This is a genomic window from Xanthomonas sp. NCPPB 1128 (assembly GCF_001043115.1).
Classification (GTDB): Bacteria; Pseudomonadota; Gammaproteobacteria; order Xanthomonadales; family Xanthomonadaceae; genus Xanthomonas_A.
In genome coordinates this window covers 115344-173014 of the sequence record NZ_LFME01000003.1, presented here as the reverse complement: position 1 = coordinate 173014, position 57671 = coordinate 115344, and the positions used below count along the sequence as shown (strand labels likewise).

Here is a 57671-nt window from a genome sequence, read left to right as displayed (position 1 = left end):
GCATCAGCAGCGCCTGCGGATCGGGATCGGCGACGCGCGCGCCCGGCTTCAGCGCACGGGTGAAGAAGGCATTGAAGGTCGGATAGGCGCGCGCATCCGGCTGCGCGGCCTCGCTCAGGTCCACGCCGAAGCGGCGCACCACGGTGTCGATCAGCCACTGCTTCAGCCCGGGCCGCGACGAGTAGGCCAGGCGCCGCGCCAGCGAGGACAGCAGCCGGTGCGGCAGCACGTAGGTCAGGCGGGTGGTCAGGCTCATGGGGCGGTGGCCTTGGTCAGCGCCTGCAGGGCGGCGGCGATCGCCGCGGCATCGAACGGCGGGCGGATCAGCCCGGCCTGGCGGCCCTGCGGGTCGAGCACCGCGATCGCGGCGGAGTGGTCCATGCTGTAGTCGTTCGGGTTCTCGGCGTAGTGCTTGCCGGGCACCTTCTGGAACACGAAGCCCAGTGCGGTGGCGAAGCGCTCCAGCTCGGGCACGTCGGCGGTGGCGGCGATGGTGTCCTTGTGGAAGGCGTGGGCGTACTCGCCCAGCCGCGGCAGGGTGTCGCGCTGCGGGTCCACCGAGACGAACAGCACGCGCGGGCGCAGCGTGTCCGGCAGCGTCTCCCATTGCTTCTGCGCGCGCGCCAGGTCTGCCAGCGTGGTCGGGCACACGTCCGGGCAGGCGGTGAAGCCCAGGAACACCAGGGTCCAGTGGCCCTTGAGCTCACCCGGCACCAGCGGCGTGCCGTCGGTCTGGCGCAGGTGGAAGTCGGGCAGGGGGCGCGGCTGCGGGTACATGCGCACCGTGCGGGTCTCCGGCCAGGCCGGGGCGGTGCTGCCGCCGAAGTACTTCTGGGCCAGCAGCAGCCCCAGGCCGGCGGCCAGGGCAACCACCAGGACGATGCCGAAGGTGCGGTTGAACATACTGATTTCCCATGCAACGAACGCTCATCATAGCGGCCGGGCCTCTATAATCGGGGGCCACATTGCCTTGCTTGTTGCCATGACTGCCGACGCGGCCGCCGAACTCCACACGATCATCGACCTGATCCGCTACGGCACCAGCCGTTTCAACGCCGCCGGGCTGAGCTTCGGCCACAGCTACGACAACGCCCTGGACGAGGCCACGCAACTGGTGCTGCACGCGCTGCACCTGCCGCACGACCTGGGCCCGGCCTACGGCAGCGCACGGGTCACCGCGCCGGAGAAGGCGCAGGTGCTGGCGCTGTTCGAGCGCCGCATCGCCGAGCGCATCCCCGCCGCCTACCTCACCGGCGAGGCCTGGTTCGCCGGGCTCAGCTTCAAGAGCGACGCGCGCGCGCTGGTGCCGCGTTCGCCGATCGCCGAGTTGATCGAGGCCGGCTTCGAGCCGTGGCTGGCCGGCCGCCCGGTCGAGCGCGCGCTGGACCTGTGCACCGGTTCGGGCTGCATCGCCATCGCCATGGCGCACTACAACCCGAATTGGCAGGTGGACGCGGTCGACATCAGCGACGACGCGCTGAGCTTGGCCGCCGAGAACAAGGAACGGCTGCTGGCCGACAACGTCGAACTGGTCAAGTCCGACCTGTTCGCCGGGCTGGGCGGGCGCCGCTACGAGCTGATCGTGACCAATCCGCCCTACGTCACCCATGCGGAGACCGACGCGCTGCCGCCGGAATACGCGCACGAGCCGGAGCTGGGCCTGCGCGCGGGCGACGATGGCCTGGACCTGGCGCTGAAGATCCTGCGCGACGCGCCGGCGCACCTGAGCGAGGACGGGCTGCTGATCTGCGAGGTCGGCGAGTCCGAGCGCGCGCTGGCGCAGATGCTGCCGGAAGTGGACTTCGCCTGGGTCGAGTTCAAGGTCGGGCAGATGGGCATCTTCGCGGTGGAGCGCAGCGAACTGCTGACGCACCACGCGCGCACCGCCGCGCTGGCCGCGGACCGGTGACGCAAGCGACATGAGCGCGAACAGTTTCGGCAAGCTACTGACCGTCACCACCTTCGGCGAATCGCACGGGCCGGCGATCGGCTGCGTGGTCGACGGCTGCCCGCCGGGGCTGGAACTGGACGCCAGCGAATTCGCCCACGACCTGCAGCGCCGCGCCACCGGCAAGAGCCGGCACACTTCGGCGCGGCGCGAGGCCGACGAGATCGAGATCCTGTCCGGGGTCTACGAGGGCCGCACCACCGGCACCCCGATCGGGCTGCTGATCCGCAACACCGATCAGCGCAGCAAGGACTACACCGACATCGCCCGGCAGTTCCGTCCGGGCCATGCCGACTACAGCTACTGGCAGAAGTACGGCATCCGCGATCCGCGCGGCGGCGGGCGCTCGTCCGCGCGCGAGACCACCATGCGCGTGGCCGCCGGCGTGATCGCCAAGAAGTGGCTTGCACAGCGCTACGGCGTGCGCGTGCGCGGCTACCTGTCGCAGCTTGGGCCGCTGCTGCCGCAGGGCTTCGCCTGGGAGGCGGTGGAGGACAATGCGTTCTTCTGGCCGCATGCGCCGCAGGTACCGGAGCTGGAGGCGTACATGGACGCGCTGCGCAAGTCCGGCGATTCGATCGGCGCGCGGGTCACCGTGGTCGCCGATGGCGTGCCGGCGGGCTGGGGCGAGCCGATCTACGGCAAGCTCGACGGCGAGCTGGCCGCGGCGATGATGAGCATCAACGCGGTCAAGGGCGTGGAGATCGGCGACGGCTTCGCCGCAGTGACCCAAAAGGGCACCGAGCACCGCGACCTGATCGCGCCGGACGGCTTCCAGTCCAACCACGCCGGCGGCGTGCTCGGCGGCATCGCCACCGGCCAGCCCGTGGTCGTCTCGGTGGCGTTCAAGCCCACCTCCAGCCTGCGCCTGCCCGGCGCCACGGTGGACGTGGACGGGCAGGCGGTGGACGTGATCACCACCGGCCGCCACGACCCCTGCGTCGGCATCCGCGCCACCCCCATCGCCGAGGCGATGATGGCGCTGGTGCTGATGGACCAGGCGCTGCGCCACCGCGCGCAATGCGGCGACGTCGGCACGGTGACGCCGCGCATCCCCGGCGGTGGCGATGGCTGAGTCGCGGCCGCGGGTGTGGGTCAGCCAGCCGCTGTTCGACGACGTCGTCGCACGGCTCGGCGAACATTGCGCGCTGACCACCACCGCGGACGTGACCAAGTATTCGCCGCAGGACCTGGCGCAGGCGCTGGCGCCGCTGGACGGCGCCCTGGTCACCCTCAACGAACGCATCGGCGCCGCCGAGATCGCCGGCGCGCCGCGACTGCGCGCGATCGCCAACGTCGGCGTCGGCTACAACAATCTGGACCTGGACGCGCTCAGCGCGGCCGGCATCGTCGCCACCAACACCCCCGACGTGCTCACCGAGACCACCGCCGATCTCGGCTTCGCCCTGCTGATGGCCGCCGCACGGCGCGTCGGCGAGGCCGAGCGCTGGCTGCGTGCGGGGCAATGGCAGCAGTGGTCGTTCCAGACCATGCTCGGCGCCGACGTCCATGGCAGCACGCTCGGCATCCTCGGCATGGGCCGCATCGGCCAGGCCATCGCGCGCCGCGCCGCCGGCTTCTCGATGCGCGTGCTGTACCACAACCGCAGCCGCCTGCCGGCCGAGGTGGAGCGCGCGCATCGCGCCGAGTACGTCGATTTCGACTCGCTGCTGGCGCGCGCCGACCACCTGCTGCTGGTGCTGCCGTACAGCGCGCAGTCGCACCACGTCATCGATGCCGCCGCGCTGGCGAAGATGCGGCCGACCGCGACGCTGGTGAACATCGCCCGCGGTGGCCTGGTCGATGAGGTCGCGCTGGCCGACGCGCTGGCGCACGAGCGCCTGGCCGCGGCCGGGCTGGACGTGTTCGAAGGCGAGCCGGCGATCCGTCCGGAGCTGCTGGCGCTGCGCAACGTGGTGCTGACCCCGCACATCGGCAGCGCCAGCGTCGCCACGCGCCGCGCGATGGTGTCATTGGCGGTGGACAACCTGCTCGCCGCGCTGGGCGTCGGCGCCGATGCCGGGCGCCCGCCCAACGCGCTGAACCTGGACGCGATCGCCGCGGCCGGCAGCGGCGCGCGGGCGGTCGCGGACAAAAAACGATAGGGAGCCTGCGGCCCTGTGCGCGGCGCGCACGGCAGGTTCCCCGAATCCACGTGGCAGTGCGGCTGTTCCTCCCCTTCTTTTTCTGCGGATCGAATCTTCCATGAGCAATGCAACCCGTCGTTTCAACGTCGCCGTCGTCGGCGCCACCGGTGCCGTCGGCGAAACCATGCTGAGCATCCTCGCCGAGCGCGGCTTTCCCATCGCCACGCTGTATCCGCTGGCCTCCGAGCGCTCGGCCGGCGGCCAGGTCGAATTCAACGGCCAGAAGGTCACCGTGCTCGACCTGGCCACCTTCGACCCGGCCGGCGTGGACATCGCGCTGTTCTCCGCCGGCGGCGGCATCTCCAAGGAATACGCGCCGAAGTTCGCCGCGGCCGGCGCGGTGGTGATCGACAACTCCTCGACCTTCCGCTACGACGACGACGTGCCGCTGGTGGTGTCGGAAGTCAATCCGCATGCGCTGAAGCACCGGCCGCGCGGCATCGTCGCCAACCCCAACTGCTCGACCATGCAGCTGATGCCGGTGCTGGCGCCGATCCACAAGGAATACGGCATCGAGCGCATCAACGTGGCCACCTACCAGTCGGTGTCCGGTGCCGGCCGCTCGGGCATGGAGGAACTGGGCAAGCAGACCGCGCAGTTGCTGGCGTTCCAGGACATCGAGCCGCAGAAGTTCCAGGCGCAGATCGCCTTCAACCTGATTCCTCACATCGACGACTTCCAGCCCAACGGCTACACCAAGGAAGAGATGAAGCTGGTGTGGGAGACGCAGAAGATCCTCGAGGACAGCAGCATCCTGGTGAATCCCACTGCGGTGCGCGTGCCGGTGTTCTTCGGCCATTCCGAAGCGGTCAACATCGAGACCAAGCGCAAGATCACCGTCGAGCAGGCGCGCGCGCTGCTGGGTCAGGCGCCCGGCGTGGAAGTGGTCGACGAGCACAAGGCCGGCGGCTATCCGACCCCGGTGACCCATGCCTCGGGCAAGGACCCGGTGTTCGTCGGCCGCATCCGCGAGGACTTCTCGCACCCGCGCGGCCTCAACCTGTGGGTGGTGGCCGACAACATCCGCAAGGGCGCCGCGCTCAATGCGGTGCAGTTGGCCGAGCTGGTTGCCCAGGAGGGTTGAGGGGCCGGGATTTGGCAGTCGGGATTGGGGACTCGTAAAGCGCGGCGCAGCGCCGGCTGTTCCAGACCTGCGTAGTGCGCGATGTCCCGGTAGACACGCAGCGGCCAGTGGCGCGTGCCCTGGCCGTTGTCGTGTCCGGCGTCCGCGTCGTGCTGCGAAGACAAGCGCCTGCGGGCGCGATGATGACCGGTGCACCCCGGTAGGAGCGGCTTCAGCCGCGACGAAGCGTTCCCGGGAACGCCATCGCGGCTGAAACCGCTCCTACAGGACAAGCGGCGTTGCAGTGCTCGCTGGGCACTGATTCCGCAAGGGGAGGAGAAGCCGCTTGCGCACCCCGTGCGAGCGCACCCCCGCCACTGCAGTGCCCGCAACGAATCCCCAATCCCAAATCCCCACTCCCCGCTTCATATATATTGATGGGCATGACTCCAAGGGGCAGGGGCGGGATGCGCCTACAACCACGTGTGTTCCATCGCCGTAGTGGCGATGCGGTGTCCGCCGCGCGCGGGCTGCGCCATGTCTGTCGCGCCGCCGCGGCGCTGCTGTTGCTGGCCTGTAGCCAGGCCGCGCTGGCGCTGGGCCTGGGCGATATCCGCGTGCTGTCCAAGCCGGGCGAGCCGTTCCTGGCCGAGATCCCGGTGATCTCCAACGAACCGGGCGAGCTGGAGCGGGCGCGGGTGGCGCTGGCCGCGCCGGCGACCTTCGCGCGGGTCGGGCTGGAGCGGCCGCAAGGCCTGGTCAGCGACCTGCAGTTCCGCTTCACCCAGACCCGCAAGGGCCGCGCGGTGATCCAGGTCAGCAGCCGCATGCCGGTCGACGTGCCGTCGCTGAGCTTCCTGATCGAGGTCGATTGGGGCCAGGGCCGGCTGATCCGCGAATACTCCGCGCTGATCGACGCGCCCAACACCGCCGCGGCGATCGATGCGCCGGCGATCGATGCACCGGCCGCGGCGCAGCCGTCCGACCGCATCGCTCGCGATGCGTCCACGGCCGCGCCCGCGCCAGCCCCGGCGGCCGCCGCGACGCCGAGCGCCAGGCCGGCCGCCACGCCGCGTCCGGCACCGGCCCCTGCGGCCGCGCCCGGCGATGCGCTGGCGCCGGTGCGCGCCGGGCAGACCCTGTCGCAGATCGCCGGGCAACTGGCGCGCGGCAACGGCCATTCGCTGGACCAGACCATGGTCGCGCTGCTGCGCGCCAATCCGGACGCCTTCATCCGCGGCAACCTCAACCTGCTCAAGCAGGGCGCGGTGCTGCGCACGCCGCGCGAAGAGGACCTGGCCAGCCTGGACGCCGCCGCGGCCGAGGCGGTGGTGCGCGAGCAGGCGGCGCAGTGGCGCCAGGCACGCGCGCCGGTGCCGCAGCCGGCACAGGCCCAGCAGGACGCGGCGACGGCGCAGGCCGCAGCCAAACCGGCCGCCGCAGCGCCGGCCGCCGCCGCCGCCGGCGCACGGCTGGAAATCGCGCCGGCGGTGCCGGCGACGCGCCGCGAGGCGGGAACCAAGTCCGGCACCGGTGCCGGCGACGAAGGAGACATGGTGGCAGCCCAACAATTGCAGCAGGCGCGCGAAGATCTCGCGGCACGCGATGCCGAGGTCCAGGAACTGCGCTCGCGGGTGGACCAGCTCGAAAAGCTCAAGTCCCAGCAGCAGCAACTGATCGCGTTGAAGGACAGCGACCTGGCCGCGGCGCAGAAGCGCCTGGCCCAGGCCGGGCAGGCGCCGCCGGCCGCGGCGGCCGCCCAGGCGCCGGCCAATGGCGGGTTCCCGCTGTGGCTGTGGGGCGGGCTGAGCCTGTTGGTGCTGGGCCTCGGCGCCTGGCTGCTGTCGCGTCGGCGCAAGCCCTCGCCGCTGCCGCCGTTGCCGCGCGACGACGACGCCGCGCTGGCGGCCGGCGCCGCGGTGCCGGTGGTCGCGCACCGCGATGTCGATGCGCCGGAACTGCCGCCGCTGGAACTCGCCGAGCCGCTGGCCGAGGACGCCACGGCTACCCGTGACGAGGAGGCGCTGGAAGAGTGGGAGCGCGCTGACCATGTTGCCGGCGATCACGCGGATCACCACGATCACGCCGATCAGCACATCGCACTTGACGACGACGCCTTTGAGCGGGCGCTGGCGCAGCAGACGCTGCGCCATGCGCCGGCCGACGCGTCGCTGTCCGCTGGCAATGACGATGTCCATTCCGTCGACGTGGCCGACTCTCATCCGGAGGCCGCACCAGCCGCTGAGCCGGCTGCCGAGGCGCCGTGGCGGCAGCCGTCGCCGGTGGTCGCAGCGCCGGGCGGCGACGCCCGTGCCGACAGCGATGCCGGCGGCGGCCGGCAGGAGCCGACCTGGCACCAGCACGCCGCGCCTGCATCTTCACCCGCACCGGCCGAAGCGCCGTCGCCGTATCCACCGGCCGGCCGCGAACGCCTGGAACTGGCGGTGGCGTACATGGACCTGGGCGACAACGAGACCGCACGCACCTTGCTGACCGAGGTCGCGGCCAGCGGCGACCCAGCCGCGCGCGCCGAGGCGCTGCAACTGCTGGGACGGCTGGACTGATGGCGGCAGGCGGCGCGCGGCGCGCTCGCCGCGGCCGTCCGGTCTGGATCGGGACGGCCCCGCGGCACCCTGCCCATCGGCGGCAGGCCAGCGCTGAGGGTGCGCTCAGCGCCCGGTCGGGACACTGCCGCCGCGGTCATGTGACGGGCGCCGTGTGCGCTTCCATGTGTGAAGCGGCCGCACGGCGCACTGCCGCCGGTGCCGCACTGCAGCGGAGGTCGCCATGCGCTACGCGCTAGGCGTGGAATACGACGGCAGCGAGTTCCAGGGCTGGCAGCAGCTCGGCGAGAGCGGCGGCCCCAGCGTGCAGGCGACGCTGCAGGCGGCGCTGTCGTCGGTGGCCGACGCGCCGGTGAGCGTGGTCTGCGCCGGCCGCACCGATGCCGGCGTGCACGGCGAGTGCCAGGTGGTGCATTTCGACTGCGACGCGCCGCGCCCGGCGCGCGGCTGGATGCTGGGCGCCACCGCGCGGCTGCCGCCCTCGGTGTGCGTGCGCTGGTGCGTGCCGGTGGCCGACGATTTCCACGCACGCTTCTCCGCCCGCGCGCGCCGCTACCGCTACCGCCTGCTCAACCGCCAGGTGCGCCCGGCGCTGTACCGGCAGACCCTGAGCTGGGAGCGGCGGCCGCTGCAGGCCGAGGCCATGCATGCGGCGGCGCAGGCGCTGCTGGGCGAGCAGGACTTCAGCGCCTTCCGCAGCGTGCAGTGCCAGGCCCTGCACGCGCGCCGCGAGCTGCAGTCGATCACGGTGCACCGCAGCGGCGAGCTGGTCGAGATCCAGGTCCAGGCCAATGCATTCCTTCATCACATGGTGCGCAATATCGTGGGTTCCCTTGTCATGGTGGGGACGGGCGAAAAGCCGGCGTCCTGGATTGGCGAGCTGCTCGCCGGACGCGACCGCCGCGTCGCCGGTCCGACGGCGCCACCGCAGGGCCTGGTTTTCGTGGGTCCCCTCTATCCCGCCCACTGGACGCTTCCGGACGAGGTCACGCTATGAATCGCACGTTGTATCGCACCCGCATCAAGTTCTGCGGCATGACCCGCGCCGGCGATATCCGCCTGGCAGGCGAGTTGGGCGTGGATTCGATCGGGTTCGTGTTCGCCCATGGCAGCCCGCGGCGAGTGGCGCCGGCCGAGGCGCGCGCCATGCGCCAGGCCGCCGCGCCGATGCTGGACGTGGTGGCGCTGTTCCGCGACAACCCCAAGGACGAGGTGCGCGAGGTGCTGCGCACGGTGCGTCCGACCCTGCTGCAGTTCCACGGCGACGAGGACGACGGCTTCTGCCGCAGCTTCAACCTGCCGTACCTGAAGGCGGTGCCGATGGGCGGCGGCGAGATCAACGCGCGCACCCTGCAGCTGCAGTTCCCCAACGCCGCCGGCTTCCTGTTCGACAGCCACGCCCCTGGCGAAAGCGGCGGCTCGGGCAAGACCTTCGACTGGTCGCGGCTACCCACCGGCCTGCACCGGCCGTTCCTGCTCGCCGGCGGGATCAATGGCGACAACGTGTTCGACGCGATCATCGGCACCTTGCCGTGGGGCGTGGACGTGTCCAGCGGCATCGAAAGCCAGCCCGGGATCAAGGACGGCCACAAGATGCGCAAATTCGTCGAGGAAGTGCGCCGCGCCGACTGCCACGAGTTGAACACCAACTGCTGAGCGCGATGCGGCGCCGTCGCCGGCGTCGCCTCGGTCAGCGCTGCAGTTCCTGCGTCAGCCACTGCGCCAGCGCGTCGACCCGTGGATCCTGGACCTCGCGGCGCGTGCACAGCGCCCACTGTCCGCCGGTTTCGACGAAGCCCCAAGGTGCCAGCAGGCGGCCATTGGCCAGATCGTCGGCGACCAGCGGCTGCGGGGCGATCGCCACGCCGATCCCGGCCAGCGCCGCCTCCAGCAGGTAGTACAGGTGCTCGAAGCCGGTGCCGTAGCGCAACTGCACCGGCGCCAGGCCCTGCGCCTCGGCCCAGGCCGGCCAGGCCTGCGGCCGCGACACGGTATGCAGCAGCGGCAGTCCCTGCAGTGCCGCTGGCGCAGCCGCGGTCAGTGCCGAGGCCTGCGGCAGGGCAGGGCTGAGCACCGGGCCGATCCGCTCCGGCGCCAGCACGCGGACCTGCCAGTCCGCCGGCCACGGCGCCTGGCCCAGCAGCAGCGCCGCATCCAGGCCGTCCAGGTCGGCGCCGAAGTCGCCCTCGTGCGCCGACAGGTGCAGGGTCAGCGCCGGCAGGTCGCGCTGCAGCGCCTGCAGCCGCGGGATCATCCAGCGGGCCAGGATGCTGCCGGGGCAGCCCAGCACCAGCGCGGCCGGGCGTGCTGGGCGGCGCAGTTCCGTCACCGCCTCGTGCAATTGCGCGAAGGCGCTGCCGGCTGCCTCGCACAGGCGCGTGCCGGCGACGGTCGGACGGATGCCGCGGCCGTCGCGCTGCAGCAGCGGCAGCCCCAGTTCCTGCTCCAGCAGCCGCACCTGGCGGCTGATCGCGCCATGAGTGACATGCAGTTCCGTCGCCGCGGCGCCGACGCTGCGCAGCCGCGCGGCGGCCTCGAAGGCGCGCAGGGCGTTGAGCGAGGGCAGGCGACGCGCACTGGTCATGTGAGTTTTCCTGACGGGTCGCGTCAGACTTTATCGGTTTTTCTATAGGAACGTGTGCGCTAAAGTGCAGGCCTGTCCTGTTGCCCCCGGTTGCGCCATGTCCTCTGTCCCCGTCAGCGACTTCCACGCCTATCCCGACGCCGCCGGCCACTTCGGTCGCTACGGCGGCCGTTTCGTCGCCGAGACCCTGATCGGCCCGCTGCAGGAGCTGGCCGCCGCCTACGACACCGCGCGCCAGGATCCGGCCTTCATCGCCGCCTACGACAAGGACCTGACCCACTACGTCGGCCGGCCCAGCCCGATCTACCACGCCGAGCGGCTCAGCCGCGAAGTCGGCGGCGCGCAGATCCTGCTCAAGCGCGAGGACCTGAACCACACCGGCGCGCACAAGATCAACAACACCATCGGCCAGGCGCTGCTGGCCAGCCGCATGGGCAAGACCCGCATCATCGCCGAGACCGGCGCCGGCCAGCACGGCGTGGCCAGCGCCACCGTGGCCGCGCGGCTGGGCCTGGAGTGCGTGGTGTACATGGGCGCCACCGACATCGAGCGGCAGAAGATCAACGTCTACCGGATGAAGCTGCTCGGCGCCACGGTAGTACCGGTGCACTCCGGCTCGGCCACGCTCAAGGACGCGCTCAACGAGGCGATGCGCGACTGGGTCACCAACGTGCAGGACACCTTCTACATCATCGGCACCGTTGCCGGCCCCGATCCGTATCCGCGGATGGTGCGTGACTTCAACGCCATCGTCGGCCGCGAGGCGCGCGAGCAGATGCTGCGCGACTACGGCCGCCTGCCGGATGCGATCAGCGCCTGCGTCGGCGGCGGCAGCAATGCCATCGGCCTGTTCCATGCCTTCCTCAACGACGCCTCGGTGAAGATCTACGGCGCCGAGGCCGCCGGCGACGGCATCGGCAGCGGCCGCCATGCCGCCTCGATCGCCGCCGGGCGTCCCGGTGTGCTGCACGGCAACCGCACCTACGTGATCTGCGATGACGACGGGCAGATCGTCGAAACCCATTCGGTGTCCGCCGGCCTGGACTACCCGGGCGTGGGCCCGGAGCACGCATTCCTGGCCGACAGCGGCCGCGCCACCTACCAGGGCATCACCGACGACGAGGCGCTGGCCGCGTTCCACCTGCTGGCGCATACCGAGGGCATCCTCGCCGCGCTGGAGTCCAGCCATGCCGTAGCGCAGTCGATCAAGCTGGCGCGCGAACTGCCCAAGGACGCGCTGGTGCTGTGCAACCTGTCCGGCCGTGGCGACAAGGACGTGCACACCATCGCCGCGCGCGAGGGACTGACGCTGTAACGCTTTGCCCTTCTCCTGCGGGAGAAGGTGGCGCGAAGCGCCGGATGAGGGTACGGGCGCAGCCTCGTGCACTCGCGTTCCCTTTCCCTCACCCCAACCCCTCTCCCGCCGGGAGAGGGGCGCATAGGTCCCACATGAACCGCCTCGCCGACACCTTTGCCCGACTCGATGCCCAACGCCGCAAGGCCCTGATCCCCTTCCTCACCGCCGGCGATCCGTCGCTGGAGGCGACCGTGCCGGCGATGCACGCGCTGGTCGAGGCCGGTGCCGACGTGATCGAGCTGGGTGTGCCGTTCTCCGATCCGATGGCCGACGGCCCGACCATCCAGCGCAGCTCCGAGCGTGCGCTGGCGCGCGGCGCCGGCCTGCGCTACGTGCTGGAGACGGTCAGCGCGTTCCGCCGCGACGACGCGACCACGCCAGTGGTGCTGATGGGCTACCTCAACCCGGTGGAGATCCACGGCACCGCGCGCTTCGCCGAGGAGGCGGTGGCGGCCGGCGTGGACGGCGTGCTGCTGGTCGACCTGCCGCCGGAGGAATCGGCCGAGACCCTGACGATCTTCGCCGAGGCGGGGCTGGACCTGATCGTGCTGGCCTCGCCGACCACCAGCGATGCACGCATCGCGTTGTTGTGCGATGCAGCGCGCGGCTATCTGTACTACGTCAGCTTCGCCGGCGTGACCGGTGCCGACCGGCTGGATACCCGCGCCGCCGGCGATCGCCTGCGCCAGCTGCGCGCGCGCTGCCCGGTGCCGGTTGTGGCCGGCTTCGGCATCAAGGACGCCGCCAGCGCCAAGGCCATGGCCACCGACGCCGATGGCGTGGTGGTGGGCAGCGCGCTGGTCGCGGCGCTGGCCGAGGCCGGCAGTCCGCAGGCCGCGCGCGACGCCGCCCTGGCGTTCCTGGTGCCGCTGCGGCAGGCGCTGGACGCGGGCTGAGCCACGCCCGGTGTGTATGCGAACGCCCGCCTTGCGCGGGCGTTCGCGTTTGCGGCGATGCCGCAAACGCGGCGCGTGCGGGTCATGCGGCACATGCATTGCTGGTCGGACGGCACGCGCCGCCGCTGGCCCTCGCTTGAGTGGTGGCGATGCGGGATGGCGGCGGCGATGCCGTGTCCCGCGCTGCGCGAGGCGCGGCAGGTGTCCTGGCAGTGGCCGTGCCGGCGCCGGCCAGCCTGGTCGCTCCATGCGCCACCGTCTGCAGGCCACCGGGGGACCGAGTTAGACTGTCGCCCCTCTGCGGCTCTCGCGGCCGCCCAATGGATCGTCACATCGCATGAGTTGGCTCAGCAAATTGATGCCTTCGGGCATCCGCACCGACAGCACGCCCAGCAAGAAGCGCAGCGTTCCCGAAGGCTTGTGGGAGAAGTGTCCCAACTGCAGCGCCGTGCTGTACCGGCCGGAGCTGGAGGAGAACCTGGAGGTGTGCCCGAAGTGCGGCCATCACATGGCGATCCGCGCGCGCGCGCGCCTGGCCGCGCTGTTCGACGCCGACACCGCACCGACCGAGATCGGCGCGCGCCTGGGTCCGACCGACGCGCTCAAGTTCAAGGACCAGAAGAAGTACGGCGAGCGCATCAAGGCCTCGCAGAAGAGCACCGGCGAATACGACGCGCTGGTGGCGATGCAGGGCCTGCTCAAGGGCCAGCCGCTGGTCGCGGCCTCGTTCGATTTCGCCTTCATGGGCGGCTCGATGGGCTCGGTGGTCGGCGAGCGTTTCGCCCTGGCCGCCGAGACCGCGCTGAAGATCGGCGCGCCGTTCGTGTGCTTCTCCGCCAGCGGCGGCGCGCGCATGCAGGAAGGCCTGTTCTCGCTGATGCAGATGGCCAAGACCTCGGCCGCGCTCGGTCGCCTGCGCGAGGCCGGCCTGCCGTACGTGTCGGTGCTGACCCACCCCACCACCGGTGGCGTGTCGGCCAGCTTCGCCATGCTTGGCGACATCAACATCGCCGAGCCGTACGCGCTGATCGGCTTCGCCGGCCCGCGCGTGATCGAGCAGACCGTGCGCGAGACCCTGCCGGAAGGCTTCCAGCGCTCGGAGTTCCTGCTCGAGCACGGTGCCATCGACCAGATCTGCGACCGCCGCGAACTGCGCGACCGCCTGTCCGAACTGCTGGCGCTGATGATGCGGCAGCCGGCTCCGGCGAAGACGGAGGTGGCGTGAAAGCCGGGACCCGGGGCCCGGGACCCGGGTCTCGTGGTATTCCACGACGGATGTATCGCGCCAACAGCATGTTTGCTTCTACCGCCGTCCGTGCCTTGCGCTTTTTCCGGGTCCCGGGTCCCGAGTCCCGACGCCATGAGCGCCCGTAAATACTTCGGCACCGACGGCATCCGTGGCCGGGTCGGGCAGGGGGCGATTTCCGCCGATTTCGTGATGCGCCTGGGCAATGCGCTGGGCCGGGTGCTGGTCGCCGGCGGCACCGCACGGCCGACCGTGGTGATCGGCAAGGACACGCGCATCTCCGGCTACATGTTCGAGTCGGCGCTGGAGGCCGGGCTGGTCGCCGCCGGCGCCAACGTGCAGTTGCTCGGGCCGATGCCGACCCCGGCGGTGGCGTTCCTCACGCGCACCCTCGGCGCCGATGCCGGCATCGTGATCAGCGCCTCGCACAATCCGCACTACGACAACGGCATCAAGTTCTTTTCCGCCCACGGCGAGAAGCTCGACGACGCCACTGAGCAGGCGATCGAAGCCGCGCTGGACGCGCCGTTCGCCACGGTCGAGTCCGAGCGGCTGGGCAAGGCGATGCGCGCGCGCGAGGCGATCGGCCGCTACATCGAATTCTGCAAGGCCAGCGTGCCGCGTGGTTTCGACCTGCGCGGGCTGAAGCTGGTGCTGGATTGCGCACACGGCGCGACCTACCACATCGCGCCGCTGCTCTTTCGCGAACTGGGCGCGGAGGTGATCGCGATCGGCGCGGCGCCGGACGGGCTCAACATCAACGCCGGCGTCGGTTCGATGCATATCGACAACCTCGCCGCCAACGTGCGCGACCATGGCGCGCACCTGGGCATCGCCTTCGACGGCGACGGCGACCGCGTGCTGATGGCCGACGACCAGGGCAACCCGGTCGACGGCGACGGCCTGCTGTACGTGCTGGCCTGCGGTTGGCAGGCCAGTGGCCGCCTGCACGGTCCGGTGGTCGGTACGCTGATGACCAACTACGGCCTGGAACGGGCGCTGGCCGGGTTGCAGGTGCCGTTCCTGCGCGCCAAGGTCGGCGACCGCCACGTGCACCAGGCGCTGGTGGAGCAGGGCGGGGTGCTCGGCGGCGAGGCCTCCGGGCACATGCTGTGCCTGGATCGCGCCACCACCGGCGACGCCATCGTCAGCGCGCTGCAGGTGCTGGAAGTGCTCAAGCGCTCGCGGCAGACCCTGCGCCAGGCGTTGGCCGGGCTGCAGAAGGTGCCGCAGCAGACGGTCAACGTGCGCCTGCAGCCGGGCGTGCGCCCGCTCGAGGCCGACACCGTGAAGGCCGCGCTGGCCGCGGCGCAGGCGTCGGTGCAGGGGCGCGGACGTGCCTTCCTGCGCGCCTCCGGGACCGAGCCGGTGGTGCGGGTCACGGTCGAGGCCGACGATGCCACGCTGATGCGACAGACTCTGGACGCGCTGGCCGAGGCGGTCCGTGACGCGGCGTGAGTCGATCGCCATTGCCCTCTTCGTGATCGTCGCCAAGGCGGTCACCTTCTACCTGCTGTACCGCCTGCTGCGCTGAGCGCGGCGTTCGTTCCCTTCACAAGATGACGGTTCCTGCCATGACTGCGCGCATTCCCACCCTCGACATCACCCGTTTCGATACCGATCGCGAGGCCTTCGTCGCCGAGCTGGGCGCGGCCTACCGCGAGTGGGGCTTCGCCGGCATCCGCAACCACGGCATCGCCCAGGCGCAGATCGACGCGGCCTACGATGTGTTCAAGGCGTTCTTCGCCCTGCCCGAGGAGACCAAGCGCCAGTACCACCTGCCGGGCAGCGGCGGCGCGCGCGGCTACACCGCCTTCGGCGTGGAGACCGCCAAGGACTCCAAGCATTTCGACCTGAAGGAGTTCTGGCACATCGGCCGCGAGATCGCCGACGACTCTCCGTACCGCGCGGTGATGCCGCCGAACCTGTGGCCGAGCGAAGTGCCCGGCTTCCGCACCCACGGCTACGGCCTGTACCAGGCGCTGGATGAGCTCGGCGCGCGGGTGCTGTCGGCGCTGGCCCTGCACATCGGCCTGCCCGAGCACTACTTCGTCGACAAGACCGATTCGGGCAACTCGATCCTGCGCCCCATCCACTACCCGCCGATCACCGCCGACGACATCCCCAACGTGCGCGCCGGCGCCCACGAGGACATCAACCTGATCACCCTGCTGGTCGGCGCCAGCGCCGCCGGCCTGGAAGTGAAGTCCAAGCAGGGCGAGTGGGTACCGTTCACCTCCGACGCCGACACCATCGTGGTCAACATCGGCGACATGCTGCAGCGCCTGACCAACCACGTGTATCCCTCGACCACCCACCGCGTGGTCAACCCGCCGGGCGAGCAGGCACGGCAGCCGCGCTACTCGGTGCCGTTCTTCCTGCACCCGAACCCGGACTTCGTGATCGACGTGCTGCCGTCCTGCGTCAGCGCCGACAACCCCAGCCGCTATCCCGAGCCGATCACCGCGCAGGGCTATCTGGAAGAGCGGTTGCGCGAAATCAAGCTGAAGTGAGGCGGGGATTCGGGAGTGGGGATTGGGGATTCGCAAAAGCGGATCCCGCGCGGGGTGGCAGATCGCGGGTACGCCGCTTTTGCCAATCCCGACTCCCTAATCCCCAATCCCAGCATTTCTGATCCGTCCCGAGCCGCGCCCCATCATCCGCAATAGCAGGCCATTGGGCAGTAGCGCCGTCAGGCCGAGCAGAGTGCGGTAGACCGCGCCCGGGACCACCCGCACCTTGCCGCGTTCGGCGCCGTCGATGCCGGCGCGGGCCACCGCCGCGGTCTGCAGCCAGATCCAGCGCGGCAGGGCGTCCATCTGTTCGCGGGTGCCGGTGACGTCGTGGAACTCGGACCAGGTGAAGCCGGGGCACAGCGCGCAGACGCCCACCCCGCGGTCGGCGTTCTCCAGGGCCAGCGATTCGCTGAAGCGCAGCATGAAGCTCTTCGCCGCCGCGTACAGGGTGTGGCCGTCGGCGCCGGGGACCAGGGCGGCGAACGAGGCCACGTTGAGGATGCGGCCGTGGCCGCTGGCGCGCAGCGCTGGCAGCAGCCGCCAGGTCAGCTCGCACACCGCGCCGACCATCACCTGCAGGAACGCCGCGTGCACCGCCCAGTCCTGGGCGATGTAGCGGCCGGGCACGCCGTAGCCGGCGTTGTTGACCAGGATCCGCACCGCCAGCCCGCGCCGTTCGATCTCGGCCACCAGTGCGGCCGGCGCCGCCGGGTCGGCCAGGTCGGCGACCAGCACCTCCACCGGCACCTGCGCCCGCAGTTCGGCGGCCAGTGCCTGCAGCAGCGCCTCGCGGCGCGCGCTGAGGATCAGCGGTACGCCGCGGCGGGCGTATTCGCGGGCGATCTCGCGGCCGATGCCGCTGGAGGCGCCGGTGATCAGGGCGTAGCCGGGAAGCTGGGTCATGGCGGTCTCTGGGCGTGGAGCGGGCGGCGGGTGAGGGCGGGCCGGCGGGACGATGCCTGGCCTTGGCGGCGCATCGGCTATCCTCTCGGCACTTTTTCGCCGGAGATGCGCCGATGCGACGCAAGATCGTAGCCGGAAACTGGAAATTGCATGGCACCCGCCACTTCGCCGCCGAGCTGGTGCGGGAAATCGTCGCCGGGCTGCATGCGGCCGATCACGGTGTGGAGGTGGTGATCCTGCCGCCGCTGCCGTACCTGGGCGACCTGATCGAGAACTTCGAGGACCGGATGCTGCGCTTCGGCGCGCAGGACGTCAGTAGCAACGAGAAGGGGGCCTATACCGGCGAGGTGTCGGCGGCGATGCTGGTCGACGTGGGCGCCGACTACGGCCTGGTCGGGCATTCGGAGCGGCGCCAGTATCACCAGGAGAGCAGCGAGCTGGTCGCGCGCAAGTTCGCTGCCGCCATGCACGCCGGGCTGGTCCCGATCCTGTGCGTGGGCGAGACCCTGGAGCAGCGCGAGGCCGGGCGGACCGAGGCGGTCATCGCCGCGCAGCTGGCGCCGGTGCTGGACCTGGTTGGTGCCGGGGGCTTCGCCCGGGCGGTGGTGGCCTACGAGCCGGTCTGGGCGATCGGCACCGGCCGCACCGCCAGCCCGGCGCAGGCGCAGGCCGTGCATGCGTTCATCCGTGGCGAAGTGGCGGCGCGCGATGCTAGAATCGCGGATTCGTTGCCGATCCTGTACGGCGGCAGCGTCAAGCCCGACAACGCCGCCGAGCTGTTCGCGCAGCCGGATGTGGATGGCGGGCTGGTGGGCGGCGCCTCGCTGGTCGCCGCGGAATTCCTGGCCATCGTGCGAGCGGCGGCCGCCTGTTGAGCGAACGGCTGCCGATGGCGGCCGTTCGTCCCCCAAGTCGTACTGTCCGGACGGATTTCGAAATGCTGATGGTCATCCTCAATGTGGTCTACGTGCTGGTGGCGATCGCGATGATCGCGCTGATCCTGATGCAACGCGGCGCCGGTGCGGCGGCGGGTTCCGGGTTCGGCGCCGGTGCGTCCGGCACCGTGTTCGGATCGCGCGGCGCGTCCAACTTCCTGTCCAAGTCGACCAAGTGGCTGGCGGTGGTGTTCTTCGCCATCAGCCTGTTCATGGCCTGGTACGCCGGCCACAGTGCGCGTCCGGCCGACGCCAATCTGGGCGTGATGTCGCAGTCGGCCACCCCGGCGCCGGCTGCGCCGCCCGGCGAACTGCAGGTCCCGCAGGCGCCGGCTGCCCCCGCCGCCGCCCCGGCCGCCCAGCAGGCGCCGGAAAAAGCGCAAGAAAAGTCGCCTGCCCCGTCGCAGAAAGACTGAAGGCGGTTACAATATGCTGCGCGGCGGGATTGCCGCGCAGGTTTTACGCAAGCCCAGGTGGCGGAATTGGTAGACGCACTACCTTGAGGTGGTAGCGACTTAGGTCGTAGGGGTTCGAGTCCCCTCTTGGGCACCATTGTTTGGCTACGGTTTCTGCGCGACGGCATCACGCCCTTGCCCGGAGAATCGTCTATCCCATGCCTGCGCGGCACGCGCGCGGGCACAGGCAAGAGAGAATCGCGAGTGCTGGCCGAATATTTGCCGACCCTGCTGTTTCTGATCGTGGCCACCGGTATCGGCGTCGCGCTGATGCTGGTGGGGCGGTTCCTCGGTCCCCGGCGTCCCGACCTGAAGAAGCTCTCGCCGTACGAGTGCGGCTTCGAGGCCTTCGAGGACGCGCGCATGAAGTTCGACGTGCGCTACTACCTGATCGCCATCCAGTTCATCGTCTTCGATCTGGAAATCATCTTCATCGTGCCGTGGACGCAGGTGTTCATGGACCTGGGCGCTCGCTCCCTGGTCACCATGGGCCTGTTCGTCGGCATGTTGTTCCTCGGTTTTGTCTACGTGTGGAAGAAGGGAGCGCTGGAATGGGAGTGATTCAGACCCTGGATCGCCTGATGACCAACCCGATCCCGGAAGGGCGGGTGGACGACATCCTGCGTCCCGAAGGCGAGAACCCGCTGCTGGAGAAGGGCTACGTCACCACCAGCGTCGACGCGCTGCTGAACTGGGCGCGCACCGGCTCGATGTGGCCGATGACCTTCGGCCTGGCCTGCTGTGCGGTCGAGATGATGCACGCCGGCGCCGCGCGCCTGGACCTGGATCGCTACGGCGTGGTGTTCCGCCCGTCGCCGCGCCAGTCCGACGTGATGATCGTCGCCGGCACCCTGGTCAACAAGATGGCCCCGGCGCTGCGCAAGGTCTATGACCAGATGCCGGACCCGAAGTGGGTCATCTCGATGGGCAGCTGCGCCAACGGCGGCGGCTACTACCATTACTCGTATTCGGTGGTGCGCGGCTGCGACCGCATCGTGCCGGTGGACGTCTACGTCCCGGGCTGCCCGCCGACCGCCGAGGCCCTGGTCTACGGCATCCTGCAGTTGCAGAAGAAGATCTGGCGAACCCAGACCATCGCGCGCTGATTCCTCTTTCCTCAGAGAGCACGCCAAGCCCCCATGGCAGAGCAAGCATCTTCCTTTAGCGACCGACTCGGCGCCCGTTTCCCCGGCAGCCAGGTGTTCGTGGCCCTTCCTCGCGGCGAAGTCACCCTGGAAGTGCCGGCCGACGCCTGGCACGCCACCTGCCTGGCGCTGCGCGACGAGTTCGGTTTCGAACAGTTGTCCGACCTGTGCGGCGTGGACTACCTGGGCTACGGCAGCGACGAGTGGGATACCTCGGACGTGTCATCGCACGGCTTCAGCCGCGGCGTGGAAGGCAAGGCCGTGGGCCGGTTCGCCTGGGGCGAGTTCCCCAGCGGCGAGGCGGCCGGCGGCGCGCAGCCGTTGCCGGTGCCGCAGCAGCGCTACGCCGTGCTGGCGCAGCTGATCTCCTACCGCCACAACCAGCGCCTGCGCGTGCGCTGCTACGCGCCGAACGAAGACCTGCCGGTGGTGGCCTCGGTCACCGACATCTGGCCGGGCGCGAACTGGTTCGAGCGCGAGGCGTTCGACCTGTTCGGCGTGGTCTTCGCCGGGCACCCGGACCTGCGCCGCATCCTCACCGACTACGGCTTCGTCGGCCATCCGTTCCGCAAGGATTTCCCGCTGATCGGCAACGTCGAAGTGCGCTACGACGAAGAGAAGCAGCGCGTGATCTACGAGCCGGTGACCTCGGTGGAGCCGCGCGTGGGCGTGCCGCGCGTGATCCGCGACGATGCGCGCTACCAGACCGCGGCGGGCGAAGCACAGAAGGAGTCCGCCAAGTGAGCGAGTACCACCAGGCGCACGACGGGTTCGCCAGCAATCCTGCCGAAGCCAAGCAGGAAATCCGCAACTACACGATGAACTTCGGCCCGCAGCATCCGGCCGCGCACGGCGTGCTGCGCCTGATCCTGGAAATGGACGGCGAGACCGTGGTCCGCGCCGATCCGCACATCGGCCTGCTGCACCGTGGCACCGAGAAGTTGGCCGAGTCCAAGCCGTTCAACCAGTCGATCGGCTACATGGATCGCCTGGACTACGTGTCGATGATGTGCAACGAGCACGCCTACGTTCGCGCGATCGAGACCCTGATGGGGATCGAGGCGCCGGAGCGCGCGCAGTACATCCGCACCATGTTCGACGAGATCACCCGCATCCTGAACCACCTGATGTGGGTCGGCTCCAACGGCCTGGATCTGGGTGCGATGGCGGTGATGCTGTACGCGTTCCGCGAACGCGAAGAGCTGATGGACGTGTACGAGGCGGTGTCGGGCGCGCGCATGCACGCGACCTACTACCGTCCGGGCGGCGTCTACCGCGACCTGCCGGACCGCATGCCCAAGTACCAGGAATCGCGCTGGCACAAGGGCAATGCGCTGAAGCGGCTCAATGCCGCGCGCGAAGGTTCGATGCTGGACTTCCTGGAGGAGTTCACCAACACCTTCCCGGCGCGCGTCGACGAGTACGAGACCCTGCTCACCGACAACCGCATCTGGAAGCAGCGCACCGTCGGCATCGGCGTGGTCACCCCGGAGCAGGCCTATGGCTGGGGCATGACCGGCGTGATGCTGCGCGGCTCGGGCATCGCCTGGGACCTGCGCAAGAAGCAGCCGTACGCCAAGTACGACAGCGTCGATTTCGACATTCCGCTCGGCACCAACGGCGACTGCTACGACCGCTACCTGGTGCGCGTGGCCGAGATGCGCGAGTCCAACCGCATCATCAAGCAGTGCGTGCAGTGGCTGAAGGCCAACCCGGGCCCGGTCATGGTCGAGAACTTCAAGGTGGCGCCGCCCAAGCGCGCCGAGATGAAGGACGACATGGAAGCGCTGATCCACCACTTCAAGCTGTTCAGCGAAGGCTACTGCGTGCCGGCCGGCGAGACCTACTGCGCGGTCGAAGCGCCGAAGGGCGAGTTCGGCTGCTACCTGATGTCCGACGGCGCCAACAAGCCGTTCCGCGTGCACCTGCGCGCGCCGGGCTTCGCCCATCTGTCGTCGATGGACGCGATCGTGCGCGGCCACATGCTGGCCGACGTGGTGGCGATGATTGGTACCTATGATCTGGTGTTTGGTGAGGTCGACCGATGAAGGCGACAGGTAATTTCGAGGCGGCGCGCGACGTCGATCCGATGGTGGTGCTGAGCGACAAGACGCGCGCGCACATCGATCACTGGCTGGCCAAGTTCCCGCCGGACCGCAAGCGTTCGGCGGTGCTGCAGGGTCTGCATGCGGCGCAGGAACAGAACCAGGGCTGGCTGACCGATGAGTTGATCGCCGGCGTGGCCAAGTACCTGGAACTGCCGCCGGTGTGGGCCTATGAGGTCGCCAGCTTCTACTCGATGTTCGAGACCGAGAAGGTCGGCCGCAACAACGTCGCGTTCTGCACCAACATCAGCTGCTGGCTCAACGGCGCCGAGGACCTGGTCGCGCACGCCGAGAAGAAGCTCGGCTGCAAGCTGGGCCAGTCCACCGCCGACGGCCGCGTCTACCTCAAGCGCGAGGAAGAATGCCTGGCCGGTTGCGCCGGCGCACCGATGATGGTCATCAACGGCCACTACCATGAGCATCTGACCAAGGACAAGGTCGACGAATTGCTGGACGGGTTGGAGTAACGGCAATGGCACAGCATCCCCACGCTCCCACCGGTCCGGTCGGCCCCGCGCCGCAGCCGCACCAAGTGGTGTACACCACGCTGCACTACGACACCCCGTGGTCCTACGAAAGCTACCTGAAGACCGGTGGCTACGCCGCGCTGCGCAAGATCCTCGAAGAGAAGATCCCGCCGGAGCAGGTGATCGAGATGGTCAAGCAGTCGAACCTGCGCGGCCGTGGCGGCGCCGGCTTCCCGACCGGCCTGAAGTGGTCGTTCATGCCCAAGGGCGCGCCGCAGAAGTACATCCTGTGCAATTCGGACGAGTCCGAGCCGGGTACCTGCAAAGACCGCGACATCCTGCGCTACAACCCGCATTCGGTGGTGGAGGGCATGGCCATCGCCTGCTACGCCACCGGCTCCACCGTGGGCTACAACTACCTGCGCGGCGAGTTCCACCACGAGCCGTTCGAGCATTTCGAGCAGGCCCTGGCCGATGCCTACGCCAATGGCTGGCTGGGCAAGGACATCCTCGGCAGCGGCATCGACATCGACATCTACGGCGCGCTGGGCGCCGGCGCCTACATCTGCGGCGAAGAGACCGCGCTGATGGAGTCGCTGGAAGGCAAGAAGGGCCAGCCGCGCTACAAGCCGCCGTTCCCGGCCAACTTCGGCCTGTACGGCAAACCGTCGACGATCAACAACACCGAGACCTACGCGTCGGTGCCGGCGATCATCCGCAACGGCCCGGAATGGTTCCTGGGGCTGAGCAAGACCAAGAATGGCGGTCCGAAGATCTTCTCGGTCTCCGGTTGCGTGCAGAAGGGCGGCAACTTCGAAGTGCCGCTGGGCACCACCTTCGACGAACTGCTGGAAATGGCCGGCGGGCTGAAGCCGGGCCGTACCCTCAAGGGTGCGATCCCGGGCGGCGTGTCGATGCCGGTGCTGAAGGCCGAGCAGCTCGCGGGCCTGCAGATGGACTACGACACCCTGCGCGCACTGGGCACCGGCCTGGGTTCGGGCGCGATCGTAGTGCTGGACGACAGCGTGTGCTGCGTGAAGTTCGCCTGCCGCATCTCGCAGTTCTTCCACAAGGAGTCCTGCGGCCAGTGCACCCCGTGCCGCGAAGGCACCGGCTGGATGCACCGCGTGCTGGAGCGCATCGTCGCCGGCAAGGCCACGATGGAAGACCTGCACCAGCTGCGCACCGTCGCCGGGCAGATCGAAGGCCACACCATCTGCGCCTTCGGCGAAGCGGCGGCCTGGCCGATCCAGGGCTTCCTGCGCCAGTTCTGGGACGAATTCGAGTACTACATCGTCAACGGTCATTCGATGGTTGACGGCAAGAAGGTGGAGGCAGCCGCCGCATGAGCGCGCAACCCAACAATCCCGGCGCGACCCCCGCGGTCGTGCCGGAAGGCCATGTGACCGTCGAGATCGACGGCCAGTCGCTGGTCGTGCCGAAGGGCTCGATGATCATCCAGGCCGCCGACAAGGCCGGCATCCCGATCCCGCGCTTCTGCTATCACGAGAAGCTGCCGATCGCGGCCAACTGCCGCATGTGCCTGGTCGACGTCGAGAAGTCGCCCAAGCCGTCGCCGGCCTGCGCCACGCCGGTCATGGACGGCATGAAGGTGCAGACCCGCAGCGACAAGGCGCTGAAGTACCAGCGCAGCGTCATGGAATTCCTGCTGATCAACCATCCGCTGGACTGCCCGATCTGCGATCAGGGTGGCGAGTGCGAGCTGCAGGACGTGTCGCTGGGCTATGGCCGCTCGGTCAGCCGCTTCAACGAGCGCAAGCGCGTGGTGCCGGACGAGGACATCGGGCCGCTGGTCGCCACCGAGATGACCCGCTGCATCCAGTGCACCCGCTGTGTGCGCTTCACCGCGGACATCGCCGGCACCTACGAGCTGGGCGGCATGTACCGCGGCGAGAACCTGCAGATCGGCACCTACGACGGCAAGCCGCTGACCACCGAGCTGTCCGGCAACGTGGTCGACGTGTGCCCGGTCGGCGCGCTGACCAACAAGGTGTTCCAGTTCCGCGCGCGGCCCTGGGAACTGGTGGCGCGCGAGTCGCTGGGCTACCACGACGCGATGGGTTCCAACCTGTTCCTGCACGTGCGCCGCGGTGAAGTGCTGCGCACCGTGCCGCGCGACAACGAGGCGGTCAACGAGTGCTGGCTGTCCGACCGCGACCGCTACTCGCACCAGGGCCTGTACGCCGAGGACCGCGCACTGCGGCCGCTGCGCAAGGTCGACGGGCAGTGGCGCGAGGTGTCGTGGGCCGAAGGGCTGTCCGCCGCGAGCGAGATCCTCAAGGCCAACCGCGGCGACGCGCTGGGCGTGCTCGCGCATCCGTCCACCTCCAACGAGGAGGGCGCGCTGCTGGCGCGCCTGGCCGAGGGCCTGGACAGCGGCAACCTCGATCACCGCGTGTACAACCGCGACTTCTCCGATGCCGCGCTGGCCGAGCCGTTCGCGCTGCCGCTGGCGGAGATCGAGCAGGCCGACGTGGTGGTGATCCTGGGCAGCAACCTGCGCCATGAACTGCCGCTGCTGCATGCACGCCTGCGCAAGGCGCGGATGCAGCGCCAGACCAAGCTGTATTCGATCAATCCGGTCGATTTCGACGTGGCCTTCGACCAGGCCGGCCGCCAGATCGTGGCGCCGTCGAAGTTCGCCGAGGCGCTGGCCGATGGCGCGCTGCGCGACGCGGTGCAGGGCGCCGACCGCGCGGTGCTGATCGTCGGCGCGCTGGTCGAGAACCATCCGCAGGCTGCCGCGCTGCGTGCGGCCGCGCGCGACTTCGCCGCCGCCACCGGCGCGGCGCTGTGCCGCATCCCGCAGGGCGCCAACGCGCTCGGCCTGTCGCGCTACGGCGTGCTGCCGCGCGGGCGCAACGCCGCGGCGATGCTGTCCGAGCCGCGCAGCGCCTACGTGCTGTACGGCCTGGAGCCGGGTCTGGACTTCGCCGACGCCGCCGCCGCGCGCAGCGCGCTGGCCGGTGCCAAGGTGGTGGCGTTCAGTCACTTCGCCTGCGCCTCCACTCGCGACGTGGCCGACGTGATCCTGCCGATCGGCGCGCTGCCGGAAATCGAGGCGACGCTGACCAACCTCAACGGCAGCGACCAGCGCACCCGCGCCGGCGGCAAGCTGCCGGGCGAGGCCCGCGAGGGCTGGCGCGTGCTGCGCGCGCTCGGCGGCGAGCTGGGCCTGCAGGGCTTCGCGTTCATCGACCTGGCCGGGCTGCGCGATGGCCTGCAGCCGCGCGAGGTCGCCGCGGCGAGCTCTGCGCAGCCGGCACGCCAGGACGAGGGCCTGGAGCTGGCCGCCAGTCCGGCGATCTACCGCACCGATGCGGTGGTGCGCCGCGCGCAGGCGCTGCAGCAGCATCCGCTGAACCGCGCGCCGGGCATTGCGCTGCATCCGGACGAGGCGGCGCGCCTGGGCCTGCGCGACGGACAGATGGTCAAGGTCGGCACCGCGGCGGGTAGCGCCACGTTGCCGCTGGCGACGGACAAGCGGGTCGCGCCGGGCGCGGCCTGGATCGAAACGGGCCACGGCGCGACTGCGCCGCTGGGCGCCGGTCGGGTGACGGTGGTGGCTGCATGAACGAGATGCTGTTGAACGTGGTCGACCCGCTGCACCAGTGGTTCCTCGGCCTGGGCGCCCTCGGCGTGGTCCTGTGGATCGTGCTGAAGATCCTGCTGATCGCCATGCCGGTGATCATCTCGGTGGCGTTCTACGTGGTCTGGGAGCGCAAGCTGATCGGCTGGATGCACGTGCGCCACGGGCCGATGTACGTGGGCATGGGCATCTTCCAGGCCTTCGCCGACGTCTTCAAACTGCTGTTCAAGGAAATCATCCAGCCCAGCAGCTCGCACAAAGCGATGTTCGTGATCGCGCCGCTGATCACCCTGGCGCCTGCCTTCGCCGCCTGGGCGGTGGTGCCGTTCGACGCCAAGCTGGTGCTGTCCAACGCCAACGCCGGCCTGCTGTACCTGCTGGCGATGACCTCGCTCGGCGTGTACGGCATCATCCTGGCCGGCTGGGCGTCCAACTCCAAGTACGCCTTCCTCGGCGCGATGCGCTCGGCCGCGCAGGTGGTCAGCTACGAAATCGCGATGGGCTTCGCCCTGGTCGGTGTCATGATCGCCGCCGGCAGCCTGAACCTGAGCACGATCGTGCAGGCACAGGCCGGCAGCTCCGGGTTCTTCGACTGGTTCCTGATCCCGCTGTTCCCGCTGTTCATCGTGTACTGGGTGTCCGGCGTGGCCGAGACCAACCGCGCGCCGTTCGACGTGGTCGAAGGCGAGTCGGAAATCGTCGCCGGCCATATGGTCGAGTATTCGGGCGGTGCGTTCGCGCTGTTCTTCCTGGCTGAATACGCCAACATGATCCTGGTCAGCTTCCTGGTCTCGATCTTCTTCCTGGGTGGCTGGCTGAGCCCGATCCAGGGCTGGGTCACCGCGGACGTCTCGCCGTGGGTCAACTGGATCTGGACCGGCGGCTGGCCGTGGCTGCTGATGAAGGTGCTGTTCTTCGCCAGCGCGTACATCTGGTTCCGCGCCAGCTTCCCGCGCTACCGCTACGACCAGATCATGCGCCTGGGCTGGAAGGTGTTCATCCCGCTGACGATCGTGTGGATCGCGGTGACGGCATTGATGGTGTTCTACGGCGTGATCCAGAAGGGCGTGTAAGCGATGAATAAAATCACCCATTACTTCAAGAGCCTGCTGCTGCTCGAGCTGCTCGGCGGCCTGTGGCTGACCTTGAAGTACACGTTCCGTCCCAAGTACACCGTGCTGTACCCGATGGAGAAGTTCCCGCAGTCGCCGCGCTTCCGTGGCCTGCACGCGCTGCGCCGCTATCCCAACGGCGAAGAGCGCTGCATCGCCTGCAAGCTGTGTGAGGCGGTGTGCCCGGCGCTGGCGATTACCATCGACTCGACCAAGCGCGAGGACGGCACCCGCCGCACCACTCGCTACGACATCGACCTGTTCAAGTGCATCTACTGCGGCTTCTGCGAGGAAAGCTGCCCGGTGGATTCGATCGTGGAGACCCAGGTGCTGGAGTACCACTTCGAAAAGCGCGGCGAGAACATCGTCACCAAGCCGCAGTTGCTGGCGATCGGAGACCGGCTCGAGGCCGAGATCGCCGAGCGCCGCGCCGCCGACGCTCCCTTCCGCTGAGGTTCCGAAATGGATTGGGTCAATATCGCTTTCTGGATCTTCGCCACCATCGCCGCGGTCGCCGCCGGCGCGGTGATCAGCGTGCGCAACCCCGTGTACGCGGTGCTGTGCCTGATCCTGACGTTCTTCTCCATCGCCTGCGTGTGGCTGCTGGTGGGCGCCGAGTTCCTCGGCGTGACCCTGGTGCTGGTCTACGTCGGCGCGGTGATGGTGCTGTTCCTGTTCGTGGTGATGATGCTGGACATCGACACCGCCCGCATGCGCGAGGGCTGGGTGCGCTACCTGCCGGTCGGCCTGGTGGTGGCAGTGGCGATGCTGGTGCAGATGGTCACCCTGATCGGGGTCAAGGCGCGCAGCGCGGCGCCGTTCCCGGCCGACAACGCCGCGGCGCAGGCCGCCGCGACCTCCAACATCACCTGGCTGGCCAAGACCCTGTTCACCCAGTTCCTGCTGCCGTTCGAATTCGCCGCGATCATCCTGACCGTGGCGGTCGTGGCCGCGGTGATGCTGACCCTGCGCAAGCGCACCGGCATCAAGACCCAGAACCCGGGCGAGCAGTCGCGGGTCAAGGCCGGCGACCGTCTGCGCATGGTCAAGATGGCCGCCGAGAAGCCCACGCTCCACACTCCGCCGGCATCGCAGGAGGGCCAGCCATGATCTCCCTAGGCCATCTGCTGGCGCTCGGCGCGGTGCTGTTCTGCATCGCCCTGGCCGGCATCTTCCTCAACCGCAAGAACGTCATCGTGCTGCTGATGTCGATCGAGCTGATGCTGCTGTCGGTCAACATCAACTTCGTCGCCTTCTCGCGCGAACTCGGCGACGCCGCCGGCCAGTTGTTCGTGTTCTTCATCCTGACCGTGGCCGCGGCCGAAGCCGCCATCGGCCTCGCGATCCTGGTGACGCTGTTCCGTACCCGCCACACGATCAACGTGGCCGAAGTCGATTCGCTGAAGGGCTGACCTGCAGATGGAAATTACGCTCTCCAAGAGTCTGCTGATCGCGGTGGTGCTGGCCCCGCTGGTCGGCAGCATCTTCGCCGGCCTGTTCGGCCGTCAGGTCGGCCGCAAGGGCGCGCAGTTCGCCACCATCCTCGGCGTCGCGGTCAGCTGCGCGCTGTCGTGCTGGACCCTGTACCAGTTGGTCGGGCAGGGCGCCTCGCCGTTCAACCAGAACCTCTACACCTTCTTCGAGGTCGGCCACTATTCGGCCCACGTCGGCTTCATGGTCGACCGCCTGACCGCGATGATGATGGTGGTGGTGACCTTCGTGTCGCTGCTGGTGCACATCTACACCATCGGCTACATGGCCGACGATCCGGGCTACCAGCGCTTCTTCAGCTACATCTCGCTGTTCACCTTCTCGATGCTGAGCCTGGTGATGAGCAACAACTTCCTGCAGCTGTTCTTCGGCTGGGAAGCGGTGGGCCTGGTGTCGTACCTGCTGATCGGCTTCTGGTTCAAGCGCCCGACCGCGGTGTTCGCCAACATGAAGGCGTTCCTGGTCAACCGCGTCGGCGACTTCGGCTTCATCCTCGGCATCGCTGGCGTGCTGCTGTGGTTCGGCACGCTGGACTACGCCAGCGTGTTCGCCAACGCCACCGCGGTGCTGGGCAACGAGGCCGCTGGCGGCCTGGCCCAGGTGCAGCTGTTCCAGGGCCATGCCTGGAACGTCTCCACCATCATCTGCGTGTGCCTGTTCATCGGCGCCATGGGCAAGTCGGCGCAGGTGCCGCTGCACGTGTGGCTGCCGGACTCGATGGAAGGCCCGACCCCGATCTCGGCGCTGATCCACGCCGCGACCATGGTCACCGCCGGCATCTTCATGGTGGCGCGCATGTCGCCGCTGTTCGAACTGTCGCAGACCGCGCTGAACTTCGTGCTGGTCGTCGGCGCCACCACCGCGTTCTTCACCGGCCTGATCGGCATCGTGCAGAACGACATCAAGCGCGTGGTCGCCTACTCGACGCTGTCGCAGCTGGGCTACATGACCGTGGCGCTGGGCGTGTCGGCGTACTCGGCGGCGGTGTTCCACCTGATGACCCATGCCTTCTTCAAGGCGCTGCTGTTCCTGGCGGCCGGCTCGGTGATCATCGGCATGCACCACGAGCAGGACATGCGCAAGATGGGCGGCCTGCGCAAGTACATGCCGATCACCTACTGGACCAGCGTGATCGGCACCCTGGCGCTGGTCGGCACCCCGTTCTTCGCCGGCTTCTACTCCAAGGACACCATCATTGAGGCGGCCGCGCACCATGCGCACACCTCGCATAGCTGGATCGCGACCTACGGCTACTGGGCCGTGCTCGGCGGCGTGCTGATCACCAGCTTCTACAGCTTCCGCCTGCTGTTCCTGACCTTCCACGGCCAGGAGCGCTTCCGCGATGCGCATGCGCACGACGTGCACGCCCACCACGACAGCGCGCATACCGACGCCGAGGCGCAGTCCCACGCACACGATGCGCACGACGCGCATGCGCATGACGACCACCACGGCCATCATGGCGCGCACGAACCGCACGAGTCGCCGTGGGTGGTGACGGTGCCGCTGATCCTGCTGGCGATTCCGTCGATCGCGATCGGTTTCTTCACCATCGGGCCGATGCTGTTCGGCACCGACTGGGCGGGGCACCATGCCGCGGCGGCGATCAAGGGCCAGGCGGTCAGCTTCTTCACCGGCATCGTCGATTTCTACGATCCGGCGCGCGACACCGTCGGCGCGCTGGCCGAAGAGTTCCACGGCCCGGTCGCGTTCGCCCTGCACGGCCTGACCCAGCCGCCGTTCTTCCTGACCCTGGCCGGTTTCGCCCTGGCCTGGATCCTGTACCTGTGGAAGCCGGAGCTGGCAGCGAAGGCGCGCAAGACCTTCTCGGTGCCGGTGTGGATCCTCGAGAACAAGTACGGTTTCGACAAGCTCTGGATCGGCGGTTTCGCCGGCGGCGGCGTGCGCCTGGGCAAGGTGTCGCGCGCGGTGGATACGCATGTCGTGGACGGCGTCATGGTCAACGGCACCGCGCGCGTGATCGACCTGGCGGCCAACCTGCTGCGTCGCACGCAATCCGGTTTCCTCTATCACTACGCCTTCGCGATGATCGTCGGTCTCATTGCCCTGCTGGGCGTGCTGATGCATTTCTGGCGTTGACCTGTACGGAATAAGAACACGTGTCGAACTGGCCTCTACTCTCCATCCTGATCTGGCTGCCGATCATCGGCGGCGCCCTGGTGCTCGCCCTGCGTGATGCGCGTGCGGCGCGCTGGGCGTCGCTGCTGGTGGCGTTGCTGACCTTTGCGCTCAGCCTGCCGCTGCTCACCGGGTTCGACTACGCCAGCGACGCGCTGCAGTTCGTCGAGACCCATGCCTGGATCCCGGCATACGACATCGGCTACAACCTCGGCGCCGACGGCATCGCGGTGGCGCTGATCGTGCTGACCACACTGGTCACGGTGCTGGCGCTGATCGGCGCGTGGACCTCGATCGACAAGCGCGTCAACCAGTACGTGGCCGCGTTCCTGATCCTGGAAGGCGTCACCGTCGGCATCTTCTCGGCCACCGACGCGATGCTGTTCTACGTGTTCTTCGAGGCGATGCTGATCCCGATGTTCCTGATCATCGGCATCTGGGGCGGCCCGCGCCGCATCTACGCCGCGGTCAAGTTCTTCCTGTACACCTTCCTCGGCTCGGTGCTGATGCTGGTCGGGTTGATCTACCTGTACCTGAAGGGCGGCAGCTTCCAGCTCGCCGACCTCTACCAGCTGTCGCTGACCTCCAAGGAACAGACCTGGCTGTTCTTCGCTTTCCTGATCGCCTTCGCGGTCAAGGTACCGATGTTCCCGGTGCACACCTGGCTGCCGGACGCGCACGTGGAAGCGCCGACCGCCGGTTCGGTGATCCTGGCGGCGATCGCGCTGAAGATCGGCGGTTACGGCTTCCTGCGCTTCAACCTGCCGATCCTGCCCGACGCCAGCAACGAGTGGGCGTGGCTGGTGATCGCGCTGTCGCTGATCGCGGTGATCTACGTCGGCCTGGTCGCGCTGGTCCTGGACGACATGAAGAAGCTGATCGCGTACTCGTCGATCGCGCACATGGGCTTCGTCACCCTCGGCACCTTCGTCGCCTTCGCCCTGGTCGGCTTCGGCAGCACCGATGCGGCCCGGCTGGGCCTGCAGGGCGCGATGGTGCAGATGATCTCGCACGGCTTCGTGTCCGGCGCGATGTTCTCCTGCGTCGGCGTGCTGTACGACCGCATGCACACCCGCCGCATCGCCGACTACGGCGGCGTGGTCAACGTGATGCCGTGGTTCGCGACCTTCGCGATGCTGTTCTTCATGGCCAACGCGGGTCTGCCGGGTACCAGCGGCTTCGTCGGCGAGTTCATGGTCATCATGGCCAGCTTCCAGGCGCATCCGCTGCTGGCCTTCGGCGCGGCGACCACCCTGGTGATCACCGCTGCCTACACCCTGTGGCTCTACAAGCGCGTGTTCTTCGGCGAGGTCGCCAATGCGCACGTGGCCGAGCTGAAGGACATCAACGGCCGCGAGGCGCTGGTGCTGGGCGTGTTCGCCGCCGGCGTGCTGGCCCTGGGCCTGTATCCGAAGCCGTTGACCGACCTGATGGAGCCCTCGATCGCGAAGCTGGCGGCGCAGATCGCCACCAGCAAGCTGTAAGCGGCCGTCGAGCGTATTGATTCCAGAGATTTGATGATGACCACCCCTGCGCTGCTGCCTCTGACCACCGTCGACCTGCCGCCCCTGCTGCCCGAGCTGGTGCTGACCGCCGGTGCCTTCTTCCTGCTGATGCTCGATCTGTTCATCAGCGAGCGCAACAAGGCCTGGACCCACATCGTCTCGGTGGCGATCCTGGTCGCGGTGTTCGCGATGCTGCTGGCCGGCGTGGGCGGGCAGGGCGAGGTGTTCAACGGCATGTTCGTGCGCGACGCCGCCGCCGACGTGATGAAGACGGTGATCGTCGGCCTCAGCGCGCTGACCCTGATCTACGGCTGGAGCTACCTGCGCGAGCGCAAGCTGTACCAGGGCGAGATCCCGGTGCTGGTGCTGTTCGCCACGGTCGGCATGATGATCCTGGTCTCGGCCGGCAGCCTGCTGATGGTCTACCTGGGCCTTGAACTGCTGGCGCTGTGCTCCTACGCGCTGGTCGCCTCCAACCGCGACAACGGCATGGCCACCGAAGCGGCGATGAAGTACATCGTGCTCGGTTCGCTGGCCTCGGGCCTGCTGCTGTACGGCATGTCGCTGATCTACGGCGCCACCGGCACGCTGAGCCTGAGCGGCATCCACGAGGCGATCGGCAACGGCCGCGAGCACATGCTGCTGCTCACCGGCACCGTGTTCATGATCGCCGGCGTCGCCTTCAAGCTCGGCGCCGCGCCGTTCCACATGTGGCTGCCGGACGTCTACCAGGGCGCCCCGGCGCCGATCGCGCTGTTCATCAGCTCGGCGTCCAAGCTGGCCGCGTTCGGCATGGCCTATCGCCTGCTGGAAGTGGGCGTGGGCCCGCTGGCGGCGCAGTGGCACTGGGTGATCGGCGGCCTGGCGGCGCTGTCGCTGGTGGTCGGCAACCTGATGGCGGTGGCGCAGAGCAACCTCAAGCGCATGCTGGCGTACTCCACGGTCTCGCACATCGGCTTCCTGCTGCTGGGCGTGGCCGGTGGCGGCGAGCGCGGCTACGCGGCGGCACTGTTCTACGCGATCTGCTACGCGGTGATGTCGACGGCTTCGTTCGGCGCGATCATCGCGCTGTCGCGCAAGGGCTTCGAGGCCGAGAACATCGACGACTTCAAGGGCCTGAACGCGCGCAACCCGTGGATGGCGCTGCTGGTCCTGTGCATCATGGCCTCGCTGGCCGGCGTGCCGCCGTTCCTGGGCTTCTGGGCCAAGTTGGCGGTGCTGGGCGCGGTGGTCGCGGTGCCCGATCAGAACCTGTGGTGGACCGGCCTGGCGGTGCTGTCGGTGCTGTGCGCGGTGATCGGCGCGTTCTACTACCTGCGCGTGATCAAGGTGATGTATTTCGACGAACCGGTCGGCACGCCGCTGCCGGCCAACGACGACCGCGTGCTGGGCGTGGCGCTGGGCGTCAACGCGCTGGGCCTGCTGGCCTTCGGCCTGGCCTGGAGCCCGCTGATGGCGTGGTGCCAGCGCGCCTTCGCGCACCTGGCCTGATCGCGCGAAAGCGCGGTTTTCCCGCTGTTTCCGCCAACGCCGCCGCAAGGCGGCGTTGGCGTTTTTGCATTCGGCGATGCGATTGTTGTTTCGCTTTCCATCGTGTGCGGTTATCATGGCGTCCTTCGAACGGCAGCGTCGCTACCGCATCGAGATGAAAATCAGGGCTTGCAATCGACGCACTGATTCTTCATAATTCCGCTTCTGCTGCGGGGTGGAGCAGTCTGGCAGCTCGTCGGGCTCATAACCCGAAGGTCGCAGGTTCAAATCCTGCCCCCGCTACCATCTTTGTCTGCAGCGGCAACCAGTGCATCGGTTGTCTGCGGCAGGAAAGTTTGGGCTTCGCGATGACGCATGTTCCCGTCGTCGCAACCGGAATCCAGCGTGACCGGAGTTTTACCGGACAAGGGGCCCAGAGGGCCCTTTGTCGTTTCCGGGGTCCGGGAAATGCACGCAACCGATACTTCAACCCTTCAGATGCAAGGCAGGCTGTGAGCGACAAGGCAAACGAAATCGCGACGTTGCTGGGCCCGACCGTGGATGCGTTGGGCCTGGAACTGCTGGGCGCGGAATATCTGCCGGCCCCAGGCGGCGCCACGCTGCGCCTGTACATCGACGTGCCGCTGGCCGAGCAGCCCGAGCGCATCGTCAATATCGACGATTGCGAGCGGGTCAGCCGCGAGGTCTCGGCGCAACTGGACGTGGAAGACCCGATCAGCGGCAACTACACGCTGGAAGTGTCCTCGCCGGGCGTTGACCGGCCGCTGTTCAGTGCCGAACAGTTCTCCCGCCACCTGGGCGAATCGGCCAAGGTGGTGTTGAAGTTGCCACAGCAGGGCCGTCGGCGCCTGCAAGGGCGTATCGTGCAGGCCGACGCCGCTGCCGGCCGTATCACCTTCGAGGTCGACGGTGCCGAACTGGCGGTGGACTTCGACAACATCGACAAGGCGCGGATCATGCCCGACTGGGCGGCGCTGGGCCTGGCGCCGACCAAGCCGGGCAAGGGTCCGAAGCCGGCCGGCAAGAACGCAAAATCCAATAAGAAACCATCCAACGAACCGGCGGCCGACGAGGCTGCGCGCGGAGCGAAAGAATGAGCAAGGAACTGTTGCTGGTAGTCGACGCGGTGGCCAACGAAAAGGGCGTGCCGCGCGAAGTGATCTTCGACGCGATCGAGGCCGCATTGGCGTCGGCGGCGAAGAAGCGCTACCCCGACCAGGACGTGCTGACGCGCGTCACCATCGACCACAAGGACGGCACCTACGAGACCTTCCGGCGTTGGGAAGTGGTGGCCGACGACGTGGTGATGGAGTCGCCCGATCGGCAGATCCGCCTGATGGACGCGGTCGACGAGGCCGAGGGCGTGGACGTCGGCGACTACATCGAAGAGCAGATCGAGAATCCGGACTTCGGCCGCATCGCCGCGCAGGCCGCCAAGCAGGTGATCGTGCAGCGCGTGCGCGAGGCCGAGCGCCAGCAGGTGGTGGACGCGTGGAAGGATCGCGTCGGCGAACTGGTCACCGGCGTGGTCAAGCGCGCCGAGCGCGGCAACATCTATGTGGACCTGGGCGGCAACGCCGAGGCCTTCATCCCCAAGGACAAGGGCATCCCGCGCGACGTGCTGCGCGCCGGCGACCGCGTGCGCGGCTACCTGGCCGAAGTGCGTTCGGAGCCGCGCGGCCCGCAGCTGTTCATCAGCCGCGCCGCGCCGGAATTCATGATCGAGCTGTTCAAGCTGGAAGTGCCGGAAGTGGGCCAGGGCCTGGTCGAGATCAAGGCCTGCGCACGCGATCCGGGCGACCGCGCCAAGATCGCGGTGCTGGCGCACGACACCCGCACCGACCCGATCGGCGCCTGCATCGGCATGCGCGGCTCGCGCGTGCAGGCGGTGTCCAACGAGCTCAACGGCGAGCGCGTGGACATCGTGCTGTGGAACGACAATCCGGCCAACTTCGTCATCAACGCGATGGCGCCGGCCGAGGTGCAGTCGATCATCGTCGATGAAGAGAAGCACTCGATGGACCTGGCGGTGGCGGAAGATCGCCTGGCCCAGGCGATCGGCAAGGGCGGCCAGAACGTGCGCCTGGCCAGCCGCCTGACCGGCTGGCAGCTCAACGTGATGACTGCCGAGCAGGTCGCGGCCAAGTCCGAGGCCGAGCAGGCCGTGGCCCGCCAGCTGTTCATGGACAAGCTGGAAGTGGACGAGGAGATCGCCGCGATCCTGGTCGCCGAGGGCTTCAACTCGGTCGAGGAAATCGCCTACGTGCCGGTCGGCGAGCTGCTGGCGGTGGAAGGCTTCGACGAGGACATCGTCGAGGAACTGCGTGCCCGTGCCCGCGACGCACTGCTCAACGAGGCGCTGGCCGCCGAGGAGAGCGACGACGACGGCGTGCCGGCGGCGGACCTGCTGTCGCTGCCGGGCATGGACGAAGCCACCGCCTACGCGCTGGCCGGCCATGGCGTACGGACAAGTGAGGACCTGTCGGATCTGGCTGCCGACGAAATCCTCGAGTTCGGCATCGAGGACCTGGACAAGGACCGCGCCGCGGCCCTGATCCTGGCCGCCCGCGCCGAGGAGATCGCCCGCCTGGAGCGCGGCGAATGAGTCAGCGATGAATGCCGCCCTGACCCGATCAGGGCTTAGAATCCGCGCTACCTTCGCACGCGGCGAGGGGGCGCCAACCAGATCATAGGATCCGAATGTCGCAGCAAACCACCATCCGCAAGCTGGCCGAACTGGTGAACACGCCGGTCGAGAAACTGCTGGTTCAACTGGCCGACGCCGGGATGAAGTTCAGCGGTCCCGACCAGGTCGTCACCAGCACCGAAAAGATGAAGCTGCTGGGCTTCCTGCGCCGTACCCACGGCAAGACCGACAAGCCGGTCGAGGAAGAGGCCCAGGCGGCGCCGAAGAAGATCACCCTGAACCGGCGCAAGCTGCAGGAAGTGACGGTCAGCGCCGGGCGCAGCAAGACCACGGTCAATGTCGAGGTCCGGCAGAAGCGCACCTACGTGAAGTCGGCCGAGGACTTGGCCGCCGAGCGTGCGGCGCCGTCCGCGGGCGGACGGGTGGACGACGAGCGCGCCGAGATCCTGCGCAAGCTGGAGGAATCCAAGCAGCGCAACCTGGCCGAGCAGCAGAAGCTCGCCGAGCAGGACCGTGCGCGCGTCGAGGAAATCGAGCGCAAGCGCAAGGCCGAGCAGGACGCGCGCGAGCGCGCCGAGGCCGAGCAGCGTGCGGCCCAGGCCGCGCTGGACGCCGAGTCGGCGCCGCCGGCTGCGGCGCCGTCCGCGCCTGCCGCCGACCGCAACGCCGCCGCCGCGCCGCGCGCGCCGCGTCCGCCGATGGCGCCGCGTCCGGCCGGTGCCGCGCATCCGGCCAAGCCGGCCGCGCCGCGCAGCGACGACCGCAACAATGCCAACAACAAGCACAAGACCCGCGGCTCGCACGTGATGGTCGCCGGGGTCGAGGACGACGACAGCACCAGCCGTTTCGCCGGCCAGCTGCATCTGTCCGCGGCCGACCGCGCGCGCCGTTCCAACGTGCGCGGCAAGCCGCGCGGCGGCAGCCACAGCGGCGGCCGTCGCCAGGCCGAACCGTCGCGCAGCGGCGGCGGCGCGCACGGCTTCGAGCGTCCCACCGCGCCGGTGGTGCGCGAAGTGGCGATCGGCGACACCATCACCGTGGCCGACCTGGCGCAGAAGCTCGCGCTGAAGGGCGGCGACGTGGTCAAGGCGCTGTTCAAGATGGGCGTGATGGCCACCATCACCCAGTCCATCGACCACGACACCGCGGCGCTGGTGACCGAAGAGCTCGGCCACAAGCCGGTGCGTGCGGGCAGTGCCGACGCCGAGGACGCGCTGCTGGCGCACACCGAGGACGCGCAGGGCGAGAAGCTGCCGCGGCCGCCGGTGGTCACCATCATGGGCCACGTCGACCACGGCAAGACCTCGCTGCTGGACTACATCCGCCGCACCAAGGTCGCCTCCGGCGAAGCCGGCGGCATCACCCAGCACATCGGCGCGTACCACGTCGAGACCGACCGCGGCGTCATCAGCTTCCTGGATACCCCGGGCCATGCTGCGTTCACCTCGATGCGCGCGCGCGGCGCCAAGCTCACCGACATCGTGGTGCTGGTGGTCGCGGCCGACGACGGCGTGATGCCGCAGACGGTCGAGGCGGTCAAGCATGCGAAGGCGGCCGGCGTGCCGCTGATCGTGGCGGTCAACAAGATCGACAAGTCCGGTGCCGATCCGCTGCGGGTCAAGAACGAACTGCTCGCGCAGGATGTGGTCGCAGAAGAATTCGGCGGCGACACCCAGTTCGTCGAACTCTCGGCCAAGACCGGCCAGGGCATCGACGTGCTGCTGGACGCGATCTCGCTGCAGGCCGAAGTGCTGGAACTGCGGGCGGTGGCCGAAGGCCGCGCCAGCGGCGTGGTGATCGAGTCCTCGCTGGACAAGGGCCGCGGCCCGGTGGCGACGGTGCTGGTGCAGCAGGGCGCGCTGAAGAAGGGCGACTACCTGGTGTGCGGCATCCAGTACGGCCGCGTGCGTGCGCTGTTCGACGAGACCGGCAAGCAGCCCGATTCAGCGGGTCCGTCGATCCCGGTGCAGGTGCTCGGCCTGTCCGGCGTGCCGGATGCCGGCGACGACTTCGTGGTCGTCGACGACGAGCGCCTGGCCAAGGACGTGGCGCAACAGCGCGAGACCAAGCGCCGCGAATCGCGCCTGGTGTCCTCGGCGGGTAGCCGCATGGAAGACATCATGTCGCAGCTCGGCAAGGGCGAGGGCCAGCTGTCGCTGAACCTGGTGATCAAGGCCGACGTGCAGGGTTCGGTGGAAGCGCTGAAGCAGTCGCTGACCGCGCTGTCCAACGAGCAGATCCGCATCAACGTGATCCACTCCGGCGTGGGCGGCATCACCGAGTCCGATGCGAATTCGGCGCTGGCCTCCAAGGCCACGGTGATCGGCTTCAACGTGCGTGCCGACGCCTCGGCGCGGCGCATCATCGAGACCAACGGCATCGACCTGCGTTACTTCTCGATCATCTACGACGTGATCGACCAGGTGAAGCAGGTGGCGTCCGGCCTGCTGGGCGTGGAGATCCGCGAAGAGATCATCGGTATCGCCCAGGTGCGCGACGTGTTCCGCAGCTCCAAGTTCGGCGCCGTCGCCGGCTGCATGGTCGTGGAGGGCGTGGTCAAGCGCAACAAGCCGATCCGCGTGCTGCGCGACAACACCGTGGTGTTCGAGGGCGAGCTGGAATCGCTGCGTCGCTTCAAGGAGAACGTCGACGAAGTGCGCAACGGCACCGAGTGTGGTATCGGCGTGAAGGCCTACAACGACGTCAAGGCCGGCGACCAGATCGAGTGCTTCGAGCGCATCGAAGTGCAGCGTACGCTGTAAGAGCCGGGATTCGGGAATCGGGATTGGGGATTCGTAAAAGCGGTGCGCTACGTGCGTGTCGCTTTTGCGAGTCTCTCCCGCTCCCGTCTTTGCAAAAGAGAGAGCTTCAGTCATGCCCACCAAATCCTTTCACCGTACCGATCGCGTGTCTGCGCAGATCCGTCGCGACCTCGGCACGATCGTGCATGCGGCCGTGCGCGATCATGGCCTGCCGTCGGTCAGCGTGTCCGACGTCGAAGTCACCCGCGATCTGGCCCATGCAAAGGTGTTCGTCACCGCGCTGATGCAGGAGCGCTCGGCCGAGGCGGTCAAGGGCCTGAAGGAGCTGGCGCCGCAGCTGCGCAGCGAACTGGCGCGGGCGATGAAGCTGCGCCATGTGCCCGAACTGCACTTCCACTACGACGATTCGGTCGATCGCGGCGAGCGCATCGACAATCTGCTGCGCGACATGCCGGAACTGCAGCAGGGTCAGGACGACGACGGTCGTGCCGCCGACGACGGCGAAGCAACGCCGCGCAAGGACTGAGTCCACCGCCGATGCTCCGGCATCGGCGTCTGCTGCGCGAACGGAAACATCGAACGCAAGCGTTTCGCACCGCCGCCGCGATCGCGGCGCTGCTTCATCCGCAACCGGCCCGCTGTTGTGCGTGCCTTCGCTATCTGCCTGTGTCGCTCGCAAGCGCCCGGTAGATGCCGGATTCGCCAATCCCGAATCCCCAATCCCCAATTCCCGCCCGCATCCCATGCCCGTCTTCGGCCCGCGCCTGCCCCGCATCGTCTTCCGTCGCCTCGATGGCATCGTGCTGCTCGACAAGCCGATCGGCATGAGTTCCAACGCGGCGCTGCAGGCGGCGCGGCGGCTGTTCCGTGCGGAGAAGGGCGGCCACACCGGCAGCCTGGATCCACTCGCCACCGGGCTGCTGCCGCTGTGCTTCGGCGAGGCGACCAAGCTGGCCGGGCTGCTGCTCGGCTCAGCCAAGGCCTACGAAGCGGAGGTCGTGCTCGGCGTCACCACCGACAGCGACGATGCCGAGGGCGCCGTGCTGCGGACCCGGCCGGTGCCGGCGCTGGATGCGGCGGCGTTGGAGGCCGCGCTGGCACCATTGCGCGGGCGCATCCGCCAGCGCGCGCCGATCTACTCCGCGCTCAAGCAGGGCGGCGAGCCGCTGTACGTCAAGGCGCGCCGCGGCGAGGCGATCGAGGCACCTGAGCGCGAGGTCGAGGTGCACGCGATCGACGTGCTCGCCCACGCCGGCGACCGCCTGCGCCTGCACGTGGCTTGCGGGTCCGGCACCTACATCCGCAGCCTGGCCCGCGACCTGGGCGAAGCGCTGGGCTGCGGTGCGCACATCGTCGCGCTGCGGCGGCTGTGGGTGGAACCGTTCCGCAACCCGCAGATGGTCACCCTGGAGCAGCTGCAGCGCCTGGCCGCGCAGGATCCGGCGGCACTGGAGGCGCTGGTGCTGCCCCTGGCCGCGGGCCTGGCCGATTTCCCGCCGCTGCGCCTGGAGCCTGCTGCGGCGCAGCGCTTTCGCATGGGCCAGCGCCTGCGCGACCCGGCCTGGGCGCCCGGCCTGGCCGCGGTGTTCGACGCCGACGGCATCCCGCTGGGCCTGGGCCAGGTCGATGCCAGCGGGCTGCTGGCGCCGCAGCGCATGTTCAATCCGTGACCGCGATGCGGTCGCGCCGGGTGTTGCCTGACTGTCGTTCAGTCATGACGCTGTCTTAACACCTTGTTCCCCCGAGCCGAGGCCGGTACAATTTCGCGGCCTTTCCGGCACGCTGCGCTCCGGCGCAATCCTTCGCAATCGGCGAGCCAGGCGGTGCGTCCTCTGCACGTTCCTGCCGGCCCCGCATCTCAGAGAAAAATCCCATGTCCATCGACACCCAGAAAGTCATCGAAGAAAACAAGCGCGGCGCTGCCGACACCGGTTCGCCGGAAGTCCAGGTCGCCTTGCTGACCGCCCGCATCGAACTGCTGACCGGCCACTTCAAGACCCACAAGAAGGATCACCACAGCCGCCGCGGCCTGCTGCAGATGGTCAACCGCCGCCGCAGCCTGCTCGACTATCTGAAGAAGAAGGATGGCGAGCGCTACAAGGCGCTGATCGAGAAGCTCGGCCTGCGTCGCTGAGGCAACGAACCCCACCGCGGCGCAGCGATGCGCCGCGGTTTTGTTTTGGGTAGTACCGTGGCCCGGGGATCGCTCCGCGCCACCGGCCGGATCCTCCCGGCCACCCGCCAGCGGCATGGGCCGTCAGCGGTCCATTTGCAGACAGCATCATCCAAGGAAACCCCGTGGCAAAAATCACCAAAACCTTCCAGTACGGCAAGCACACCGTCACCCTCGAAACCGGCGAGATCGCCCGCCAGGCCGGCGGTGCCGTCATCGTCAAGATGGACGACACCGTACTGCTGGTCACCGCCGTCGCCGCCAAGAGCGCGCGCGAAGGTCAGGACTTCTTCCCGCTGACGGTCGACTATCAGGAGAAGTTCTACGCCGGCGGCCGCATCCCCGGCGGCTTCTTCAAGCGCGAGGGCCGTGCGACCGAGAAGGAGACGCTGATTTCGCGTCTGATCGACCGTCCGATCCGTCCGCTGTTCCCGGAGGATTACAAGAACGAAGTGCAGATCATCGCCACGGTGATGTCGATGAACCCGGACATCGACGGCGACATCGCCGCGCTGATCGGCGCCTCGGCCGCGCTGTCGCTGGCCGGCACCCCGTTCAACGGTCCGATCGGCGCCGCCAAGGTCGGCTACAAGAACGGCGAGTACATCCTCAACCCGACCGTGTCGGAGCTGAAGGACTCGCAGCTGGAGCTGGTCGTCGCCGGTACCGCCAACGCGGTGCTGATGGTCGAATCCGAAGCCGCGCTGCTGTCGGAAGACGTGATGCTGGGCGCGGTCACCTTCGGCCACCGCGAGATGCAGAAGGTCATCAACGTCATCAACGAGCTGACCGTCGAAGCCGGCACCAAGCCGTCCGAGTGGGTCGCCCCGGCCAAGAACGACGCCATGATCGCCGCGCTGAAGGAAGCCGTCGGCGAGCAGCTGGCCGCCGCTTTCCAGGTGCGCGACAAGCTGCAGCGCCGCGATGCGATCTCGGCGATCAAGAAGGACGTGCTGGCGCAGCTGGCGCCGCGCGCCGCCGCCGAGGGTTGGGTCGCTGCGGACCTGTCCAAGGAGTTCGGCGAGCTGGAATACCAGACCATGCGCGGTTCGGTGCTGAGCACCAAGGTGCGCATCGACGGCCGTGCGCTGGACACCGTGCGCCCGATCAGCGTGCAGGCCGGCGTGCTGCCGCGTACCCACGGCTCGGCGCTGTTCACCCGCGGCGAGACCCAGGCGATCGTGGTCACCACCCTGGGCACCGCCCGCGACGGCCAGGTGATCGACGCGGTCTCCGGCGAGTACAAGGAAAACTTCCTGTTCCACTACAACTTCCCCCCCTACTCGGTGGGCGAATGCGGCCGCTTCGGCGCGCCCAAGCGTCGCGAGATCGGCCACGGCCGCCTCGCCAAGCGCGGCGTGCTGGCGGTGATGCCGACCATGGAAGAGTTCCCGTACACCATCCGCGTGGTCTCGGAAATCACCGAATCCAACGGTTCCTCGTCGATGGCCTCGGTCTGCGGCTCGTCGCTGGCGCTGATGGACGCCGGCGTGCCGGTGAAGGCGCCGGTGGCCGGTATCGCCATGGGTCTGGTCAAGGAAGGCAACGACTTCGTGGTGCTGTCGGACATCCTGGGCGATGAAGATCACCTGGGCGACATGGACTTCAAGGTCGCCGGTACCGCCGAGGGCGTGTCCGCGCTGCAGATGGACATCAAGATCGAAGGCATCACCGAAGAGATCATGAAGCAGGCCCTGGCCCAGGCCAAGGCCGGCCGCCTGCACATCCTCGGCGAGATGGCCAGCGCGCTGACCACCCCGCGTTCGGAGCTGAGCGACTACGCGCCGCGCCTGCTGACGATCAAGATCCACCCGGACAAGATCCGCGAAGTGATCGGCAAGGGCGGTTCGACCATCCAGGCGATCACCAAGGAAACCGGCACCCAGATCGACATCCAGGACGACGGCACCATCGTCATCGCCTCGGTCAACGCGATCGCCGCGCAGGCCGCCAAGGCGCGCATCGAGCAGATCACCTCGGACGTCGAGCCGGGCCGCATCTACGAGGGCAAGGTCGCCAAGATCATGGACTTCGGCGCGTTCGTGACCATCCTGCCCGGCAAGGACGGCCTGGTGCACGTCTCGCAGATCTCCAGCGAGCGCGTGGAGAAGGTCGGCGACAAGCTGAAGGAAGGCGACGTGGTCAAGGTCAAGGTGCTGGAAGTCGACAAGCAGGGCCGCATCCGCCTGTCGATGAAGGCCGTGGAAGAAGGCGAGGGTGCGTCGGCCGAATAAGCCGCACGCTGCCAGCGTCGTCTCAGGAAAAAGCGGGCTTTTCGCCCGCTTTTTTCTTGCCTGGCGTTTGCGCAGGCGCGACGGGGTGTCAACGGTGACGTCCCGTCGCGGCTGAAGCCGCTCCTGCACAGGGTGACGGAGCGTTGGCCCGCGACTTAGCCGAGGCTGTCAGCGATCGCTGGAGCGCATCTGCAGGTGCGCTGACAGCGGCCCAGGGTCGGCGAGGGTGATGTCGCGCTGCCCGTAGCGCACGCTTTCGTAGGAGCGGCTTCAGCCGCGACCAGGCCGGGATGAGGATCTATGGCAATGCCTTGTCGGGGATGATGCCGAACAGGGACCAGTGCCGCGCCCGCGGTGGACGCACTCAGCCGACGCCGTCGCTGATCGCCGGATAGCGTGCCAGATGCGCCGACAGCGGCCCGGGGTGGGCGAGCTGGTAGCCCTGGCCGTAACGCGCGCCCAGCGCCTGCAGCGTCGCCAGTTCGCTCTCGGTCTCGATGCCTTCGACCACCACGTCGGCATTGGTTTCCGCGGCGAAGGACAGGATCGCCATCGCCAGCCGCTGCCGGCGCGGTTCGGCGTCGATGCCACGGGTCAGGGTCAGGTCCAGCTTGATGATGTCCGGCGCCAGGTGCAGCAGGTGGCGCAGGCTGGCGAAGCCGGTGCCGGCATCGTCCAGGGCGATGCGCAGGCCCTGCCGCTGCAGCAGGCCGATGTGCTCGGACAGGCGCGGATAGTCGGGCGCCTGCAATTGCTCGGTGATCTCCAGCACGATCCGCGACAGATCGTGGCCGTGCAGCAGCGCCTGCAGTTGCGGATGCAGCAGCGTCGGCGCGGACACGTTGATCGCCAGGTACAGCGGCGCCGGCAATTGCGCCAGCAGTTCCAGTGCCTTGCGCGCGGCGGCCAGTTCCAGCTCCAGTGCCAGCCCGACCCGGCTCGCGTCGTCGAACCAGCGCAGCGGCGGCAATGCCGGATTGGCCGGAAAGCGCGACAGCGCCTCCACGCCGACGATGCGCTGCGATGCCAGCGCCAGCACCGGCTGGGTCACGATCTGCAGGCGCGCATCGGCGATGGTCTCGCGGATGCGGGTGGCGATCGCGGCCTTCTCGCGGAACGCGTGTTTCTCCACGTCCTGGCGGCGCGCGACGTCGGTCTGCAGCGCGGCGCGGTCCATCGCCAGCGCCAGCGTCGCCCCGACCAGGGTCGCCAGCAGTTCCAGCGTGCGCACGTCCTGCGCGCTGTAGGCGTCGGGTTGCGGCGCCAGCACCTTGAGCACGCCGATGCTGCGGTCGCCGTAGCGCAGCGGCACCACCAGCATCGAGCGCAGGCCGATGCGGCGGCAGGCGTCGCGGTCGACCCGCGGATCGATTTCCGAATCGTCGCAACGCAGGACCTGTCCCGTCCGCATGCACAGCCCCGACAGGCTGCCGCTGCTGGGCAGGCGCAGGCCGAGATGGCGCTCGGCGACGCCACTGGCCGACCAGTACAGCATGTCCGTGCCGTCGCACATCTCCACCACCGCGCCGTTGGAGCGGGTCAGCTCCTGTGCGCGGCGGGTGACCACGTCCACCACTTGCAGCGGATCGCCGCCGGCCGCGGCGATCTCGCCCTGCGCCAGGATGATGCGCGACAGCAGCGCCGCGTCGTCCTGCGTCGCGGCGGTGGTGTGCTGGATGAGCTCCGAAGTGTCGGATGCCTTGGCCATGTCCGCATCATGTGGCAATGCGTCGGAGGACGGCAATCGGGTGGCATGCGCGTGGCGTAGGCAGCGTGCGGAACTGATCGCTCCATCACGCTGCGCGAGCGCCTTACGCTCTGTCGCCGGCGTCGCCCTTGCGCGGTTTGCCGTACAGGCTGCGCAACTCGTCCTTGGCCTGCTCCAGGATCTGGCGACGCTGCTCTGACAACTGATCGCCGGCGCGATTGATGTAGAAGGTCAGCATCGACATGGCCGAGCGATACGGACCGGTGCGACGGCGTGCGTGCAGGTCGGCCGACTGCTTGAGCGCACGTGCGATCGCGGCCGGATCGTGGCCTTCGAAGACGGTCGGCGCGACGCCGAGCGATTGCGGCGCGTCGCTGTTGCGGCGCTGGCTCAGATCGTTACTGGTGGTCAGGTACGGTCTGCTCTGTGCCATTGGTGATGCTCCTTGGCGATGGCGGGTGGAGAGGTGCAACGCATGCGCAGTCCGGCAATGCAGGACCCGGTGGCGGATGCCGCCGCCATCGCTGCCGCACGCCATGAGGCGACGGCAGGTCGACATCGAAGGGGACGGGCGGAGGCGACCCGAACGCGTGCCGCCGCGATCGCGTGCGCGGGGTGTGGAGCGTCCCGCGCGCGTGATGGGCGATGCCATTGTTCGCTGGTGTTGCCGTGCCGCATTCCGTTCCCAGAAACGAAGCTCGTGCGTGTTTCGCAAACGCTAGGCCGAGATACGTGATGCCGTCGACAACATAACCGCGCTGCGCGGCGCGAGTTGTAGACATTATGTGGATCGATGAACGCTTAATGGGAAAATCCCTAAAAAAGCGCTCGCGCGTGGATGCGCTTGATTACCTGGATAACGTCACCATTTTCATTGCCGAGGCGATGGCGCGAGACAGTCGCGTGGACAATGCGCACAGGTGGCATCGCCGGCGCGCCGCATGTCGGCGCTATAGGAGACCGCATGTCGTTGGCGCAAACGCGCTTCCATCCCGCCGTTGCCCGCTGGTTCGAACAGCGTTTCGCTGCGCCCACGCCGGCGCAGGCGGCGGCATGGCCGGCGATCCAAGCCGGACGGCATACGCTGGTCGCCGCACCGACCGGCTCCGGCAAGACCCTCACTGCATTTCTCGCCGCGCTGGACGCGCTGGTACGCGAAGGCCTGCGCGAAGATGGCCTGCAGGACCGCACCCAGGTGCTGTACGTCTCTCCACTGAAAGCGCTTTCAAACGATATCCAGCTCAATCTCGAGGCGCCGCTGCAGGGCATTCGCGCCGAACTGGCGGCACTGGGCCTGCCGGATGTGCAGATCCGCACCGCGGTGCGCACCGGCGACACGCCGCAGCGCGAGCGCGCGCAGGCGCGGCGGCGCCCGCCGCACGTGCTGGTGACCACCCCCGAGTCGTTGTACGTGCTGCTGGGGTCGGTGTCCGGACGCGAGACGCTGCGCCATGTGCGTACGGTGATCGTCGACGAGATCCATGCGCTGGCGGCGAACAAGCGCGGCAGCCATCTGGCGCTGTCGCTGCAGCGCCTGCAGCATCTGTGCGAGGTACCGCCGCTGCGCATCGGCCTGTCGGCGACGCAGAAGCCGATCGATGCGGTCGCGCGCTTCCTGGTCGGCAGCGCGGCGGTGCACGACGGCGAGGCGGATTGCGCCATCGTCGACATCGGCTATGCACGTGCCCGCGACCTGGCGCTGGAGGTGCCGCCGACGCCGCTCAGCGTGACCATGTCCGCCGACCAATGGCAGCAGGCCTATACGCGCCTGGCCGAGCTGGTGCGCGCGCACCGCACCACCCTGGTGTTCGTCAACACCCGGCGCATGGCCGAGCGCACCGCGCGGCATCTCGGCGAGCTGCTCGGCACGCAAGCGGTGGCGGCGCATCACGGCAGCCTGGCGCGCGAGACCCGGCTGCTCGCCGAGCGCCGGCTCAAGGCCGGCGAACTGCAGGTGCTGGTGGCCACCGCGTCGCTGGAACTGGGCCTGGACATCGGCGACGTCGACCTGGTCTGCCAGCTCGGCTCGCCGCGTTCGATCGCCGCGTTCCTGCAGCGGGCCGGCCGTTCCGGGCATGCGGTGGGCGGCACGCCGAAGGCGCGGCTGTTTCCGCAATCGCGCGACGACCTGGTCGAGTGCGCGGCCCTGCTGGATTGCGTGCGCCGCGGCGAACTGGATGCGCTGCGCATGCTCGATGCGCCGCTGGACGTGCTCGCCCAGCAGCTCGTCGCCGAGGTGGCCTGTCAGGAGTGGGAGGAGGACGCGCTGTACGCGCTGGTGCGTGGCGCCTGGCCGTATGCGGGATTGCCGCGCGCGCAGTTCGACGCGGTGCTGCGCATGCTCAGCGAAGGGTTCAGCACGCGGCTGGGGCCGCGCGCCGGCTACCTGCATCGCGATGCGGTACATCGCCGCGTGCGCCAGCGCCGCGGCGCGCGGATGGCGGCGCTCACCTCCGGCGGCACCATCCCCGAGACCGGCGACTACAGCGTGGTGCTGGAGCCGCAGGCGCAGACCATCGGCACGGTCAACGAGGATTTCGCGGTGGAAAGCCTGGGCGGCGACGTGTTCCAGCTCGGCAACGCCAGCTACCGCATCCTGCGCGTGGAAGCGGGGCGGGTGCGGGTGGAGGACGCGCGCGGTGCGCCGCCCAACATCCCGTTCTGGATCGGCGAAGCGCCCGGGCGCAGCGACGCCTTGTCGCTGGGCGTGTCGCGGCTGCGTGCCGAAGTCCAACAGGCGTTGGAGCAGGGCGGGGCGGCGCAGGCGTTGCAGTGGCTGTGCGGACCACTGGCGCTGGATGCCGCCGCCGCGCAGCAGATCGTCGATTACCTGGGCCGCGCGCATGCGGCGCTGGGCGCCTTGCCGACCCAGCAGTGCATCGTGCTGGAGCGCTTCTTCGACGCCACCGGCGGTACCCAGCTGGTGATCCACAGCGTCTACGGCAGCCGCATCAACCGCGCCTGGGGCCTGGCCCTGCGCAAGCGCTTCTGCCGCACCTTCAATTTCGAACTGCAGGCTGCCGCGACCGAGGATGCGATCGTACTGTCGCTGTCGACCCGGCACAGCTTCGCCCTGGACGAGGTGGCGCGTTACCTGCGCGCCGCCTCGGCGCTGGACGTGCTGGTGCAGGCACTGCTGGACGCGCCGCTGTTCGGCGTGCGCTGGCGCTGGAACGCCACCAATGCGCTGGCATTGCCGCGCTTCACCGGCGGCCGCAAGGTCGCGCCGCAACTGCAGCGGATGAAGTCCGAGGATCTGCTGGCCACGGTGTTCCCCGACCAGGTGGCCTGCGCGGAGAACCTGGTCGGCGAGCGCGAGATTCCCGAGCATCCGCTGGTGGCGCAGACCTTGCGCGACTGCCTGGACGAGGCGATGGACAGCGCAGGTTGGCTGCAACTGCTGCGCGGCATCGAGGCTGGCGAGGTGCGCGTGCTGGCGCGCGAACTGACAGCGCCCTCGCCGCTGGCGGCCGAGGCGCTGGACGCGCGGCCCTATGCCTTTCTCGACGACGCCCCGCTGGAGGAGCGGCGGACCCAGGCGGTGAATAGCCGCCGCTACCAGGATCCGGACAGCGCCGACGATCTGGGCCAGTTGGATCCGCAGGCGATCGCCGCCGTGCGCGAGGAGGCCTGGCCGCAGCCGCGCAGCCGCGACGAGATGCACGAGGCGCTGCTCACGCTCGGCGTGCTGAGCACGGACGAGGCCGCCGCGCAGCCGCAGTGGCGACAGTGGTTGGGCGAACTGGCCGCCGATGCGCGCGCCACCTGCCTGCATGGCGTCGACGGCGCCGCCGCAGCGCTGTGGGTAACGGCCGAAGCGCTGGCAGCGGTGGCGCCGCTGTACCCGCAGGCCAGCGCGCAGCCGGTGATCGCCGTGCCCGACGGCTACGCGGTGGCCGACTGGGAGCGCGACAGCGCGTTGCGCGAGTTGCTGCGCTGGCGCTTGGCCGGCCTGGGCCCGGTCACCGCCGAGGCGCTGGCAGCGCCGCTGCACCTGCCGCTGCGCGAGGTGCAAGCCGGGTTGCTGGCGCTGCAGCAGGACGGCTATGTGCTCGGCGGGCGGTTCAGCACCGACGCCGATGCCGAGGAATGGTGCGAGCGGCACCTGCTGGCGCGCATCCACCGCTACACCCTCGGCCGCCTGCGTCGCGAGATCGAGCCAGTGGCGCCGCGCGACTACGCCCGCTTCCTGTTCCGTTGGCAGCACCTGGATGCGCAGGGCCAGGTGGAGGGCGCCGAGGCGCTGGCCGGGGTACTGGCGCAACTGGAAGGTGTCGAGGCCGCGGCGCCGTTGTGGGAGGCGGAGCTGTTGCCGGCACGTGTACGCGACTACCGCCCGGCCTGGCTGGACGATGCCTGCAGCGCCGGACGCACGCTGTGGACGCGGCTGCGCCCCGGCGCCGGTGGCGCCGCGCCGACGTTGCGCAGTACGCCGATCCTGCTGCTGCCGCGGCGCAACGCCGGACAGTGGTCGCGGCTGTCGCCGCCTCCGGAAGCCGATGCGCTGGGCTCGCGCGCGCGCAAGGTCGCCGACCATCTCGCCACGCACGGCGCTTCGTTCTTCGATGAGATCGCCGAGGCCACCCGGCTGCTGTCCACCGAACTGGAGACGGCGCTGGCCGAGCTGGTCGCCGCTGGCCGGGTCCATTGCGACAGCTACGCCGGCCTGCGCGCACTGCTGGTGCCGCCATCGAAGCGACCGTCGGCGCTGTCGCGGCGACGGCCGCGCATGGCGTTGTACGGCGGCATCCAGGACGCCGGGCGCTGGACGCTGTTGCGGGCCGGCGCCGAGGCCGACGACCCCACCGCGCGCAGCGAGGCGGTCGAGCACGTCGCGCGGACCCTGCTGCGCCGCTACGGCGTGGTCTGCTGGCGCCTGCTCGAGCGCGAGGCGGCGTGGTTGCCACCGTGGCGCGAGTTGCTGCGGGTCTACCAGCGCCTGGAGGCGCGCGGCGAGATCCGCGGCGGGCGCTTCATCGACGGCCTGTCCGGCGAACAGTTCGCCTTGCCGGAGGCGATCGGCCTGCTGCGGCAACTGCGCCGCCAGCCCGGCGACGGCAGTTGGGTGTGCGTGGCCGCCGCCGACCCGGCCAATCTGCTCGGCAGCGTGCTGCCCGGCACGCGCGTGCCGCGGGTGGCAGGCGCGCGCGTGCTGTATCGGGATGGCGTGCCGATGGCGAGCTGGGTCGGCGAGCGCTTCGAGCCGCTGCAGGACATGAATGCCGAGGAGCTCGCGCGTGCGCAGCGACTGTTGCGCGGCGGCACTGCGGCGGAACGGCGAACGGTCGCGGCGCTTTCGATGGTGTGAAGGCACGGGGCCATGCACGCGCTCGCGCATGGCACCGGCGGGTATATCGGCGCTGCTTTCACGTTCTGTCTACAAATTAAAGGGGTTGGCATCCCACTTCGCTTTCGATGCAAAACCGCGCGCATCTGCCATTGCAGAACAACTGCGGCATCCGCGCCACAAGCGCCGATAAAGCGTCTTCACACGCGCCAAGTGCTGCAGTGCAACGCCTGTTGCGCATTCATGCAGCGCCGAGGCAATGCGCGCGATATGCAGGATTCTGCAGTTTTCAAGCGATTTAAAGGCGCCGTCAATGGCGCCGATAGCCCTCACGCACAGACGTTGCGGCGCAGCGTTCTCGCTCGCAACGGAGCGAATGTGTCCACTCCGCGAGGCACTGCGGAAGACGGCCGGAGGCGCTGCCTGGCGCAACCGGACACACACAGAATCGGGGTACACCATGTTGGGCAATATGAAAATCGGGGTCAGGCTGACGGCGGCATTCCTGATCGTGGCGGCGATCGGCGCATGCATCGGCTGGGTCGGCATCCGCAACTCGGGCCGGATCAATGACTACGCCACGGCGCTGTACGAGCGCGAGTTGCTCGGCCTGTCGCACCTGAAAGAGGCCAACATCAATCTGATCAACGCCGGCCGTGCGCGCGCCAACCTGCAGTTGGCCAGCACGGCGGAAGATCGCGCCAAGCATGTGGCCAGCCTCGACAAGTACACCGCCAAGGTGGTCGAGCACATGGACAAGGCCAGGACCTCGTTCGACGACCCGGACACGCTGGCCAAGCTGGCCCGCTTCGACCAGGTGTGGAAGACCTATCTGGAGCGGCGCGGCCAGTTCGTCGACTCGGTGATGCGCGAGCCGCTGCCGGAAGGCAATGCGCAGCTGGCGGAACTGTCGAAGGGCGTGCGCAGCAGTTCCGACGAACTGGATGCGCTGATGTCGGAGCTGAGCGAAACCAAGGAGACCAATGCCGCGCTGGCCAACGATGCCACCGACGCGATCTACGCCAGCAGCACCCGCACCATGCTGGCCATCGTGATCGGCGGCGTGCTGCTCGGCGTGGGCCTGGGCGTGTTCATCAGCCGCAGCGTGACCCGGCCGATCGGCAAGGCGGTCAACGTGGCCAATGCGCTGTCCGAGGGCGATCTGAGCATGTCGATCGACGTGCGTGGCCGCGACGAGACCGCACAGTTGCTCCAGGCGATGCAGCGCATGGTCGCCAAGCTGCAGCAGGTGGTCGGCGAGGTCAATGCCAGTGCGCAGAGCCTGGCCGGCGCGTCGGAGGAAGTCAGCGCCACTGCGCAGTCGTTGAGCCAGGCCTCGACCGAGCAGGCCGCCGGCGTGGAGGAGACCAGCGCCTCGCTGGAGCAGATGACCGCCTCGATCGCGCAGAACACCGACAACGCCAAGATCACCGACGGCATGGCCGCGCAGGCGGCCCGCGAGACCCTGGAAGGCGGCGAGGCCGTGGTGGCCACGGTGGCGGCGATGAAGCAGATCGCACACAAGATCGGCATCATCGACGACATCGCCTACCAGACCAACCTGCTGGCCTTGAACGCGGCGATCGAGGCCGCGCGTGCCGGCGAGCACGGCAAGGGCTTTGCTGTCGTGGCGGCGGAAGTGCGCAAGCTGGCCGAGCGCAGTCAGGTGGCCGCGCAGGAGATCGGCGAGGTCGCCGGCTCCAGCGTGGAACTGGCCGAACGCGCCGGTCAGCTGCTGGAAACCATCGTGCCCAGCATCAAGAAGACCTCGGACCTGGTGCAGGAAATCGCCGCCGCCTCGCAGGAACAGTCGTCCGGCGTCACCCAGATCAATGCGGCGGTGGTGCAACTGAGCCAGATCACCCAGCAGAACGCGACCGCCTCCGAAGAGCTGGCGGCCACCGCCGAATCGATGAGCACGCAGGCCGTGCAGTTGCAGGACAGCATGGCCTTCTTCCAGTTGTCCGCCGCCACGCGCCGCGCCGCGCAGATGCCGGATGAGGGCGAGGCGGCGCTGTCGCTGCGTGCCGCCGGCTCGCGCTGGGCGACGCGTGCGCCGTCCAACGCCGCGCGCCGTCCCGGCGCAGGCAATCGCGACCGCAGCGACGCGCTGCTGGGCCGCGCCTGATCCATTCCCTGGCGGCGCCGGTCGCGCCGCCAGTTCCGTGTCGCTGTCGTTGTCACAACTGCCCCATGTCGGGAGAGTGCCGTGCTGAAGAATCTCAAGATCGCAACCAAACTCTACGGTGGCTTCGCCGTGGTCCTGTGCATCCTGCTGGCGTTGGCCGGCGTCGCCTACTTCAACGTGTCCGCGTTGTCGCAGGCCAACTACTGGAACACCCACACCTACAAGGTGATCGCCGAAGTCGATGCCGCGCTCAGCAGCCTGATCAACATCGAGACCGGCACGCGCGGCTTCTCGCTGACCGGCGAGGACGCGTTCCTGCAGCCCTACCGCGACGGCGTCGCCAGCTTCGACAGCCACCTGCGCACGGCGCAGGAGCTGACCGCCGACAATCCCAAGCAGCAGGAGCGCCTGAACGCGCTGAAGCAGACCCAGGCGCAATGGCTCAGCCAGGCGGTGCATCCGCAGATCGCGCTGCGCAAGAACGTCAACGACGGCCAGGCGACGATGGAGGCGCTGGCCGCATCGGTGCGTGCCTCCAAGGGCAAGGCCTACATGGACGCGATGCGCGACCGCATGGCCGAAGTGCGCCGCGCCGAGAGCGAACTGCTGGCCGTGCGTGCCGCCGAGGCCGAGCAACTGCAGCAGCGCACCAACCTCACCCTGATCGTCGGCAGCCTGGTTGCGGCGCTGTGCGCGTCGCTGATCGGCTTCCTGATCGCGCGCTCGCTGATGAGCGAACTCGGCGGCGAGCCGAGCACGGTGATGGAAGTGGCCTCGCGGATCGCGCGTGGCGATCTCACCGTGCAGGTGCCGACCCGGCCCAACGACAGCACCAGCGCGATGGTGGCGCTGCAGGCGATGGTCGAGCGGCTGGCGGAGGTGGTGGGCGAGGTCAACGCCAGCGCGCAATCGCTGGCCGGCTCCTCGGAAGAAGTCAGCGCCACCGCGCAATCGCTGAGCCAGGCCGCCACCGAGCAGGCCTCCGGCGTCGAGGAGACCAGCGCCTCGCTGGAACAGATGACCGCGTCCATCGCGCAGAACACCGACAACGCCAAGGTCACCGAGGGCATGTCGGCGCAGGCGGCCAAGGAGGCGGTGGAGGGCGGCGAAGCGGTGCTGGCCTCGACCCATGCGATGAAGCAGATCGCACAGAAGATCGGCATCATCGACGACATCGCCTACCAGACCAACCTGCTGGCGCTGAACGCGGCGATCGAAGCCGCGCGCGCGGGCGAGCACGGCAAGGGCTTCGCGGTGGTGGCGGCGGAAGTGCGCAAGCTGGCCGAGCGCAGCCAGGTGGCGGCACAGGAGATCGGCGAAGTCGCCGCCAGCAGCGTGGGCCTGGCCGATCGCGCCGGCAACCTGCTCGGTACCATCGTGCCGAGCATCAAGAAAACCTCGGATCTGGTGCAGGAGATCGCTTCGGCCTCGCAGGAGCAGTCCTCCGGCGTCACCCAGATCAACCTGGCAGTGGCCCAGCTCAGCCAGGCCACGCAGCAGAACGCGGCGGCCTCCGAGCAGCTGGCGGCGACCGCCGAGCAGATGAGCACCCAGGCCGAATCGCTGCAGCAGGCGATGGGCTTCTTCCGCCTCAACCGCGAACAGGATCTGGCCGCGCCACGCCGTGCTGCGCCGGTGGCGCCCAGGGCGGCGGCCACGCGCCCGCTGCGCAACGCCGGCAAGGCCTTGCGCCCGCGTGCGCGCCAGGTGCCGGCCTACGCGCTGGCGGATGCGCCGGACGAAGGCCAGTTCGTCAACTTCTGAAGGGGAAGATCATGCACAACGATCGCTACGAGACCGCGGCCGGGGACGCGCCGCAGAGTGGCTGCCAGTTCCTGACCTTCCAGCTGGATCGCGAACTGTTCGGGCTCAACATCGCCGGCATTCACGAGATCATCGAGTACCGCACGCCGACCCCGGTGCCGACCATGCCGGCCTGCGTGCGCGGGGTGATCAACCTGCGTGGCGCGGTGGTGCCGGTGGTGGATCTGCAGTCGCGGCTCGGCCGCGGGCCCAGTGAGGTCACCCGGCGCAGCTGCATCGTCATCGCCACTGCCGCCACCGACGAGGGCGGCGGCACGCAGTCCTTCGGCCTGCTGGTGGATGCGGTCAACGAGGTGCTGGAACTGCCACCACAGCAGATCGAGGCACCGCCGGCCTTCGGCAGCGACATCCGCCGGGATCTGTTGCAGGGCATGGGCAAGCTCGAGGATCGGCTGGTGATCCTGCTCGACCGCGCGCGGCTGCTGCGCAGCGACGACATCGCCGAGGCCGGCGCGCCGGCGCTGGCGGCGTGACGCACGACACGCCGTGATCCTTGCATCACGGCGGCCTCGCTAGGGTGGCGACAAACGGGCATCCGCCCCAGCGAGGTGCAGACCATGGCAAAAGACGAGACCACCCAGTCGGGCAAGCAGCAGGGCATCCACGAGGGCCGGCAGGACCGTGCCCAGGACGACACCGCCAAGCAGCGGCCCGGCCTGGAAGACCAGAAGCTGCGCGAGGCGCACGAGCGCGGCCCGCGCTCCGGCCAGGGCGAGGCCGCGCAGGACGACCACGACTGAGCGATGCGGCGGCGGGAACGGAGTGCATTCGCTACCCGTTCCGTCAGGGCGACGGCCAAGGACTGCACAGCGCGCCAGCGGATGGCGCACCCCACGCGATCGAACGCGGCCGGGCGCAGGATCGGCCAACAAAAAAGGCCAGAGAGCCTGGTGGCTGTCTGACCTCGTTTGCACCGTCGAAGACGGCAAGATGGTGGAGCGGAAGGGGATCGAACCCTCGACCTTCGCATTGCGAACGCGACGCTCTCCCAGCTGAGCTACCGCCCCACATCAGACGCGTAGTGTAAAGGGCACGGGGCCGCGTGCCAAGGGGGCAGTGCAACATCGGCGGCGCTGGGGCAGGGGGCCGGCCGGGCCGGGAAACGTGCTCGCCTTTTGTCTACAGCGCTCGCATGGAGTCGATATACTCGACGGCCGAAATCCCCCCGCAGTGATTTCGTTCCGGACGAAATATACCGTCCGCTTCACACCTTTGACTCAAGACAGGTCTTTTACACATGACGGAAGTTCGCAACTTGCAACAGATCGCCGAAGCCAAGGCCAAGCTGCAGGAAGAAATGCGCAAGCTGGAGGAGCAGGAGCGGCAGGCGCGCGAGGGCGAAACCAATGCGGCGCATGCCAACGTGCTGTCGCTGCTGGAGCAGTTCGCCGAGTTCTTCAGCGCCAAGCAGCGCAACGAGATCGCCGCCTACGTGACCAGCGCGGCGCCCAAGCCGGCCAGCAGCAAGTCCGCCGGCGGCCGCAGCGAGGTCAAGCCGAAGTACCAGTTGCCGCACACCGGCGAAACCTGGTCCGGCCGCGGTCGCACGCCGAAGGCGTTCGCCGCCTGGGAAGGCACCGCCGCCTACAACGAATGGAAGGCGCGCCATCCGGATCTGAAGTTCCCGCTCTTCAAGTACTGAGCGAACGAAAAAAGGCCAGGAATTCCTGGCCTTTTTTATACCCGACCGTTTACTCGATCGCGCTGCGAGTATGAGGCGGCGCGATCGGCCGGGCCGGGCCCGCTCAGCGCGCGCTGGCGAGCAACGGCTGCAGCCGCTGCTCCAGTTCGCGCCGACGCCAGCCCGCCAGCGGCGTCGGCCATTGCGCGCTTTCCAGCAGGGCTTCCAGGTGCTTGCGCGAGGCCAGCAGGCCATCGGGCAGGCCGAGTTCGGCGCTGCGTGCGGCCACCGCGTCCTGCAGCCGTTTCAGCGCGGCCTTGTTGTCGTCGCTGGCGGCCAGCGCCTGCGGCGCGTCGGCTTCGTCGGCCAGTGGGGTGGTCAGCGCCTGCCACACCGCATCGCTGAGCTTGCGCGGCGCTTTGGGGTGTTTATCGAACAGTGCCAGCATGGCCGGTTGGTCCTGCGGCGGGAAGCGCGCCAGGGTGGCGGCCAGTTCGTTGTCCAGGATCCAGCTGCGCGGTTTGTCGCTGTGCCGGGCCTGGGCGTCGCGCCAGCGCAACAGGCGCAGCAGGCGCAGTTGCGCGGGGCGGTCCATGAACTGTGCCGAGCGCATGCCCATGTGCGGCCAGCGCTCGCCGTCGTCGTGCTCGACGGTGCCGAGCAGGCGCTCGCCGTCCTCGTGCAGCCAGTCGACGCGCTCCAGGGTCTGCAACCGCGCCTGCAGATCGTCGTGCAGCGCGAACAGATGGCGCACGTCGTCGGCGGCGTATTCCAACTGCGCCGGCGACAGCGGGCGGCGCAGCCAGTCCGAGCGGGTCTCGCCCTTGGCCAGGTGCACGCCGGTGATCTCCAGCACCAGCTTCTGGTAGCCCATGCCGGCGCCGAGCCCGGCCAGGCCGGCGGCGATCTGGGTGTCGAACAGCGGCCGCGGCAGGGTGCCGCAGGCGCACTTGAAGGCGACCAGGTCTTCGCTGGCGCTGTGCATGATCTTGAGGATGCCCGGATCGCTCAGCCACGGCGCCAGCGCCTGCGGCATGCCCGGGATCAGCGGGTCGATCAGCAGGATTTCATCGCCCACCGCCATCTGCACCAGCGCCAGTTGCGGCCAGTAGGTCCGTTCGCGGACGAATTCGGTATCCAGGCCGATGCGGGTCGGCCGCTGCGCCAGCCGTTCGCTCAGCTCGGCGGGTTGCTTGATCCAATAAGGCACGTGATTTCCGTTGACTGCAGGGTTTGCTCAGGCAGGCGAGAATAGCCTAACGTCGCTCCGCCGGCCGCACGGCGTGCCGGGTGGGGCGGCGTCGCCAGGACCATGGTTCGGAGGAAAAGTGCGCAGCAGCGGCGTTGTGATGGTCTGGAGCATGTATGCGGCGGTGCTGGTCGGCTGCGCGCGGCAGCCGCCGGCGCCGGTCGCCGATCACGCACCTGCGACCGCCGCTGCCACGGTGCCGGCGCGGTCGACACCGGCCAGGCCGGTGCAGGCACCCAGCGTGACCATCGGTGGCGAGGACGCGGCCGAGACCGTGGCGCGCTGGCAGCCGCCGTTGCCGACCTTGACCCGCAGCGGCCTGCCGCAGGCGCGGCGCCAGGCGGCGCACGCGCTCGCCG

At 68.9% G+C, this 57671-nt stretch carries 49 protein-coding genes and 3 tRNA genes (2 of these 52 cut by a window edge); 44 read left to right on the top strand and 8 right to left on the bottom strand.

Going from position 1 to position 57671, the window contains the following annotated elements; all coding sequences use genetic code 11:
* Together asd and ACP93_RS04125 are read right to left on the bottom strand one after the other, a co-directional pair.
* Positions 1-256, bottom strand: partial view of an archaetidylserine decarboxylase gene (gene asd / locus ACP93_RS04130; protein WP_048489504.1) — the start only. 590 nt of this gene lie to the left of the window's left edge; the window shows 256 of its 846 coding nt (coding positions 1-256); the start codon lies at positions 254-256; the stop codon falls past the left edge of the window.
* Positions 253-903, bottom strand: a complete 651-nt coding sequence (locus tag ACP93_RS04125) for an SCO family protein (protein ID WP_048489503.1) — start codon at positions 901-903, stop codon at positions 253-255. The genes asd and ACP93_RS04125 overlap by 4 nt, the downstream gene beginning before the upstream one ends.
* A gap of 79 nt (positions 904-982) precedes the next feature.
* On the opposite strand from ACP93_RS04125, the gene prmB reads away from it, so the two are divergent.
* The 7 genes from prmB (at position 983) to ACP93_RS04090 (ending at position 9378) form a co-directional block, all read left to right on the top strand.
* A complete protein-coding gene (gene prmB, locus ACP93_RS04120; RefSeq protein ID WP_048489502.1) occupies positions 983-1909 on the top strand; it encodes a 50S ribosomal protein L3 N(5)-glutamine methyltransferase in 927 nt (308 codons plus the stop codon).
* A 10-nt stretch (positions 1910-1919) separates the two neighbouring features.
* On the top strand, positions 1920-3023 hold the full coding sequence (gene aroC / locus ACP93_RS04115) for a chorismate synthase (protein WP_048489501.1): 1104 nt from the start codon (positions 1920-1922) through the stop codon (positions 3021-3023).
* The gene (locus ACP93_RS04110; RefSeq protein ID WP_048489500.1) at positions 3016-4053 is read left to right on the top strand and encodes a 2-hydroxyacid dehydrogenase; all 1038 of its coding nucleotides are present in this window, start codon (positions 3016-3018) and stop codon (positions 4051-4053) included. Before aroC ends, ACP93_RS04110 begins: the two co-directional genes overlap by 8 nt.
* 100 nt (positions 4054-4153) lie before the next feature.
* The gene (locus ACP93_RS04105; RefSeq protein WP_048489499.1) at positions 4154-5179 is read left to right on the top strand and encodes an aspartate-semialdehyde dehydrogenase; all 1026 of its coding nucleotides are present in this window, start codon (positions 4154-4156) and stop codon (positions 5177-5179) included.
* 446 nt (positions 5180-5625) lie between these two features.
* A complete protein-coding gene (locus ACP93_RS04100) occupies positions 5626-7722 on the top strand; it encodes a motility hub landmark protein FimV (RefSeq protein WP_106407053.1) in 2097 nt (698 codons plus the stop codon).
* A gap of 223 nt (positions 7723-7945) precedes the next feature.
* Positions 7946-8719, top strand: a complete 774-nt coding sequence (truA, locus tag ACP93_RS04095; RefSeq protein WP_048489498.1) for a tRNA pseudouridine(38-40) synthase TruA — start codon at positions 7946-7948, stop codon at positions 8717-8719.
* Positions 8716-9378, top strand: a complete 663-nt coding sequence (locus tag ACP93_RS04090) for a phosphoribosylanthranilate isomerase (RefSeq protein WP_048489497.1) — start codon at positions 8716-8718, stop codon at positions 9376-9378. The genes truA and ACP93_RS04090 overlap by 4 nt, the downstream gene beginning before the upstream one ends.
* Positions 9379-9412: 34 nt before the next feature.
* Here the strand turns inward: ACP93_RS04090 and ACP93_RS04085 are convergent, their stop codons facing one another.
* The gene (locus tag ACP93_RS04085) at positions 9413-10306 is read right to left on the bottom strand and encodes a LysR family transcriptional regulator (protein WP_048489496.1); all 894 of its coding nucleotides are present in this window, start codon (positions 10304-10306) and stop codon (positions 9413-9415) included.
* 97 nt (positions 10307-10403) lie between these two features.
* On the opposite strand from ACP93_RS04085, the gene trpB reads away from it, so the two are divergent.
* The 5 genes from trpB (at position 10404) to ACP93_RS04055 (ending at position 16318) form a co-directional block, all read left to right on the top strand.
* Positions 10404-11621, top strand: a complete 1218-nt coding sequence (trpB, locus tag ACP93_RS04080; protein ID WP_048489495.1) for a tryptophan synthase subunit beta — start codon at positions 10404-10406, stop codon at positions 11619-11621.
* 134 nt (positions 11622-11755) lie between these two features.
* Complete coding sequence (trpA, locus tag ACP93_RS04075) at positions 11756-12559, top strand: tryptophan synthase subunit alpha (RefSeq protein WP_048489494.1); 804 nt, start codon at positions 11756-11758, stop codon at positions 12557-12559.
* A gap of 337 nt (positions 12560-12896) precedes the next feature.
* On the top strand, positions 12897-13784 hold the full coding sequence (accD, locus tag ACP93_RS04070) for an acetyl-CoA carboxylase, carboxyltransferase subunit beta (RefSeq protein ID WP_048489493.1): 888 nt from the start codon (positions 12897-12899) through the stop codon (positions 13782-13784).
* 135 nt (positions 13785-13919) lie between these two features.
* Positions 13920-15263, top strand: a complete 1344-nt coding sequence (gene glmM, locus ACP93_RS04065; protein ID WP_048489492.1) for a phosphoglucosamine mutase — start codon at positions 13920-13922, stop codon at positions 15261-15263.
* Positions 15264-15379: 116 nt separating this feature from the next.
* The gene (locus tag ACP93_RS04055; RefSeq protein ID WP_048489491.1) at positions 15380-16318 is read left to right on the top strand and encodes an isopenicillin N synthase family dioxygenase; all 939 of its coding nucleotides are present in this window, start codon (positions 15380-15382) and stop codon (positions 16316-16318) included.
* A 96-nt stretch (positions 16319-16414) separates the two neighbouring features.
* Here ACP93_RS04055 and ACP93_RS04050 read toward each other — a convergent pair whose 3' ends face one another.
* The gene (locus ACP93_RS04050) at positions 16415-17224 is read right to left on the bottom strand and encodes an SDR family NAD(P)-dependent oxidoreductase (protein ID WP_048489490.1); all 810 of its coding nucleotides are present in this window, start codon (positions 17222-17224) and stop codon (positions 16415-16417) included.
* 113 nt (positions 17225-17337) lie between these two features.
* Here ACP93_RS04050 and tpiA point away from each other — a divergent pair, with 113 nt between their 5' ends.
* The 25 genes from tpiA to pnp all read left to right on the top strand — a co-directional run bounded on the left by tpiA (position 17338) and on the right by pnp (position 43495).
* Entirely contained in the window at positions 17338-18099 is a 762-nt protein-coding gene (gene tpiA, locus ACP93_RS04045; RefSeq protein WP_048489489.1) for a triose-phosphate isomerase, read from the top strand.
* A gap of 62 nt (positions 18100-18161) precedes the next feature.
* On the top strand, positions 18162-18575 hold the full coding sequence (gene secG, locus ACP93_RS04040; RefSeq protein ID WP_048489488.1) for a preprotein translocase subunit SecG: 414 nt from the start codon (positions 18162-18164) through the stop codon (positions 18573-18575).
* A gap of 51 nt (positions 18576-18626) precedes the next feature.
* A tRNA-Leu gene (locus tag ACP93_RS04035) sits at positions 18627-18711 on the top strand.
* A gap of 107 nt (positions 18712-18818) precedes the next feature.
* Positions 18819-19175: an NADH-quinone oxidoreductase subunit A gene (locus tag ACP93_RS04030; RefSeq protein ID WP_010343005.1), complete on the top strand. Its 357-nt coding sequence runs from the start codon at positions 18819-18821 to the stop codon at positions 19173-19175.
* Entirely contained in the window at positions 19166-19720 is a 555-nt protein-coding gene (locus ACP93_RS04025) for a NuoB/complex I 20 kDa subunit family protein (protein ID WP_010343006.1), read from the top strand. Before ACP93_RS04030 ends, ACP93_RS04025 begins: the two co-directional genes overlap by 10 nt.
* A gap of 33 nt (positions 19721-19753) precedes the next feature.
* Positions 19754-20503, top strand: coding sequence for an NADH-quinone oxidoreductase subunit C (locus ACP93_RS04020; RefSeq protein WP_026143244.1), 750 nt, complete (start codon positions 19754-19756; stop codon positions 20501-20503).
* Entirely contained in the window at positions 20500-21807 is a 1308-nt protein-coding gene (locus tag ACP93_RS04015) for an NADH-quinone oxidoreductase subunit D (RefSeq protein WP_048489487.1), read from the top strand. The genes ACP93_RS04020 and ACP93_RS04015 overlap by 4 nt, the downstream gene beginning before the upstream one ends.
* Positions 21804-22331 (top strand): NADH-quinone oxidoreductase subunit NuoE, encoded by a 528-nt coding sequence (gene nuoE, locus ACP93_RS04010; RefSeq protein WP_048489486.1) that lies wholly within the window; start codon positions 21804-21806, stop codon positions 22329-22331. Before ACP93_RS04015 ends, nuoE begins: the two co-directional genes overlap by 4 nt.
* Before the next feature lie 5 nt (positions 22332-22336).
* Positions 22337-23680, top strand: coding sequence for an NADH-quinone oxidoreductase subunit NuoF (nuoF, locus tag ACP93_RS04005; RefSeq protein ID WP_048489485.1), 1344 nt, complete (start codon positions 22337-22339; stop codon positions 23678-23680).
* A complete protein-coding gene (gene nuoG / locus ACP93_RS04000) occupies positions 23677-25926 on the top strand; it encodes an NADH-quinone oxidoreductase subunit NuoG (RefSeq protein WP_048489484.1) in 2250 nt (749 codons plus the stop codon). The genes nuoF and nuoG overlap by 4 nt, the downstream gene beginning before the upstream one ends.
* Positions 25923-27014 carry an NADH-quinone oxidoreductase subunit NuoH gene (nuoH, locus tag ACP93_RS03995; RefSeq protein WP_048489483.1) on the top strand — a complete coding sequence of 364 codons (1092 nt, stop codon included), beginning with the start codon at positions 25923-25925 and terminating at the stop codon, positions 27012-27014. Before nuoG ends, nuoH begins: the two co-directional genes overlap by 4 nt.
* A 3-nt stretch (positions 27015-27017) precedes the next feature.
* On the top strand, positions 27018-27506 hold the full coding sequence (nuoI, locus tag ACP93_RS03990) for an NADH-quinone oxidoreductase subunit NuoI (protein ID WP_012915532.1): 489 nt from the start codon (positions 27018-27020) through the stop codon (positions 27504-27506).
* Positions 27507-27515: 9 nt separating this feature from the next.
* Positions 27516-28163: an NADH-quinone oxidoreductase subunit J gene (locus ACP93_RS03985; protein ID WP_048489482.1), complete on the top strand. Its 648-nt coding sequence runs from the start codon at positions 27516-27518 to the stop codon at positions 28161-28163.
* Complete coding sequence (gene nuoK, locus ACP93_RS03980; RefSeq protein WP_017908131.1) at positions 28160-28465, top strand: NADH-quinone oxidoreductase subunit NuoK; 306 nt, start codon at positions 28160-28162, stop codon at positions 28463-28465. The genes ACP93_RS03985 and nuoK overlap by 4 nt, the downstream gene beginning before the upstream one ends.
* Positions 28466-28472: 7 nt before the next feature.
* A complete protein-coding gene (nuoL, locus tag ACP93_RS03975) occupies positions 28473-30644 on the top strand; it encodes an NADH-quinone oxidoreductase subunit L (protein WP_048489481.1) in 2172 nt (723 codons plus the stop codon).
* Between the two features lie 20 nt (positions 30645-30664).
* Complete coding sequence (locus ACP93_RS03970) at positions 30665-32167, top strand: NADH-quinone oxidoreductase subunit M (protein WP_048489480.1); 1503 nt, start codon at positions 30665-30667, stop codon at positions 32165-32167.
* A gap of 36 nt (positions 32168-32203) precedes the next feature.
* On the top strand, positions 32204-33679 hold the full coding sequence (nuoN, locus tag ACP93_RS03965) for an NADH-quinone oxidoreductase subunit NuoN (protein WP_026143462.1): 1476 nt from the start codon (positions 32204-32206) through the stop codon (positions 33677-33679).
* A 208-nt stretch (positions 33680-33887) separates the two neighbouring features.
* Positions 33888-33964: transfer RNA gene (locus ACP93_RS03960), tRNA-Met, on the top strand.
* 206 nt (positions 33965-34170) lie between these two features.
* Complete coding sequence (gene rimP, locus ACP93_RS03955) at positions 34171-34776, top strand: ribosome maturation factor RimP (RefSeq protein WP_048489479.1); 606 nt, start codon at positions 34171-34173, stop codon at positions 34774-34776.
* A complete protein-coding gene (nusA, locus tag ACP93_RS03950) occupies positions 34773-36284 on the top strand; it encodes a transcription termination factor NusA (RefSeq protein WP_017908136.1) in 1512 nt (503 codons plus the stop codon). The genes rimP and nusA overlap by 4 nt, the downstream gene beginning before the upstream one ends.
* A 95-nt stretch (positions 36285-36379) precedes the next feature.
* The gene (gene infB, locus ACP93_RS03945) at positions 36380-39088 is read left to right on the top strand and encodes a translation initiation factor IF-2 (protein WP_048489478.1); all 2709 of its coding nucleotides are present in this window, start codon (positions 36380-36382) and stop codon (positions 39086-39088) included.
* Positions 39089-39200: 112 nt separating this feature from the next.
* A complete protein-coding gene (gene rbfA, locus ACP93_RS03940) occupies positions 39201-39614 on the top strand; it encodes a 30S ribosome-binding factor RbfA (protein ID WP_048489477.1) in 414 nt (137 codons plus the stop codon).
* A gap of 217 nt (positions 39615-39831) precedes the next feature.
* Positions 39832-40758, top strand: coding sequence for a tRNA pseudouridine(55) synthase TruB (gene truB / locus ACP93_RS03935; RefSeq protein ID WP_048489476.1), 927 nt, complete (start codon positions 39832-39834; stop codon positions 40756-40758).
* Positions 40759-40961: 203 nt separating this feature from the next.
* A complete protein-coding gene (gene rpsO, locus ACP93_RS03930; protein ID WP_003467392.1) occupies positions 40962-41222 on the top strand; it encodes a 30S ribosomal protein S15 in 261 nt (86 codons plus the stop codon).
* A 164-nt stretch (positions 41223-41386) separates the two neighbouring features.
* Entirely contained in the window at positions 41387-43495 is a 2109-nt protein-coding gene (gene pnp / locus ACP93_RS03925) for a polyribonucleotide nucleotidyltransferase (protein WP_048489475.1), read from the top strand.
* A gap of 364 nt (positions 43496-43859) precedes the next feature.
* Here pnp and ACP93_RS03920 read toward each other — a convergent pair whose 3' ends face one another.
* Entirely contained in the window at positions 43860-45203 is a 1344-nt protein-coding gene (locus ACP93_RS03920) for a sensor domain-containing phosphodiesterase (RefSeq protein ID WP_048489474.1), read from the bottom strand.
* Between the two features lie 103 nt (positions 45204-45306).
* Positions 45307-45636 (bottom strand): DUF3175 domain-containing protein, encoded by a 330-nt coding sequence (locus tag ACP93_RS03915; RefSeq protein ID WP_048489473.1) that lies wholly within the window; start codon positions 45634-45636, stop codon positions 45307-45309.
* Between the two features lie 531 nt (positions 45637-46167).
* Here ACP93_RS03915 and ACP93_RS03910 point away from each other — a divergent pair.
* The 5 genes from ACP93_RS03910 (at position 46168) to ACP93_RS03890 (ending at position 55182) form a co-directional block, all read left to right on the top strand.
* On the top strand, positions 46168-50511 hold the full coding sequence (locus ACP93_RS03910) for a DEAD/DEAH box helicase (RefSeq protein WP_048489472.1): 4344 nt from the start codon (positions 46168-46170) through the stop codon (positions 50509-50511).
* Positions 50512-50950: 439 nt separating this feature from the next.
* Positions 50951-52618, top strand: a complete 1668-nt coding sequence (locus ACP93_RS03905) for a methyl-accepting chemotaxis protein (RefSeq protein WP_048489471.1) — start codon at positions 50951-50953, stop codon at positions 52616-52618.
* Positions 52619-52699: 81 nt separating this feature from the next.
* Positions 52700-54382, top strand: a complete 1683-nt coding sequence (locus tag ACP93_RS03900) for a methyl-accepting chemotaxis protein (RefSeq protein ID WP_048489470.1) — start codon at positions 52700-52702, stop codon at positions 54380-54382.
* Positions 54383-54393: 11 nt separating this feature from the next.
* Positions 54394-54915 (top strand): chemotaxis protein CheW, encoded by a 522-nt coding sequence (locus ACP93_RS03895; RefSeq protein WP_048489469.1) that lies wholly within the window; start codon positions 54394-54396, stop codon positions 54913-54915.
* 84 nt (positions 54916-54999) lie between these two features.
* Positions 55000-55182 carry a hypothetical protein gene (locus ACP93_RS03890; protein WP_048489468.1) on the top strand — a complete coding sequence of 61 codons (183 nt, stop codon included), beginning with the start codon at positions 55000-55002 and terminating at the stop codon, positions 55180-55182.
* A gap of 191 nt (positions 55183-55373) precedes the next feature.
* On the opposite strand, the gene ACP93_RS03885 is transcribed toward ACP93_RS03890, so the two are convergent.
* Positions 55374-55449, bottom strand: a tRNA-Ala gene (locus ACP93_RS03885).
* A gap of 230 nt (positions 55450-55679) precedes the next feature.
* Between ACP93_RS03885 and ACP93_RS03880 the strand changes: the two genes are divergently transcribed.
* Positions 55680-56084, top strand: a complete 405-nt coding sequence (locus ACP93_RS03880) for an H-NS histone family protein (RefSeq protein WP_010344215.1) — start codon at positions 55680-55682, stop codon at positions 56082-56084.
* A 103-nt stretch (positions 56085-56187) separates the two neighbouring features.
* On the opposite strand, the gene rnd is transcribed toward ACP93_RS03880, so the two are convergent.
* Entirely contained in the window at positions 56188-57273 is a 1086-nt protein-coding gene (gene rnd / locus ACP93_RS03875) for a ribonuclease D (protein ID WP_048489467.1), read from the bottom strand.
* Between the two features lie 139 nt (positions 57274-57412).
* On the opposite strand from rnd, the gene ACP93_RS03870 reads away from it, so the two are divergent.
* On the top strand, positions 57413-57671 hold the beginning of the coding sequence (locus ACP93_RS03870; RefSeq protein WP_048489466.1) for a formylglycine-generating enzyme family protein. Its footprint extends 1607 nt past the window's final position; 259 of the gene's 1866 nt are visible here — the first part of the coding sequence; it begins with the start codon at positions 57413-57415; its stop codon lies beyond the right edge, outside the window.

Excerpts from the sequence above, each read along its gene's own strand:
- ACP93_RS03895 (WP_048489469.1), top strand. The coding sequence starts at position 54,394 with ATGCACAACGATCGCTACGAGACCGCGGCCGGGGACGCGCCGCAGAGT.
- nuoG (WP_048489484.1), top strand. The coding sequence starts at position 23,677 with ATGAGCGCGCAACCCAACAATCCCGGCGCGACCCCCGCGGTCGTGCCG.
- ACP93_RS04090 (WP_048489497.1), top strand. The coding sequence starts at position 8,716 with ATGAATCGCACGTTGTATCGCACCCGCATCAAGTTCTGCGGCATGACC.
- ACP93_RS04050 (WP_048489490.1), bottom strand. The coding sequence starts at position 17,224 with ATGACCCAGCTTCCCGGCTACGCCCTGATCACCGGCGCCTCCAGCGGC.
- ACP93_RS03905 (WP_048489471.1), top strand. The coding sequence starts at position 50,951 with ATGTTGGGCAATATGAAAATCGGGGTCAGGCTGACGGCGGCATTCCTG.
- ACP93_RS04055 (WP_048489491.1), top strand. The coding sequence starts at position 15,380 with ATGACTGCGCGCATTCCCACCCTCGACATCACCCGTTTCGATACCGAT.
- truB (WP_048489476.1), top strand. The coding sequence starts at position 39,832 with ATGCCCGTCTTCGGCCCGCGCCTGCCCCGCATCGTCTTCCGTCGCCTC.
- prmB (WP_048489502.1), top strand. The coding sequence starts at position 983 with ATGACTGCCGACGCGGCCGCCGAACTCCACACGATCATCGACCTGATC.
- ACP93_RS04020 (WP_026143244.1), top strand. The coding sequence starts at position 19,754 with ATGGCAGAGCAAGCATCTTCCTTTAGCGACCGACTCGGCGCCCGTTTC.
- ACP93_RS04025 (WP_010343006.1), top strand. The coding sequence starts at position 19,166 with ATGGGAGTGATTCAGACCCTGGATCGCCTGATGACCAACCCGATCCCG.
- nuoL (WP_048489481.1), top strand. The coding sequence starts at position 28,473 with ATGGAAATTACGCTCTCCAAGAGTCTGCTGATCGCGGTGGTGCTGGCC.
- ACP93_RS03920 (WP_048489474.1), bottom strand. The coding sequence starts at position 45,203 with ATGGCCAAGGCATCCGACACTTCGGAGCTCATCCAGCACACCACCGCC.
- nuoI (WP_012915532.1), top strand. The coding sequence starts at position 27,018 with ATGAATAAAATCACCCATTACTTCAAGAGCCTGCTGCTGCTCGAGCTG.
- ACP93_RS03890 (WP_048489468.1), top strand. The coding sequence starts at position 55,000 with ATGGCAAAAGACGAGACCACCCAGTCGGGCAAGCAGCAGGGCATCCAC.
- nuoF (WP_048489485.1), top strand. The coding sequence starts at position 22,337 with ATGGCACAGCATCCCCACGCTCCCACCGGTCCGGTCGGCCCCGCGCCG.
- nuoH (WP_048489483.1), top strand. The coding sequence starts at position 25,923 with ATGAACGAGATGCTGTTGAACGTGGTCGACCCGCTGCACCAGTGGTTC.
- truA (WP_048489498.1), top strand. The coding sequence starts at position 7,946 with ATGCGCTACGCGCTAGGCGTGGAATACGACGGCAGCGAGTTCCAGGGC.
- ACP93_RS04110 (WP_048489500.1), top strand. The coding sequence starts at position 3,016 with ATGGCTGAGTCGCGGCCGCGGGTGTGGGTCAGCCAGCCGCTGTTCGAC.
- glmM (WP_048489492.1), top strand. The coding sequence starts at position 13,920 with ATGAGCGCCCGTAAATACTTCGGCACCGACGGCATCCGTGGCCGGGTC.
- tpiA (WP_048489489.1), top strand. The coding sequence starts at position 17,338 with ATGCGACGCAAGATCGTAGCCGGAAACTGGAAATTGCATGGCACCCGC.
- aroC (WP_048489501.1), top strand. The coding sequence starts at position 1,920 with ATGAGCGCGAACAGTTTCGGCAAGCTACTGACCGTCACCACCTTCGGC.
- rpsO (WP_003467392.1), top strand. The coding sequence starts at position 40,962 with ATGTCCATCGACACCCAGAAAGTCATCGAAGAAAACAAGCGCGGCGCT.
- secG (WP_048489488.1), top strand. The coding sequence starts at position 18,162 with ATGCTGATGGTCATCCTCAATGTGGTCTACGTGCTGGTGGCGATCGCG.
- infB (WP_048489478.1), top strand. The coding sequence starts at position 36,380 with ATGTCGCAGCAAACCACCATCCGCAAGCTGGCCGAACTGGTGAACACG.
- nusA (WP_017908136.1), top strand. The coding sequence starts at position 34,773 with ATGAGCAAGGAACTGTTGCTGGTAGTCGACGCGGTGGCCAACGAAAAG.
- ACP93_RS03880 (WP_010344215.1), top strand. The coding sequence starts at position 55,680 with ATGACGGAAGTTCGCAACTTGCAACAGATCGCCGAAGCCAAGGCCAAG.
- ACP93_RS04125 (WP_048489503.1), bottom strand. The coding sequence starts at position 903 with ATGTTCAACCGCACCTTCGGCATCGTCCTGGTGGTTGCCCTGGCCGCC.
- nuoK (WP_017908131.1), top strand. The coding sequence starts at position 28,160 with ATGATCTCCCTAGGCCATCTGCTGGCGCTCGGCGCGGTGCTGTTCTGC.
- accD (WP_048489493.1), top strand. The coding sequence starts at position 12,897 with ATGAGTTGGCTCAGCAAATTGATGCCTTCGGGCATCCGCACCGACAGC.
- ACP93_RS03915 (WP_048489473.1), bottom strand. The coding sequence starts at position 45,636 with ATGGCACAGAGCAGACCGTACCTGACCACCAGTAACGATCTGAGCCAG.
- ACP93_RS03985 (WP_048489482.1), top strand. The coding sequence starts at position 27,516 with ATGGATTGGGTCAATATCGCTTTCTGGATCTTCGCCACCATCGCCGCG.
- ACP93_RS03910 (WP_048489472.1), top strand. The coding sequence starts at position 46,168 with ATGTCGTTGGCGCAAACGCGCTTCCATCCCGCCGTTGCCCGCTGGTTC.
- ACP93_RS04100 (WP_106407053.1), top strand. The coding sequence starts at position 5,626 with ATGCGCCTACAACCACGTGTGTTCCATCGCCGTAGTGGCGATGCGGTG.
- nuoN (WP_026143462.1), top strand. The coding sequence starts at position 32,204 with ATGACCACCCCTGCGCTGCTGCCTCTGACCACCGTCGACCTGCCGCCC.
- trpB (WP_048489495.1), top strand. The coding sequence starts at position 10,404 with ATGTCCTCTGTCCCCGTCAGCGACTTCCACGCCTATCCCGACGCCGCC.
- nuoE (WP_048489486.1), top strand. The coding sequence starts at position 21,804 with ATGAAGGCGACAGGTAATTTCGAGGCGGCGCGCGACGTCGATCCGATG.
- rbfA (WP_048489477.1), top strand. The coding sequence starts at position 39,201 with ATGCCCACCAAATCCTTTCACCGTACCGATCGCGTGTCTGCGCAGATC.
- trpA (WP_048489494.1), top strand. The coding sequence starts at position 11,756 with ATGAACCGCCTCGCCGACACCTTTGCCCGACTCGATGCCCAACGCCGC.
- ACP93_RS04105 (WP_048489499.1), top strand. The coding sequence starts at position 4,154 with ATGAGCAATGCAACCCGTCGTTTCAACGTCGCCGTCGTCGGCGCCACC.
- ACP93_RS04085 (WP_048489496.1), bottom strand. The coding sequence starts at position 10,306 with ATGACCAGTGCGCGTCGCCTGCCCTCGCTCAACGCCCTGCGCGCCTTC.